Annotated in this window: 49 protein-coding genes, 1 tRNA gene and 1 pseudogene (1 of these 51 cut by a window edge); 15 read left to right on the forward strand and 36 right to left on the reverse strand. The window is 72.9% G+C overall.

The genetic code is table 11. The annotated features are described in order from the left end of the window. Positions 1–200 precede the first annotated feature (200 nt). The 5 genes from folP to IEZ04_RS25990 all read left to right on the forward strand — a co-directional run bounded on the left by folP (position 201) and on the right by IEZ04_RS25990 (position 3,442). Positions 201–1,067 carry a dihydropteroate synthase gene (folP, locus tag IEZ04_RS25970; protein WP_189219387.1) on the forward strand — a complete coding sequence of 289 codons (867 nt, stop codon included), beginning with the start codon at positions 201–203 and terminating at the stop codon, positions 1,065–1,067. Then, positions 1,064–1,570 (forward strand): nuclear transport factor 2 family protein, encoded by a 507-nt coding sequence (locus IEZ04_RS25975; protein WP_189219388.1) that lies wholly within the window; start codon positions 1,064–1,066, stop codon positions 1,568–1,570. The genes folP and IEZ04_RS25975 overlap by 4 nt, the downstream gene beginning before the upstream one ends. 351 nt (positions 1,571–1,921) lie before the next feature. Then, positions 1,922–2,281, forward strand: a complete 360-nt coding sequence (gene folB / locus IEZ04_RS25980; RefSeq protein WP_189219389.1) for a dihydroneopterin aldolase — start codon at positions 1,922–1,924, stop codon at positions 2,279–2,281. Then, positions 2,278–2,889 (forward strand): 2-amino-4-hydroxy-6-hydroxymethyldihydropteridine diphosphokinase, encoded by a 612-nt coding sequence (gene folK / locus IEZ04_RS25985; protein ID WP_189219390.1) that lies wholly within the window; start codon positions 2,278–2,280, stop codon positions 2,887–2,889. Before folB ends, folK begins: the two co-directional genes overlap by 4 nt. A gap of 64 nt (positions 2,890–2,953) precedes the next feature. Next, positions 2,954–3,442, forward strand: coding sequence for a DUF3180 domain-containing protein (locus tag IEZ04_RS25990; RefSeq protein WP_189219391.1), 489 nt, complete (start codon positions 2,954–2,956; stop codon positions 3,440–3,442). 98 nt (positions 3,443–3,540) lie between these two features. On the opposite strand, the gene folE is transcribed toward IEZ04_RS25990, so the two are convergent. The 6 genes from folE to dacB form a co-directional block, all read right to left on the reverse strand. Further along, the gene (folE, locus tag IEZ04_RS25995; RefSeq protein ID WP_189219392.1) at positions 3,541–4,146 is read right to left on the reverse strand and encodes a GTP cyclohydrolase I FolE; all 606 of its coding nucleotides are present in this window, start codon (positions 4,144–4,146) and stop codon (positions 3,541–3,543) included. A gap of 146 nt (positions 4,147–4,292) precedes the next feature. Next, positions 4,293–6,320 carry an ATP-dependent zinc metalloprotease FtsH gene (gene ftsH / locus IEZ04_RS26000; protein WP_189219537.1) on the reverse strand — a complete coding sequence of 676 codons (2,028 nt, stop codon included), beginning with the start codon at positions 6,318–6,320 and terminating at the stop codon, positions 4,293–4,295. A 211-nt stretch (positions 6,321–6,531) separates the two neighbouring features. Next, complete coding sequence (gene hpt / locus IEZ04_RS26005; protein ID WP_189219393.1) at positions 6,532–7,092, reverse strand: hypoxanthine phosphoribosyltransferase; 561 nt, start codon at positions 7,090–7,092, stop codon at positions 6,532–6,534. An 81-nt stretch (positions 7,093–7,173) separates the two neighbouring features. After that, positions 7,174–8,355 (reverse strand): tRNA lysidine(34) synthetase TilS, encoded by a 1,182-nt coding sequence (gene tilS / locus IEZ04_RS26010; RefSeq protein ID WP_189219394.1) that lies wholly within the window; start codon positions 8,353–8,355, stop codon positions 7,174–7,176. Positions 8,356–8,549: 194 nt separating this feature from the next. Beyond that, positions 8,550–9,674 (reverse strand): Rv3626c family coenzyme F420 biosynthesis-associated protein, encoded by a 1,125-nt coding sequence (locus tag IEZ04_RS26015; protein ID WP_189219395.1) that lies wholly within the window; start codon positions 9,672–9,674, stop codon positions 8,550–8,552. A gap of 583 nt (positions 9,675–10,257) precedes the next feature. Next, entirely contained in the window at positions 10,258–11,859 is a 1,602-nt protein-coding gene (gene dacB / locus IEZ04_RS26020) for a D-alanyl-D-alanine carboxypeptidase/D-alanyl-D-alanine endopeptidase (protein WP_189219396.1), read from the reverse strand. A 79-nt stretch (positions 11,860–11,938) separates the two neighbouring features. Here dacB and IEZ04_RS26025 point away from each other — a divergent pair, with 79 nt between their 5' ends. Beyond that, complete coding sequence (locus IEZ04_RS26025; protein ID WP_189219538.1) at positions 11,939–12,430, forward strand: inorganic diphosphatase; 492 nt, start codon at positions 11,939–11,941, stop codon at positions 12,428–12,430. Positions 12,431–12,566: 136 nt separating this feature from the next. Beyond that, positions 12,567–14,261 (forward strand): threonine/serine exporter family protein, encoded by a 1,695-nt coding sequence (locus tag IEZ04_RS26030; RefSeq protein WP_189219397.1) that lies wholly within the window; start codon positions 12,567–12,569, stop codon positions 14,259–14,261. Between the two features lie 132 nt (positions 14,262–14,393). Here the strand turns inward: IEZ04_RS26030 and IEZ04_RS26035 are convergent, their stop codons facing one another. The 5 genes from IEZ04_RS26035 to IEZ04_RS26055 all read right to left on the reverse strand — a co-directional run bounded on the left by IEZ04_RS26035 (position 14,394) and on the right by IEZ04_RS26055 (position 19,556). Then, positions 14,394–15,437 (reverse strand): DedA family protein, encoded by a 1,044-nt coding sequence (locus IEZ04_RS26035; RefSeq protein ID WP_189219398.1) that lies wholly within the window; start codon positions 15,435–15,437, stop codon positions 14,394–14,396. Between the two features lie 154 nt (positions 15,438–15,591). Then, entirely contained in the window at positions 15,592–16,353 is a 762-nt protein-coding gene (locus IEZ04_RS26040) for a MerR family transcriptional regulator (RefSeq protein WP_189219399.1), read from the reverse strand. 79 nt (positions 16,354–16,432) lie between these two features. Next, positions 16,433–17,074: a PadR family transcriptional regulator gene (locus tag IEZ04_RS26045; protein ID WP_189219400.1), complete on the reverse strand. Its 642-nt coding sequence runs from the start codon at positions 17,072–17,074 to the stop codon at positions 16,433–16,435. A gap of 53 nt (positions 17,075–17,127) precedes the next feature. Further along, on the reverse strand, positions 17,128–18,588 hold the full coding sequence (locus IEZ04_RS26050) for an aldehyde dehydrogenase family protein (RefSeq protein WP_189219401.1): 1,461 nt from the start codon (positions 18,586–18,588) through the stop codon (positions 17,128–17,130). 131 nt (positions 18,589–18,719) lie between these two features. Next, entirely contained in the window at positions 18,720–19,556 is an 837-nt protein-coding gene (locus tag IEZ04_RS26055) for a Sco1979 family transcriptional regulator (RefSeq protein WP_506004865.1), read from the reverse strand. Between the two features lie 343 nt (positions 19,557–19,899). Between IEZ04_RS26055 and IEZ04_RS26060 the strand changes: the two genes are divergently transcribed. Further along, complete coding sequence (locus IEZ04_RS26060; RefSeq protein WP_229821283.1) at positions 19,900–20,406, forward strand: ATP-binding protein; 507 nt, start codon at positions 19,900–19,902, stop codon at positions 20,404–20,406. An 87-nt stretch (positions 20,407–20,493) separates the two neighbouring features. Here IEZ04_RS26060 and IEZ04_RS26065 read toward each other — a convergent pair whose 3' ends face one another. The 5 genes from IEZ04_RS26065 to rpmG form a co-directional block, all read right to left on the reverse strand. Beyond that, complete coding sequence (locus tag IEZ04_RS26065; protein WP_189219403.1) at positions 20,494–20,781, reverse strand: DUF397 domain-containing protein; 288 nt, start codon at positions 20,779–20,781, stop codon at positions 20,494–20,496. A gap of 321 nt (positions 20,782–21,102) precedes the next feature. Next, positions 21,103–21,342 carry a 30S ribosomal protein S18 gene (rpsR, locus tag IEZ04_RS26070; RefSeq protein WP_189219404.1) on the reverse strand — a complete coding sequence of 80 codons (240 nt, stop codon included), beginning with the start codon at positions 21,340–21,342 and terminating at the stop codon, positions 21,103–21,105. A 1-nt stretch (position 21,343) separates the two neighbouring features. Continuing rightward, positions 21,344–22,594, reverse strand: coding sequence for a CobW family GTP-binding protein (locus IEZ04_RS26075; RefSeq protein WP_189219405.1), 1,251 nt, complete (start codon positions 22,592–22,594; stop codon positions 21,344–21,346). Further along, complete coding sequence (locus IEZ04_RS26080) at positions 22,591–22,845, reverse strand: type B 50S ribosomal protein L31 (protein ID WP_189219406.1); 255 nt, start codon at positions 22,843–22,845, stop codon at positions 22,591–22,593. The genes IEZ04_RS26075 and IEZ04_RS26080 overlap by 4 nt, the downstream gene beginning before the upstream one ends. A 9-nt stretch (positions 22,846–22,854) precedes the next feature. After that, a complete protein-coding gene (gene rpmG, locus IEZ04_RS26085) occupies positions 22,855–23,019 on the reverse strand; it encodes a 50S ribosomal protein L33 (RefSeq protein WP_030573688.1) in 165 nt (54 codons plus the stop codon). Between the two features lie 63 nt (positions 23,020–23,082). Between rpmG and rpmB the strand changes: the two genes are divergently transcribed. Both rpmB and rpsN read left to right on the forward strand, forming a co-directional pair. Further along, on the forward strand, positions 23,083–23,319 hold the full coding sequence (gene rpmB, locus IEZ04_RS26090; protein ID WP_189219407.1) for a 50S ribosomal protein L28: 237 nt from the start codon (positions 23,083–23,085) through the stop codon (positions 23,317–23,319). A gap of 28 nt (positions 23,320–23,347) precedes the next feature. Then, a complete protein-coding gene (rpsN, locus tag IEZ04_RS26095; protein ID WP_189219408.1) occupies positions 23,348–23,653 on the forward strand; it encodes a 30S ribosomal protein S14 in 306 nt (101 codons plus the stop codon). A 21-nt stretch (positions 23,654–23,674) separates the two neighbouring features. Here rpsN and IEZ04_RS26100 read toward each other — a convergent pair whose 3' ends face one another. Beyond that, positions 23,675–25,855: an FUSC family protein gene (locus tag IEZ04_RS26100; RefSeq protein WP_189219409.1), complete on the reverse strand. Its 2,181-nt coding sequence runs from the start codon at positions 25,853–25,855 to the stop codon at positions 23,675–23,677. Positions 25,856–26,062: 207 nt separating this feature from the next. On the opposite strand from IEZ04_RS26100, the gene IEZ04_RS26105 reads away from it, so the two are divergent. Beyond that, on the forward strand, positions 26,063–26,614 hold the full coding sequence (locus IEZ04_RS26105; RefSeq protein WP_189219410.1) for a DUF4232 domain-containing protein: 552 nt from the start codon (positions 26,063–26,065) through the stop codon (positions 26,612–26,614). Positions 26,615–26,684: 70 nt separating this feature from the next. On the opposite strand, the gene IEZ04_RS26110 is transcribed toward IEZ04_RS26105, so the two are convergent. Next, positions 26,685–27,947 carry a DUF2786 domain-containing protein gene (locus IEZ04_RS26110; protein ID WP_189219411.1) on the reverse strand — a complete coding sequence of 421 codons (1,263 nt, stop codon included), beginning with the start codon at positions 27,945–27,947 and terminating at the stop codon, positions 26,685–26,687. 91 nt (positions 27,948–28,038) lie between these two features. Between IEZ04_RS26110 and IEZ04_RS26115 the strand changes: the two genes are divergently transcribed. Further along, a complete protein-coding gene (locus IEZ04_RS26115) occupies positions 28,039–28,785 on the forward strand; it encodes a Clp protease N-terminal domain-containing protein (protein ID WP_189219412.1) in 747 nt (248 codons plus the stop codon). Between the two features lie 93 nt (positions 28,786–28,878). Beyond that, a complete protein-coding gene (locus IEZ04_RS26120) occupies positions 28,879–30,597 on the forward strand; it encodes a bifunctional 3'-5' exonuclease/DNA polymerase (RefSeq protein WP_189219413.1) in 1,719 nt (572 codons plus the stop codon). A 30-nt stretch (positions 30,598–30,627) separates the two neighbouring features. Here IEZ04_RS26120 and IEZ04_RS26125 read toward each other — a convergent pair whose 3' ends face one another. Next, a complete protein-coding gene (locus IEZ04_RS26125; RefSeq protein ID WP_189219414.1) occupies positions 30,628–33,792 on the reverse strand; it encodes an AfsR/SARP family transcriptional regulator in 3,165 nt (1,054 codons plus the stop codon). A 453-nt stretch (positions 33,793–34,245) separates the two neighbouring features. On the opposite strand from IEZ04_RS26125, the gene IEZ04_RS26130 reads away from it, so the two are divergent. After that, positions 34,246–34,431 carry a hypothetical protein gene (locus IEZ04_RS26130; RefSeq protein WP_189219415.1) on the forward strand — a complete coding sequence of 62 codons (186 nt, stop codon included), beginning with the start codon at positions 34,246–34,248 and terminating at the stop codon, positions 34,429–34,431. Between the two features lie 142 nt (positions 34,432–34,573). On the opposite strand, the gene IEZ04_RS26135 is transcribed toward IEZ04_RS26130, so the two are convergent. From IEZ04_RS26135 to bldG, 11 genes are all read right to left on the reverse strand, one after another. Next, positions 34,574–34,647: transfer RNA gene (locus IEZ04_RS26135), tRNA-Thr, on the reverse strand. 123 nt (positions 34,648–34,770) lie between these two features. Further along, on the reverse strand, positions 34,771–36,480 hold the full coding sequence (locus tag IEZ04_RS26140; protein ID WP_189219416.1) for an alpha/beta hydrolase: 1,710 nt from the start codon (positions 36,478–36,480) through the stop codon (positions 34,771–34,773). Between the two features lie 76 nt (positions 36,481–36,556). Beyond that, positions 36,557–37,762 carry a DNA polymerase III subunit delta' gene (locus IEZ04_RS26145; RefSeq protein ID WP_189219417.1) on the reverse strand — a complete coding sequence of 402 codons (1,206 nt, stop codon included), beginning with the start codon at positions 37,760–37,762 and terminating at the stop codon, positions 36,557–36,559. Between the two features lie 120 nt (positions 37,763–37,882). Then, on the reverse strand, positions 37,883–41,224 hold the full coding sequence (gene tmk / locus IEZ04_RS26150; RefSeq protein WP_189219418.1) for a dTMP kinase: 3,342 nt from the start codon (positions 41,222–41,224) through the stop codon (positions 37,883–37,885). A 249-nt stretch (positions 41,225–41,473) separates the two neighbouring features. Next, complete coding sequence (topA, locus tag IEZ04_RS26155; RefSeq protein WP_189219419.1) at positions 41,474–44,305, reverse strand: type I DNA topoisomerase; 2,832 nt, start codon at positions 44,303–44,305, stop codon at positions 41,474–41,476. A gap of 256 nt (positions 44,306–44,561) precedes the next feature. Further along, on the reverse strand, positions 44,562–44,759 hold the full coding sequence (locus IEZ04_RS26160) for a hypothetical protein (RefSeq protein WP_189219420.1): 198 nt from the start codon (positions 44,757–44,759) through the stop codon (positions 44,562–44,564). Positions 44,760–45,176: 417 nt separating this feature from the next. Continuing rightward, positions 45,177–46,703 (reverse strand): DUF7059 domain-containing protein, encoded by a 1,527-nt coding sequence (locus tag IEZ04_RS26165; protein WP_189219421.1) that lies wholly within the window; start codon positions 46,701–46,703, stop codon positions 45,177–45,179. 158 nt (positions 46,704–46,861) lie between these two features. After that, a complete protein-coding gene (locus IEZ04_RS26170; protein WP_189219422.1) occupies positions 46,862–47,452 on the reverse strand; it encodes a small secreted protein in 591 nt (196 codons plus the stop codon). Positions 47,453–47,641: 189 nt separating this feature from the next. Continuing rightward, entirely contained in the window at positions 47,642–50,071 is a 2,430-nt protein-coding gene (locus tag IEZ04_RS26175) for a sodium-translocating pyrophosphatase (protein WP_189219423.1), read from the reverse strand. 501 nt (positions 50,072–50,572) lie between these two features. Continuing rightward, positions 50,573–51,007 carry an ATP-binding protein gene (locus tag IEZ04_RS26180; protein WP_189219424.1) on the reverse strand — a complete coding sequence of 145 codons (435 nt, stop codon included), beginning with the start codon at positions 51,005–51,007 and terminating at the stop codon, positions 50,573–50,575. A gap of 107 nt (positions 51,008–51,114) precedes the next feature. Next, entirely contained in the window at positions 51,115–51,456 is a 342-nt protein-coding gene (bldG, locus tag IEZ04_RS26185; protein ID WP_009189842.1) for an anti-sigma factor antagonist BldG, read from the reverse strand. A gap of 80 nt (positions 51,457–51,536) precedes the next feature. Here bldG and sftH point away from each other — a divergent pair, with 80 nt between their 5' ends. Continuing rightward, entirely contained in the window at positions 51,537–53,996 is a 2,460-nt protein-coding gene (gene sftH, locus IEZ04_RS26190) for a DEAD/DEAH box helicase (protein ID WP_189219425.1), read from the forward strand. A gap of 54 nt (positions 53,997–54,050) precedes the next feature. Here the strand turns inward: sftH and IEZ04_RS26195 are convergent. The 6 genes and pseudogenes from IEZ04_RS26195 to IEZ04_RS26220 form a co-directional block, all read right to left on the reverse strand. Further along, positions 54,051–54,503 (reverse strand): annotated as a pseudogene (locus IEZ04_RS26195) (Rv3654c family TadE-like protein); the annotation flags it as partial. Then, the gene (locus tag IEZ04_RS26200) at positions 54,500–54,811 is read right to left on the reverse strand and encodes a TadE family type IV pilus minor pilin (RefSeq protein WP_229821294.1); all 312 of its coding nucleotides are present in this window, start codon (positions 54,809–54,811) and stop codon (positions 54,500–54,502) included. The pseudogene IEZ04_RS26195 and the gene IEZ04_RS26200, both read right to left, overlap by 4 nt. A 118-nt stretch (positions 54,812–54,929) precedes the next feature. Then, positions 54,930–55,166: a DUF4244 domain-containing protein gene (locus IEZ04_RS26205; protein ID WP_189219427.1), complete on the reverse strand. Its 237-nt coding sequence runs from the start codon at positions 55,164–55,166 to the stop codon at positions 54,930–54,932. A gap of 65 nt (positions 55,167–55,231) precedes the next feature. Further along, entirely contained in the window at positions 55,232–56,041 is an 810-nt protein-coding gene (locus IEZ04_RS26210) for a type II secretion system F family protein (protein ID WP_189219428.1), read from the reverse strand. Further along, positions 56,038–56,889, reverse strand: coding sequence for a type II secretion system F family protein (locus IEZ04_RS26215; RefSeq protein WP_189219429.1), 852 nt, complete (start codon positions 56,887–56,889; stop codon positions 56,038–56,040). Before IEZ04_RS26215 ends, IEZ04_RS26210 begins: the two co-directional genes overlap by 4 nt. Beyond that, positions 56,886–57,031, reverse strand: partial view of a TadA family conjugal transfer-associated ATPase gene (locus IEZ04_RS26220; RefSeq protein ID WP_189219430.1) — the 3' portion only. 1,084 nt of this gene lie beyond the right edge of the window; 146 of the gene's 1,230 nt are visible here — the last part of the coding sequence; its start codon lies beyond the right edge, outside the window; it ends in the stop codon at positions 56,886–56,888. The genes IEZ04_RS26215 and IEZ04_RS26220 overlap by 4 nt, the downstream gene beginning before the upstream one ends.

Here is a 57,031-nt window from a genome sequence, read left to right on the forward strand (position 1 = left end):
CCACCCCCCAGGTCATTGGTTCGACAGGGGGGAACAGTCATGCCGGGCCCGGAGGCCAGCGGCCCTCTTGCAGGACCGCGAAAAACATAACGGGGGGGGGGAGGGAGCCGTCCTCCCCACGGTGGTCCCACCACCCACCAAGAACCCCCACAACCCGGTCCGGACGGACCGGCCCCGCCGCCGGGGCCTAGGCTGGATGCATGAGCACGCAGAACGAGCGCACCGGCGTGGCGGGACTGCCCGCCTGGGACCGCTGTGCGGTCATGGGCGTCGTCAACGTCACCCCGGACTCGTTCTCCGACGGAGGCCGCTGGTTCGACACCACCGCCGCCGTCAAGCACGGCCTGGACCTCGTCGCCGAGGGCGCCGACCTGGTGGACGTGGGCGGCGAGTCCACCCGCCCCGGCGCCTCCCGAGTCGACGAGGCGGAGGAGCTGCGGCGTGTCGTCCCCGTCGTCCGCGGTCTCGCCTCCGAAGGCGTCGTCGTCTCCGTCGACACCATGCGCGCCTCCGTCGCCGAGCAGTCCCTCGCCGCCGGAGCCGCCCTGGTCAACGATGTCAGCGGAGGTCTCGCCGACCCCGCGATGGTCCCGGTCGTCGCCGCGGCGGGCGCCCCCTTCGTCGTGATGCACTGGCGCGGCTTCCTGGCGGGCGGCAACGTGAGAGGCGTGTACGAGGACGTCGTCGCCGAGGTCGTCGACGAGCTCCACGCGCGCGTGGAGGCCGTGCTGGCCGGCGGCGTCGCCCCCGACCGCGTCGTCGTCGACCCCGGGCTCGGCTTCTCCAAGGACGCCGAGCACGACATCGCACTCCTCGCCCACCTCGACCGCCTGCACGGCCTCGGCCACCCCCTCCTCGTCGCCGCCTCGCGCAAACGGTTCCTCGGCCGCGTCCTGGCCGGCCCCGAGGGCACCGTGCCGCCCGCGCGCGAGCGCGACGCCGCCACCGCCGCCGTCTCCGCGCTCGCCGCCCACCAGGGCGCCTGGGCGGTCCGCGTCCACGAGGTACGGGCCACCGCCGACGCCGTACGCGTGGCACGGGCCGTGGAAGGGGCCCGGCAGCGGTGAGCGCGCCCGAGACCGACGTCGAGCAGGTCGAGCTCGCCAACAGGGCCTACTACGAGGCGATGGAGCAGGGCGACTTCGAGACCCTCTCCTCGCTGTGGCTGACCCCCTCCGACGTCGGGGTCGACGAGCAGTACCACGACCCGGCGGAGACCGGTGTCATCTCCTGCGTCCACCCCGGCTGGCCGGTCCTCACCGGCCGCGGCGAGGTGCTGCGGTCGTACGCCCTGATCATGGCGAACACCGACTACATCCAGTTCTTCCTGACCGACGTCCATGTGTCCGTCACCGGCGACACCGCCCTCGTGACCTGCACGGAGAACATCCTCAGCGGCGGCCCGGCCCCCGAGGGCGGCGACGAACCGGGCCCGCTCGTCGGCCAGCTGGTGGTCAGCACGAACGTCTTCCGGCGCACTTCCGACGGCTGGAAGATGTGGTCCCACCACGCCTCACCGGTCCTCTCCGAGACCGACGGCGACGAGGGCGACGACACACCCGGCCGTTGACGGCACACCCGTAGGAGCGGGCGGGCGGACACCGGCCGGCCCGCGGACCCGGACGTCCCGGGCGGCGGCGGGCGGCGGCAGTGGTGCGGGCGGCGGCGGGCGGGACAGTGGCCGGAATCACGGCCCCCGGTTCGCCCCGCTCCCCGACCGGCCGGCCCGCCCGTTCACCCGGGAAACACCTGGTGAAACCTGCCCGTCCACGGCCCCGCCCGGCCTCTCATGGGCAAGCACTGTCGGTGCCCGCGGGTAGATTCGGTGGGACCGGGGTGTCCACGGCGTCCGGCACGCACCGGCCGGGGCCGGGGAGCGCCCCCGAGACAGCACAGCCCGACGATTGCAGGAGTGATTCGCGTGGATCGTGTCGCGCTGCGCGGCCTGAGGGCCCGCGGGCACCACGGTGTCTTCCCGGAGGAACGGGAGAAGGGGCAGACCTTCGTCGTGGACCTCGCCCTGGGCCTGGACACCCGGCCTGCCGCGGCCGACGACGACCTGGCGAAGACCGTGCACTACGGCATCGTGGCGGAAGAGGTCGTCGCCGTCGTCGAGGGCGAGCCCGTCGACCTCGTCGAGACGCTCGCCGAGCGCATAGCACAGGTGTGCCTGAACCACGAAGGGGTCCAGGAGGTCGAGGTCTGCGTCCACAAGCCGCAGGCGCCCATCACGGTCCCCTTCGACGACGTGACCGTCACCATCACCCGGAGCCGAGCATGACCGCGTCCTTCACCGAGGGTTCCAGCGACCCGACCGTCCAGCCGGTGCCCGCCTCGGTCGTCGAGCAGGTGGACGCCGCCGACAGCACCCTGCACAACCCCCAGCGCGCCGTCCTCTCCATCGGCGCCAACCTGGGCAACCGCCTGGAGACGCTCCAGGGCGCCGTCGACGCCCTGGAGGACACACCCGGGGTACGGATCAAGGCCGTCTCCCCGGTGTACGAGACGGAGCCCTGGGGCGTCGAGCCCGGCAGCCAGCCCACGTACTTCAACGCGGTCGTCCTGCTGAAGACGACCCTCCCGCCCGACTCGCTGCTGGAGCGCGCCCACGCGGTGGAGGAGGCCTTCCACCGCGTACGGGACGAACGGTGGGGCCCGCGCACCCTGGACGTGGACATCGTCACCTACGCCGACGTGGTCTCCGACGACCCCGTCCTCACGCTGCCCCACCCGCGCGCGCACGAGCGCGCGTTCGTCCTCGCGCCCTGGCACGACGTGGACCCCGAGGCGGAGCTGCCCGGCCACGGCCCGGTCGCCCAGCTCCTCGACCGGCTCACCCGAACCGGTGTCACGCCCCGCGCCGACCTGGAACTCCGGCTGCCCGAGTAGTCGTTATGGTCTACCGGGCACGGAAAACTCCGGCGGCCGCCGGCGACACCGACGAAGGGACATCGTGAGAGAGCTGCGCATCAGGACGCTGGCCGCGGTGTTCGTGGTGGCCGGAGTGCTGTCCTGGGCCGGAGCCCGCCTGTGGAACTCGATGGGCACGCTGCCGAGCGTTCCGCTCGCCGCGCCCATCGTGCTCGCCCTGATCGCCGTCGTCCTGCTCGCCACGGCGCTCTCGCTGCGCGGCCGGCTCAGGGCCCAGCGCGAGCGCCGTCCGGGCGCCGAGGGCGTCGACCCCATGCTCGCGGCCCGCGCGGTCGTCTTCGGCCAGGCGAGTGCACTGGTCGCGGCCCTGGTCGCGGGCGTGTACGGCGGCGTGGGCGTCTTCCTCCTGGAGTCCCTGGAGATCCCCGCCCGCCGCGACCAGGCGATCTACGCCGGTTTCTCCGTCCTCGCGGGCCTCGCCGTCATAGCGGCCGCCCTGTTCCTGGAGCGCGTCTGCAGACTCCCCGAGGACGACGACACCAACGGCGAGGGCACGGTCCGCGCGGCGTGAGGACATGCGTGCCCGAGGGCATGGGCGAGGGCATGAACCGGGGCTGCCGGGTGACCACCTGACAGCCCCGGATCTTCCGGCCCGCAGCCCCGCACCCGTCAGCGGGCCATGATCAGGCTCATCGCCTCGTTCCTCGTGGCCGCGTCCCGCAGCTGTCCGCGCACCGCGGACGTGATCGTCTTGGCTCCGGGCTTGCGGATGCCACGCATCGACATGCACATGTGCTCGCACTCCACGACGACGATCACGCCGCGCGGCTCCAGGATCTCCATCAGGGAGTCGGCGATCTGCGTCGTGAGGCGCTCCTGGACCTGCGGGCGCCGGGCGAACACGTCCACCAGCCGGGCCAGCTTCGACAGGCCGGTGATCTTCCCCGAGGTGGACGGGATGTAGCCCACGTGGGCGACGCCCCGGAACGGCACCAGGTGGTGCTCGCAGGTGCTGAAGACCTCGATGTCCTTCACGAGCACCATCTCGTCGTGCCCGAGGTCGAACGTGGTCGTCAGCACGTCCTCCGGCTGCTGCCACAGACCCGCGAAGATCTCCCGGTACGCCCGGGCCACCCGCCCCGGAGTCTCCTTCAGGCCCTCCCGGTCCGGGTCCTCCCCGACCGCGATCAGCAATTCCCGTACGGCGTTCTCGGCGCGCTTCTCGTCGAACTCACCGATCGGCCCTTCGCCGTCCAGCGTCACGGGGTCGGTCATGTGCGGTGCCTCGTTCCTGTGCCTTCCGACGCGTACGAGTGGACGCGTCTCATGTGCGGTCATGCGGAATGCCGCGCTCCTCAGGCTAGAACCTGGGGGGCGCGGCATTCATTCCGGTCCTGACGGGAGCTCCGGGGAGCGTGGGGTCAGCTCTCCCGGCGGTCCTCCGGGGAGGGCTCCGGCGAGGAGACGGACTCGGCGGCACCGGTGATCGCCGACGACGCGCCGTTCACCCCGTTCGTCAGTGCGAGCTCCTTGGGGGAGAGCACCGGCGGGCGGGTGGACGGGGTGCGGCGGGACGAACCGGTCCACGCCGGCCGCGGCGGGCGCTTGACGATCGGGGCGAAGATCTCAGCGATCTCCTCCTTGCCGAGCGTCTCCTTCTCCAGGAGCGCGAGGACGAGGTTGTCGAGGACGTCCCGGTTCTCCACCAGGATCTCCCACGCCTCGTTGTGCGCGGTCTCGATCAGCTTCTTGACCTCTTCGTCGACCAGCGCGGCGACCTCTTCCGAGTAGTCGCGCTGGTGCGCCATCTCCCGGCCGAGGAACGGCTCGGTGTTGTCGCCGCCGAACTTGATCGCGCCGAGACGCTCGGTCATGCCGTACTGCGTGACCATCGCGCGGGCGGTGGCGGTGGCCTTCTCGATGTCGTTCGCGGCACCCGTGGTCGGGTCGTGGAAGACGAGCTCCTCGGCCGCGCGGCCGCCCAGCATGTAGGCCAGCTGGTCCAGCATCTCGTTGCGCGTGGTGGAGTACTTGTCCTCGTCCGGGAGGACCATCGTGTAGCCGAGGGCGCGGCCGCGGGACAGGATCGTGATCTTGTGGACCGGGTCGGAGTTCGGCGAGGCCGCCGCGACCAGGGCGTGACCGCCCTCGTGGTACGCGGTGATCTTCTTCTCCTTGTCCGACATGATCCGGGTGCGCTTCTGGGGGCCGGCGACCACGCGGTCGATGGCCTCGTCGAGCATCTGGTTGTCGATCAGCTTCTTGTCGCTGCGGGCCGTGAGCAGCGCCGCCTCGTTCAGCACGTTCGACAGGTCGGCGCCCGTGAAGCCCGGGGTACGGCGGGCGACCGCGGACAGGTCGACGTCCGGGGCGACCGGCTTGCCCTTCTGGTGGACCTTGAGGATCTCCAGGCGGCCCTGCATGTCGGGACGGTCGACGGCGATCTGGCGGTCGAAGCGGCCCGGGCGCAGCAGCGCCGGGTCGAGGATGTCCGGGCGGTTCGTCGCGGCGATGAGGATGACACCGCCCTTGACGTCGAAGCCGTCCATCTCGACGAGCAGCTGGTTCAGCGTCTGCTCGCGCTCGTCGTGACCACCGCCGAGGCCGGCGCCGCGGTGGCGGCCGACCGCGTCGATCTCGTCGACGAAGACGATCGCCGGGGCGTTGGCCTTGGCCTGCTCGAACAGGTCGCGGACCCGGGAGGCACCGACACCGACGAACATCTCGACGAAGTCGGAACCGGAGATCGAGTAGAAGGGAACGCCGGCTTCGCCCGCGACGGCGCGCGCGAGCAGGGTCTTGCCCGTACCGGGCGGGCCGTACAGCAGCACACCCTTGGGGATCTTGGCGCCCACGGCCTGGAACTTGGCGGGCTCCTGGAGGAACTCCTTGATCTCGTGGAGTTCCTCGACGGCCTCGTCCGAACCGGCGACATCGGCGAACGTCGTCTTCGGGGTGTCCTTGGTGATGAGCTTGGCCTTGGACTTCCCGAAGTTCATGACCCGGGAGCCGCCGCCCTGCATCTGGTTCATCAGGAACAGGAAGACGACCACGATCAGGACGAAGGGCAGCAGGGAGAGCAGGATCCCGACGAAGGGGTTCTGCTTCGAGGGCGAAACCGTGTAGCCGTCCTCGAGCTGCTTGTTCTGGAACTTCTCCTGCAGCGTGGCGGCCAGGGACACACCCTGGTTGTCGATGTAGCTCGCCTGGATCTTCGAGCTGCCCTCGACCTTTTCGTTGTTCTTGAGCTCGACCTTGATGATCTGCTCGTCACCGGTGGTCAGCTTGGCCGACTTGACCTTGTCCTCATTGATCGCCTGGACGACCTGGCCCGTGTCCACCGTCTTGTAGCCGCCGGACGAGCCGACGACCTGCATCAACACGACCACGGCAAGGACGGCCAGCACGATCCACATGACCGGCCCACGGAAGTATCGCTTCACGTCCATCCATACGGAGCGGTGCCGCCCCGTCCCTCCTGCCATAGTGAGTTTGATAAAGGCTGTTCTTCGGACGGTACCCCAGCATTGTCACCCGAAGCCGCGCGGGACGGCTGACAAACCCGTCTCTGCATGCTCCAACGGCGCGAAACCCGCTGGGGTTCCCGATCGTCTTACAGGGCTTGCGCCACAAGGGCTCCCCGGCCCGTACGGCGCGGGTTCAGCCTCCGTAGACGTGAGGCGCGAGCGTACCGACGAACGGAAGGTTGCGGTACTTCTCGGCGTAGTCGAGTCCGTAACCCACGACGAATTCGTTGGGGATGTCGAACCCGACCCATTCCACGTCGATGGCGACCTTGGCCGCCTCCGGCTTGCGCAGCAGGGTGCACACCTTGAGGGAGGCGGGCTCGCGGGAGCCCAGGTTGGTGATCAGCCAGGACAGGGTCAGGCCGGAGTCGATGATGTCCTCGACGATCAGGACGTGCTTGCCCTTGATGTCGGTGTCGAGGTCCTTGAGGATCCGTACGACGCCGGAGGACTGGGTGCCCGCGCCGTAGGAGGAGACGGCCATCCAGTCCATGGTGAGGGGGGTGGACAGCGCCCGGGCGAGGTCCGCCATCACCATCACCGCGCCCTTGAGGACACCGACGATGAGCAGGTCCTTGCCCGCGTACTCCGCGTCGATCTTCGCGGCCAGCTCCGCCAGCTTCGCGTCGATCTCTTCCTTGGTGATGAGCACCTTCTCGAGGTCGGCACCCATGTCTTTCGCGTCCACCCGCATCACTTTCGGTCGTCCCGCTCGTACGGCTGACCGGCGCGCCCCGCGAGGGGAGCTGCCGGGCGCCTCCCGCAGGGGGCGACGTCAGCCTTGCCGAATCACCAGTCTGCCACCCTGCCGCTGGGCGACGACCTTGCCGGGGAGGTTGATGGCCCCCTGGCCGCGCCAGCCGGTGATCAGCCGGTCGACCTCCTCGATGTGCCGGGCGAAGAGGGAGCCCGCCGGGGCGCCCGCGTCGATGGCGGCGCGGCGCAGGACACGGCGCCGTACGGCGGGGGGCAGCGCGTGCAGCTTGGCGCACTCCAGCCGGCCCGCCGCGTCCCGTACGGAGTCCGCCGCCTGGCGTGCCCAGGTGTCGAGGGCGTCGGCGTCGTCCCGGGAGAGCTGGGCGGTACGGGCCAGGGCCTCGACGACGCCCTTGCCGAGCGCCTTCTCCAGGGCGGGCAGGCCCTCGTGGCGCAGCCGGGAGCGGGTGTAGGCGGGGTCGGTGTTGTGCGGGTCGTCCCAGACGGGGAGGGACTGGACCAGACATGCCTTGCGGGCGGTCTGCCGGTCGAGCTGGAGGAAGGGCCGCCGGTAGCGACCGCCGGCTCCCGACACCGCGGCCATGCCGGACAGGGAGCGGATGCCGGAGCCGCGGGCGAGGCCGAGCAGGACCGTCTCGGCCTGGTCGTCGCGGGTGTGGCCGAGCAGGATCGCGGCGGCGCCGTGCCGTTCGGCGGCGGCGTCCAGCGCGGTGTAGCGGGCGTCCCGGGCGGCGGCCTCGGGTCCCACCCGGCGTCCGCCGCCCCCCGTGTAGGAGGCGCCGTGCGCGGCCCGGTCGGAGGCGGGGCCGACGTGCACGGCCACGGCGTCGACGGGGCCGAGTCCGAGGTCCCGCAGGCGCTGGGCGACCTCGTCGGCGCGTACGTCGGAGCCGGGCTGGAGGCCGTGGTCGACGGTGATGCCGCCGGCCCGGACGCCGAGTTTCGGGGCCTCGAAGGCGAGGGCGGAGGCGAGGGCCATGGAGTCGGCGCCGCCGGAGCACGCCACGAGCACGAGCGGCGGGGGCGGGGGCGGGGGCACCTCGCCGGCGGGGCGCGGCCGGGGGGCCGGCGCGGCGCCGTACGGCTCGCACGGGGCGTACGGGTCGTACGGGGTGATCGGGACGGGCTGCTGCGGCGCGTCGGCGGGCCGAGAGGGGGGTGACGGGTGTTCGGTGAGGATGTCGTGGAGAACGCGGCGGACCGCCAGGCGTATCGCCGCGACCGCAGGATGGGGACCCATGGTCCGGTTCCCTTCACATGAAATTGTCGGGGGCCGACCCGAGGTCGGTCACTCAGAGTGTGTAGATGGTGACAGAGACGGGCTGTTCCCCGAGCATTGCACGGCTGTCCATGGCTCACGCTCCCTCGGAAGGGTGATTGAGGGGGCGTCCGCCTGCCGTGGGTGGTACCGGTCTCACGACCCGGCCGTCGTGTTCACGCCTCGGGCCTGCTGTGCACCCGCGCGATCCAGTCCGCCGGTTTGGCGATCTCCGACTTGGTCGGGAGCGTGTTCGGGGAGGTCCACACGCGGTTGAAGCCGTCCATGCCGACCTGGTCGACGACGGCCCGTACGAACCGCTCGCCGTCCCGGTACTGCCGGAGCTTGGCGTCCAGGCCGAGCAGTTTGCGCAGGGCCAGGTCCAGCCGGGACGCCCCGCGGGCGCGGCGCTGCTGGAACTTCTCGCGGATCTCGCCGACGGAGGGCACCACGGCCGGGCCCACGCCGTCCATCACGAAGTCGGCGTGGCCCTCCAGGAGGGACATGACGGCGGTGAGGCGGGCGAGGATCTCGCGCTGGGCGGGCGTCTGCACCAGTTCCACCAGGGACCGGCCGTCGTCGCCCTCCTCGCCCTCGGGGCGGCCGCCGGCGAGCGTCTGGGCGGCCTCGCGGATGCGTTCGAGGACGGTCATGGGGTCGACGTCGGTCTCCCCCAGGAACGACTGGATCTCGCCCTCCAGGTGGTCGCGCAGCCAGGGCACCGCGGTGAACTGCGTGCGGTGCGTCTCCTCGTGCAGGCACACCCACAGGCGGAAGTCGTGGGGGTCGACGTCCAGCTCGCGTTCCACGTGGACGATGTTGGGGGCGACGAGGAGCAGCCGTCCGCCGCCGTTCGCGCCCGCGGGGAGTTCGCGGGTCGCCGGGGCGAAGGTCTCGTACTGGCCGAGGACGCGGGAGGCGAGGAACGAGAGCAGCATGCCCAGTTCCACGCCGGTCACCTTGCCGCCCACGGCGCCGAGCACCGCACCGCCGGGGGTGCTGCCGCGACGTTCCTGCATCTTGTCCAGGAGCGGTTTGAGGATCTCGCGGAACCCGGCGACGTTCGCCTTGACCCAGCCCGGGCGGTCGACGACGAGCACAGGGGTGTCGTCGGCCTCGTCGGGCCCCATCCGGGTGAAGCCCCGGACGTGCTCCTCCGACGCCTTCGCGTGCCGGCGCAACTCCGCGACGACGGCCCTGGCCTCGTCACGGCTCACCTCGGGGCCCGGCCGCATGAGCCGGGTCGCGGTCGCCACCGCGAGATTCCAGTCGACCATCTCCGCACCACCGATGCTCGTCATGCGTCAACCGTACGGGAGCGCTGCCGCTTGGGGCAGGCCGTACGGGGGTGGGGTGCCCCTGCGGGGCGGCCGGCGCGGGGGCGGGGTGAGGGGTGGTGCCCGGGGGCGAGGTGGTGCCGAGAGTGATCGTTCCGGTTGGCCCGGGCCAATCGGAACGATCACTTTCGGCACGGCGCCGGCTCCCCGGCGGCCACTGCGTCGCCGGGAAGCCGGCCCGGGAGGGCGGAGTGAGAGGTGACGCCCGGGAGCGGCGTGACGCCTGCGGGCGATGAGCCGGGCGGCGCAGGCGGAGCTGAACAAGCGCTTCCATGAACCGGGCCGACTCCCGGCACCCCACTGCACCGCCGACGGCCAGCGGGGCGCCCCCGCGCGGCGGCCGACCCGGGGGCGGGGTGAGGAACAGCCCCGGGAGCGGGGTGGTGCCGGAAGGGAACGGGCCGGGCGGCGTGCAACGGCCGCTTTCGCGCCGGACCGGCTCCTGCGGTCGCCGCGCCGTCGGCGGTCGGCGGGCCTCGGTGTCCGGGCGGGGCCGGGCCGTGCCGCCCGGTCCGCAGGCGGTGTGTCGGTCGCTTCGGTGGAGCGCTCAGCGGCAGCCGCAGCGGGCCAGGGCCGAGGCCGCGCGGTCCAGGGTGTGCTGGGCGGCCGTCGGGTCCGTCGTCCTGTTGGCCAGGTACGCGAAGGCCAGCAGGCGGCCGTCCGCGTCGACGACCGTGCCCGCCAGGGTGTTGACGCCGGTCAGGGTGCCCGTCTTGGCGCGTACCAGGCCGGTGGCGGACGTCTCGTCGGCGTACCGGCTGCTGAGCGTGCCCGTGAAGCCGGCGATGGGCAGGCCGGTCAGGACGGAGCGCAGTCCGGGGCGGTCCGGCGCGGCCGCCTCGGCGAGGAGGGCGGTGAGCAGGTCCGCCGTGAGCCTGCCGTCGCGGCTCAGTCCGCTGCCGTCGGCGACGCGGACGCCCTTCAGCGGGAGACCGAGCTCCTCCAGCTCGGCGCGGATCGCCCGGCCGGCGCCCTCGAAGCTCGCCGGTTCCCCGGAGGCGAGGGCGGTCTGGCGGGCCAGCGCCTCGGCGATGTCGTTGTCGCTGTTGGTCAGCATGCGTTCGACCAGGGCGGACAGGGGCGGGGAGGAGACGGAGCCCAGAGTGTCGGCGTCCTTGTCCGCCGTGCCCGGGCGGGGGCTCCTCACCTTGAGGCCCCGGTCCTCGAGGAGGTCCCCGAACCGGCGGGCCGCGTCCTTCTCCGGGTCGGTGCCGCGGTCGGCCGGACCGCTGGTGGAGTCGTCCAGGCGGGCCTCGTCGACCATGAGGGCGGTGACCGGGGCGAGGTTGGGGTTCTGGCCGATGGAGTGCAGCCGCGGCCCCTGGTAGAGGGACGTGTCGTAGGTGAGCGTGACCTCGTCCAGGTGGCGTTCGCGCAGCGCGGCGGCCGTCTCGTCGGCGAGTTCGCGCAGGCTCGCGTGCCCTGCCGCGTCCTCGCGCGCGGTCAGGGTGGGGTCGCCGCCGCCGACCAGGACGACCTCGGCGGCTCCGTCGGCGTCGTCGGCCAGGACGGCCCGCGTCTCGATGCGGTGGTCGGCCCCGGCCGCGGAGAGCGCGGCGGCGGCCGTGGCGATCTTCGTGGTGGACGCCGGGATCAGCGCGTCGTCCGCACCCTTGCCGTACAGGACCTTCCCGGTCGCCGCGTCGACGACCACGGCCGTACGGCGGGCGCCCAGCGCGTCGTCGTCCAGCAGCGGGTCCAGGAGGTCGGCGAGGGCGTCCGCCGCGGGCGCGGACCCCGAGCCGCCGAGGCCGGCCAGGACGGAGGGGGCGCTCGGAGCGGGCTTGGGCGCCCCCTGAGCGGCACCGGACGACGCGCCGGAATCGTGCCCGTGATCTGTGCCACCCTCCCGATCGCGCGCTGCGGCCCGGTCCCGCTCCGCCGTACGCTGACCGGTGGAGTCCCAGGGACCGGCCACGGTCACCGCCAGCACCGCCAGCACCAGGCCGCAGGCGGCCGCACCGGCGGACAGGCGGAGGGGCGTGAGCTCCGTGGCGCGTGCCGCGACGGCCCGCACGACGCGTTCGACGTGCGGCCGGCCGGCCCGTGCGACGCGTTCGACGTGCGACCACGTGGCACGCGCGGCCCGCACGACGCGTTCGACGTGCGGCCCCGCGGCCCGCCAGCCCCTCGGCTCCGGCACGACCACCAGCCCCTTTCGCGATCACACACCTGCGTGAGGGACACTTAATCACCAGAACTATGTGCTGATCATGGAGGAGCCACCGGTGGAGTTCGACGTCACGATCGAGATTCCGAAGGGTTCGCGGAACAAGTACGAGGTGGACCACGAGACCGGTCGGATCCGCCTGGACCGTCGCCTCTTCACCTCGACCAGTTACCCGGCCGACTACGGCTTCGTCGAGAACACCCTCGGCGAGGACGGCGACCCGCTGGACGCGCTGGTCCTGCTGGAGGAGCCCACGTTCCCCGGATGCCTCATCAAGTGCCGCGCGATCGGCATGTTCCGGATGACGGACGAGGCCGGCGGCGACGACAAGCTGCTGTGCGTGCCGGCGTCCGACCCGCGCGTGGAGCACCTGCGGGACATCCACCACGTGTCCGAGTTCGACCGCCTGGAGATCCAGCACTTCTTCGAGGTCTACAAGGACCTGGAGCCCGGCAAGTCGGTCGAGGGCGCCAACTGGGTGGGCCGCGCCGACGCCGAGGCCGAGATCGAGCGGTCGTACAAGCGCCTCGAGGAGCAGGGCGGTCACTGACCTCGGCTTGCGTGACGCCTGTGACGAACGGGCCGCATGATCCCTCGCGGGATGATGCGGCCCGTTCGCGCGTCTGTGCGCATACTGAGGCGTACGTGAGGTATGTGGTCAGGAGGCACGAACGCGGGAGCAGCAGGTGACGAAGACGAAGGAGACGGAGGGCGGCAAGCCGAAGTCGGACGAGGCGAGGAGCGCGTTCGTCCGTCCGGAGGGCGACGGGGAGTCCTCCACGACGTCCGAGTTCGCCCTGCCCGACGGCTTCGACGTGCCGAGGACTGTCACGGAGTCCGAGGTCACGTCCGAGTTCGCCGTCCCGCGGGGGCTGGAGCCGCCGCAGCCGTCGGGCGCCGAGCACGAGGGCTCGGCGTTCAGCACGCCGAGCACGTACAGCGTGCGGGAGCCCGCCTTCACCCCGCCGGCCGGCACCCCCGCGGTCAGCCTGACCAAGGACGTGCCCTGGCAGGACCGCATGCGCACGATGCTGCGCATGCCGGTCGCCGACCGTCCCGCCCCGGAGCGCCCGCAGCGGACGGAGGAGGGCGGCCCGGCCGTCCCCCGCGTGCTCGACCTGGCGCTCCGTATCGGCGAGCTGCTGCTCGCGGGCGGTGAGAACGCCGAGGACGTGGAGGCGGCGATGTTCGCCGTGTGCCGCTCCTACGGGCTCGACCGCTGCGAGCCGACCGTCACCTTCACCCTCCTGTCGATCACCCACCAGCCGTCCCTGGTGGAGGACCCGGTGTCGGCGTCGCGGACGGTGCGCCGGCGCGGCACCGACTACACGCGCCTGTCGGCCGTCTACCGGCTCGTCGCGGACCTCAGCGACCCGGACACGCAGACCTCCCTGGAGGAGGCCTACCGGCGCCTGGCGGAGATACGCCGCAACCGCCACCCCTACCCCGGCTGGGCGCTGACCGCCGCCGCCGGGCTGCTCGCGGGCGCGGCCTCCGTGCTCGTCGGCGGCGGTCTGACGGTGTTCGTGGCGGCCGCGGCGGGCGCGATGCTCGGCGACCGGCTGGCCTGGCTGTGCGCCGGGCGCGGACTGCCGGAGTTCTACCAGTTCGCGGTGGCCGCCATGCCCCCGGCCGCGATCGGGATCGCGCTGACGCTGGCGGAGGTGGAGGTGCGAGCGTCCGCGGTGGTCACCGGCGGGCTGTTCGCGCTGCTGCCCGGGCGGGCCCTGGTGGCGGGGGTGCAGGACGGGCTGACCGGCTTCTACATCACCGCGTCGGCGCGCCTGCTCGAGGTCATGTACCTGATCGTCGGCATCGTCGTGGGCGTGCTGCTGGTCCTGTACTTCGGCGTCAAGCTGGGCGCGGAGCTCGCCCCGAACACGGCCCTCGGCGGCTCCGACCGCCCGTTGTGGCAGATCACCGCGTCGATGCTGCTGTCGCTGGCCTTCGCGGTGCTGCTCCAGCAGGAGCGGTCCACTGTGCTCGCGGTGACGCTCAACGGGGGCGTGGCCTGGGTGGTGTACGGCGCGATGCACTATGCGGGCGGCTTCTCGCCGGTCCCGTCCACGGCCGTCGCGGCGGGTCTGGTGGGGCTGTTCGGGCAGTTGATGTCCCGCTACCAGTTCGCGTCGGCGCTGCCGTACACGACCGCCGCGATCGGGCCGCTGCTGCCCGGTTCGGCGACGTACTTCGGACTGCTCGCGTTCGCCCAGAACGACGTCAACGCGGGACTGGTGAACCTCACGAAGGCCGTCGCGCTCGCCATGGCCATCGCGATCGGGGTGAACCTGGGGTCGGAGATCTCCCGGCTGTTCCTGCGGATGCCGGGGGCGGCCAGCGCGGCGGGGCGGCGGGCGGCGAAGCGGACGCGCGGGTTCTGAGCGGGACCGGGGTCCGTCGTTGTCGTCGCGCTCCGTCGCCGGGTGCGGGTTCGGTGGTGGTTGCTCGCGCCCGCGCGGCGAAGCCTCAAGTCGACACGGCCCCGCGCCCCTTACGGGGCGCGGATGCCGCCATCAGTTCTGCGGGTGCCCCTGGCCGTACGGGTAGCCCTGGCCCTGCGGGTACTGCTGGTTCTGGTTCTGGGGGTACTGCTGGTTCTGGTTCTGGGGGTACTGCTGGTTCTGCGGGTACTGCTGGTTCTGCGGGTACTGCTGCTGGTACTGGGGCTGCTGGTGCCCGTACCCCTGCTCCGTACCGTACGGCTCCGGCTCCGGGTAGCCGGCTCCCTGGCGGGGCCGGCCGCCGTACTGCCCGCCGTACTGTCCGCCCTGCTGTCCGTACCCCTGGTTGCCGTACGCCTGCTGCCCCTGGTCGCCGTACGGCTGGTGGCCGTGTCGCCGGTTCTGGTCGGACGGGACGCGGCGCAGCTGGGTCGTCGCGTCGTCCATGACGGGGGGCGCCGTCACGGCCGTCGCGGCCGGGGACTGCGGCTGCCGCTTCTTCTCCCTGCGGGCCTTCAGGAACTCCAGGATGATCGGGACCACCGACAGGAGGACGATCAGGATCAGCATCGCCTCGATGTTCTCGCGGACGAACGCGATGCTGCCGAGCCAGGAGCCGAGCAGGGTGACGCCCGCGCCCCAGAGGATGCCGCCGACGACGTTGAAGATCAGGAACGAGCGGTACCGCATGCCGCTGACGCCCGCGATGATCGGCGTGAACGTGCGCACGATGGGCACGAACCGGGCGAGGATCAGGGACTTGGGGCCGTGCTTCTCGAAGAACTCGTGGGCCTTGGTGACGTTCTCCTGCTTGAACAGGCGGGAGTCGGGGCGCTTGAAGAGCGCCGGCCCCACCTTCTTGCCGAACATGTAGCCCGCCTGGTCGCCGAGGATCGCGGCGACGCAGATCAGCACGATGGCCAGCCACAGCGGGAAGTCCAGCGTCTTGGAGGTGATCAGCATGCCCGCGGTGAACAGCAGCGAGTCACCGGGCAGGAAGAACCCGATGAGCAGGCCGGACTCGGCGAACACGATGGCGAGCAGACCCCAGATGCCGAACGTGTCGAGCAGGTAGTTCGGATCCAACCAACTTGGTCCGAGAGCGAGCGACGTCACGTTCCGGGCTCCTGAGGATGTCGGGATGAGGCGGTGCGGCGGTGCGGCAGGTGCGGCCCACGGCTGACCAAAGCTATCAACGGCAGCCCACTCCGCCAGTTTCCACCGCCCCTCCCAGAATGCACTGTGCCCGGGCTGGGCCGCACCTGTGGTGTCAGTTCACGTGCCGGGCCGCGTTGGCGACGATCGCGTCCCGCAGGTACCGGCCGAAGCCCGGGCGGATCCTGTCGTACATCTCCGCGAACCGCGGGTCGGAGACGTACAGCTCGCTGATCCGGGCCTGGAGCTCGTGCGTGCAGTCGTAGTACGAGCGCTTGACGAAGCGGAGGTGCTCCTCCGCCACGTCCATGGCCGCCTCCGAGCCGGCGGCGGCCCCCGAGTCCATCAGCCCGGCCACGCGCGCGTGGAGCGCGTCGAGCTCCTCGTTGACGCGCTTCCAGTCCTCCTTCGTGTACGAGGCAGTGCGGCGCTGCGACTCCTTGTAGGCGTCCGTGTGCCCCCAGCGCTCCCGCACCTCGTCCTCGTACTGCGCGGGGTCGTGCTCCCCGAACACCTCGAACCGCTCCTCCGGCGTGAGGTTGATGCCCATTCTGCGTGCCTCCATGGCGTGCTCCACGGCCGCGGCCATCTTCTGGAGCTTCTCGATCCGGGCGGTCAGCAGTTCGTGCTGCCGGCGTAGGTGCGCGCGCGGGTCCGCGTCCGGGTCGTCGAGCAGGACCGCGACCTCGTCGAGCGGGAAGCCGAGCTCCCGGTAGAACAGGATCTGCTGCAGCCGGTCGAGGTCGGCGTCGGCGTAGCGCCGGTGGCCGGCGTACGTGCGCTCGCTCGGTACCAGCAGCCCGATCTCGTCGTAGTGGTGCAGCGTGCGCACCGTCACCCCGGCGAAACCGGCGACCTCCCCTACGGAGTAGCTCATGGCGTCCGCTCCCTTCTCGGTACGCACCCCAGCCTGGGTCCTCACGTGACGTGAGGTGCAAGCCCGCGCCCGCGGGAGTTCAGCGGTCGTCCCCCGGGTGCCGCTCCCCCGTCGCGTACGGATTGGCCTCCCCCTCGGAGAGGACACCGACGAAGGGCTCGCCCTCGCCCGCGAAGGTGTACGCCCCGGACTCGATGCGCTCGATGAGGCCGCGGGTCCACTCGGCCTCGCCGTCGGAGGCGTGGACCCACATGTTCATGATCTCCCCGATGTGTCCGATCGACTCCGGGCCGGCCTCGGGCGTGTAGTACTCCGTGGCGGACGTACGCCACTCCGCCAGCCGGCGCAGCCGCTCGCGCAGCAGCCGCACCGCCTCGGCGCGCTCCAGGTCGACCATGAAACCGATCGCCGCGGACAGCGTGTCGATGTGCCGGTCCCGTTCGACCAGGGCCTCGCGCAGCAGGGAGAAGTACTCCTGGTCGCCCGTCTCCGTGATCTCGTACTCGGTGCGGGGCGGGCCGCCGGCCGTGGAGGGCGCGATCTCGTGGGCGTGCAGCAGTCCCTGCTTCGCCATCTGCTTCAGGGCGTGGTAGATCGAACCGGGCTTGGCGTTGGACCACTCGTGCGCGCCCCAGTACTCCAGGTCGTTGCGCACCTGGTAGCCGTGGGCCCGCCCGTGCCGGCGCACCGCGCCGAGCACCAGGAGACGGATCGCTGACATGGGGCCAGCGTAGGACCCGGGAGGATCAGCTCCGGGAGCTGCCCCGTTCCCGGCTAGAAGGGGAACGCGCTCCGCCCGTGCTGCACCGAGATCCACTTCTGCGTGGTGAACGCGTCGACCGTCGTCTCGCCGTTCAGCCGGCCGAGGCCGGAGTGCTTCTCGCCGCCGAAGGGGACCAGCGGCTCGTCGTGCACCGTGCCGTCGTTGACGTGGAACATCCCGGTGTCGATCCGCCGGGCGAAGCGCACGCCGCGCTCCACGTCCCCCGTGTGGACGGCGCCGCTCAGCCCGTACGGGGTGTCGTTGGCGATCCGTACGGCCTCCTCCTCGCCGTCGAAGGGGACGAGGAAGGCGACCGGGCCGAAGACCTCCTGCCGCAGGAGGGCCGAGCCGGCGGGCAGGCCCGTCAGGACGGACGGCCCGACCAGGTTCTCGGTCACCGTGCCGCGCAGCAGCACCGTGGCGCCCTCGGCGACCGCCTGGTCGACGACGCCGTCCACCGCCTCGGCCTGGGAAGCGTTGATGACCGGACCGATGACCGTCTGCGGGTCGCGCGGGTCGCCGACCTTGAGGGACCCGACCTTGGTGACGAACTTCCCGGTGAACTCGGCCTCGATCGAGCGGTCGACCAGGATGCGGTTCGCGGCCATGCAGACCTGGCCCTGGTGGACGTACCGGCTGAAGACCGCGGCGTCCACGGCGTAGTCGATGTCCGCGTCGTCGAGGACCACCAGCGCGCTGTTGCCGCCGAGCTCCAGGATCGACCGCTTGAAGTGCGCGGCGCAGACGGTGGCGACGTGCCGGCCGACCGTGTCCGAGCCCGTGAAGGAGATGACCTTCGGTATCGGGTGCTCGATGAACGCGTCGCCTATCTCCGCGATGTCGGTGATCACGACGTTGAGCAGGCCGCCCGGGAGCCCCGCGTCCTCGAAGATCTTCGCGACCAGGGAGCCGCCGGCGACCGGGGTGTTCTGGTGCGGCTTGAGGACCACGCCGTTGCCGAGGGCCAGGGCGGGCGCCACGGACTTCAGCGACAGCAGGAACGGGAAGTTGAACGGGCTGATGACCCCCACGACGCCGACGGGCACCCGGTAGAGGCGGTTCTCCTTGCCGTCGGCCGGCGAGGGCAGGATCCGGCCCTCGGGGCGCAGCGCCAGGTGGACGGCCTCGCGCAGGAACTCCTTGGCGAGGTGCAGCTCGAAGACCGCCTTCGTGTGCGTCCCGCCGAGCTCGGCGACGATCACCTCGGTGATCTCCCGCTCCCGCTCCTCGACGAGTGCGAGCGCTCTCTCGAAGACGGTGCGGCGGGTGTACGGGTTGGTCTCCGCCCAGCTCCGCTGGGCGTCCGACGCCGCCCGGTAGGCCGCGTCCACCTCGTCGGCCGTGGCTATGGTGATCGACGCCAGCTTCTCGCCGTCGTACGGGTCGAAGTCGATGATGTCCCACGACCCCGTGCCCGGGCGCCACTCGCCGCCGATGTACTGCTGAGCCAGTTCGGTGAAGCAGGACGACATCTGATCCCTCGATCCCTTGCGGCCACGAACGGTCACCCGTTCACCCCAGCGTGTGAACGGGCGTCATGTTACGCATGGGTCGCGGGAGTTGAGAGGCCAGTTGTGGACACACCGCGGAAAGGTTCGGCGGGTCAGGAGAGCTGGAGCAGTCCCCGGAGCAGGTCGCGGCTCTCCTCGGGGGACGGGCTGTCCTCCTGGAGCTGGGACATCGCCCGCTCGTACTGGGCGACGTCCTCGCGCTTGTCCAGGTAGAGCGCGCTGGTCAGCTGCTCCAGGTACACGACGTCGGAGAGGTCGGACTCGGCGAAGCTGAGCACGGTGAAGGAGCCGCTCTCCCCGGAGTGCCCGCCGAAGCCGAACGGCATCACCTGGAGCCGTACGTTCGGCCGCTCCGATATGTCGATGAGGTGCTGGAGCTGCCCCCGCATCACCTCCCGGCCGCCGTACGGACGGCGCAGCGCGGCCTCGTCGAGGACGCAGTGGAACTGCGGCGCGCGCTCGGACACCAGGTACTTCTGGCGTTCCAGGCGCAGCGCCACCCGCCGCTCGACGTCGGCCTCCCCGCCCTCCTTCATTCCGCGGGACACGACGGCATAGGCGTACGCCTCGGTCTGCAGCAGTCCGTGGACGAACTGCACCTCGTACGCGCGGATGAGGTGGGCCGCGCCCTCCAGGCCGACGTAGGTCGGGAACCAGCTGGGCAGGACGTCGCTGTAACTGTGCCACCAGCCCGCGACGTTGGCCTCCTTGGCCAGCGAGAGCAGGGACGCGCGCTCCTTGTCGTCCGTGACGCCGTACAGCGTCAGCAGGTCCTCGACGTCGCGCGCCTTGAAGCTCACCCGGCCCAGCTCCATGCGGCTGATCTTCGACTCCGAAGCACGGATCGAGTAACCGGCCTTCTCGCGCGTGATCCCCTGTCCCTCGCGCAACCGCCTGAGATGCGAGCCCAGCAGCATCCGCCGCACCACCGACCCACTCGATTCACCGGCGCCCACGGTCCGTCAGCCTCCCCAAGGTCTTCAGGGGCCGCAGTCTGCCACTAACCACTCCGATCCGCACTCGGATGGTTACGGAAACGGAAAGTCTCGGAAGGGGGGACACAGGAAAAGATCAGGCGGGGCACTACATGTGGGGAGAAGGCGGCAGAAAAAATCATCGGCAAGGGGTACGCCCTGCGTCATACCGGGCGCGTGCACGTGCATCTGCCCTTGCATCTGCCCTACTCATCGGAAACCATGGACTCGCGCCACCGCTGCATCGCCACGACCGCGGACCACGGGAGTGCCTCGCATGGGAACGAACGGATCGACCATGCTCGAAGTCTTACGGCAGGGACTCCCTCCGCTCGATCCGGCGACCGTGTCGCGGACGGCCTCCTGCGCCCTGCCCGCCCGCTACGAAGCGGTGCGCGAGGCACGGCAGTTCACCCGTGGCACGCTCGACCAGTGGGAGCTGGGCGACCGCTTCGAGGACATCTGCCTCGTGGTGTCGGAGCTGGTCACCAACGCGCTGCGGTACGGGCTCCCCGGGGGCGCGGCGTCCTCCGCGGCCCCGCTCCCGTACGTGCGGCTGCACCTGATGCGGTGGACGGAGCGGCTGGTCTGCGCGGTGCGCGACCCCGGTCACGGCCGCCCGGTCACGAGCGACGCGGAGGACTCGGCCGCGGAGTCGGGGCGTGGCCTCTTCCTGGTCGGCTCGTTCGCCGACACCTGGGGCTGGCACCCGCTGACCGGGGCACTGGACGGCAAGGTGGTCTGGGCGATGTTCCGGCTGGGTCCGGAGGCGCTGGCGCCGGCGGCCCCGGCACCCGCCCAATGATGTACCGCGGTGCACTTCGCCGTTGGTTCTACGCGTGTCACACGCCGGCCTCCGCGCCGGCTGCCGCTGCCACTGCCGGGCACCGCCTCAGGCGCCGGTGACCAGGTGGTCGAACTCCCCGTCCTTGACGCCGAGGAGCATGGCCTCGATCTCGGCGCGGGTGTAGACGAGGGCGGGCCCGTCGGGGAAACGCGAGTTGCGCACCGCCACGTCACCGCCGGGCAGCCGCGCGAACTCCACACAGGACCCCTGCGAGTTGCTGTGCCTGCTCTTCTGCCAGGCCACGCGGTGGTGCTCGGTCAGCTCAGTCGCCGCCATGCCGTTGTACACATCGCCGGTGTACACGTCATCCACGCCGTGCACGTCGTGGTCCACAGGTCGCTCCCCGGTGGTGCAGTGGCTGAAGTGGCCATAGATGCAGTGGTCAACTGCTTCGGATCATAGCTGCGTTCACGTGCCGGTGCAGAAGCCGATGCACGGCCATATGCACGTGCACGCCGGGTGTTCCCATGATTACAGCATCACGGTCGCATGGTTGGGCCGTGCACTGTAGAGACGCCGGACATTCCGCTTGCGTTCCCCCTTGCCCGTGCGACATTCCTGGTCACAGGCGTGGGAAGGCCCCGGAGAGACATGGGGGGACTCTCCGGGGCCTGGGTGGGCGAAGTGACGGCGCGCGTCTCGCGGGGCGAGGGGTCAGCGGGGCGGCGACGAGTACGGCAGGAGCGCCATCTCGCGGGCGTTCTTGATCGCACGGGCGAGGAGTCTCTGCTGCTGAGCGGATACGCGGGTGACGCGGCGGCTACGGATCTTGCCGCGGTCGGAGATGAACTTCCGCAGCAGATCGGTGTCCTTGTAGTCGATGTACGTGACTCCCGCCCGGTCCAACGGATTTGGCCGGTTCTTGGCAGGCGTGCGGTCGGTGCGGCGGGGCACGTCAGACCTCCAGGAAGGTGTCGAAGGGGCGCGGGAGACGCGACCAGGCCTCGCGCCCGGCGGCGTACTCGGCGTCGGTGAGCAGGCACGAGTCCAGCAGGCGGGCGAGTCCGTCCTGGTCCAGCCCCGGCGAGGTGAACACCAGGTGCTGACAGCGGTCCCCGTGCTCCGGGTGCCAGTCGAGCGCGGCGGCGGCCCGGCGCACCGGCGGGACCAGGTCCCAGGCCGCGTCCGGCAGCGAGGCGAGCCAGGGGCCCGCCGCCTCCACGCACAGGGCGCCGCCGGCCGCGTCCCAGTGCAGCAGCGTGTCCGGCCGGTCGGCGAGCCAGAACCGCCCCCGGCTGCGCGCCGCCGCGCAGGTCAGGTCCTCCAGCGCCGCGTACAGCCGCTCGGGGTGGAAGGGCCGCCGCCCCCGCCAGACGAGTGTCGCGACCCCGCACTCGTCGGCCTCGACGGGCAGCAGCGCGCATGCCGGGTGCTGGGCGGCGGCCGCGGCCTCGACGTCGAAGCCGGCGAAGGCGGCGTCGGCGAGCGGGGATCGGAAGGCTCCTGCCGGCCCGGTGGCGGACCCGGCACCGGGTGCGGTGCCGTGCGCGGCACCGGGCACCGGCGCGCCGCCGAGGGCCACCGGAGCGCCCGCCGGAGCCCCCGGCCGATCGCCCTCGAGGGGCACCCGCCGGGCCGTCGGGTGGAGCTGGGCGAGCAGGGCGCGGTCCTCGTCGTCGGCCTCCGCCGAGTCGGCGACGGCGAGGACGGGCGCGTACTCCAGCTGCCGGGCGAACGTGTCCGCGACGGTGCGCCGGTCGGTGGCGGCGGCCGCGAGACCGCACTCGGCCAGGTCGTCCCCGTCGGCGAGGTACGGCAGCACCAGGGCCGGGTCGACCGCGGTGATCACCGAGGTCACGGTCAGCCCGCTCGCGGCCACCACCTCGGCCATCGCCTTGGGCTCCACCGAGTCCCACAGCTCGACGACGGCGAGCCGGGTGAGTCCGCCGCGCGCGAGCCGCTCCAGCTCGGGCACCAGGTCCGCGCGCAGCGCGCAGCACGCGCAGTCGTTGACGAGCGGGGTCTGGCCGGTGTCCGTCACCCCGGCGAGGTTCCGGACCGTGCGCCGGACCGTGCCGTCGGCGGCGGTCGACAGGTCGTGGTGCAGGGCGACACTGTCCGGCACCTCGGCGAGCAGCCGTTCGACGGCGGTCCGGCGGGCGTCGGCGTGCAGCCCGCCGACGATCGCGACGGAGAGCCCGCTCACCGCCGGCTCCGCTTCCCGTACCGCTGCTCGAACCGCTCGACGCGGCCCGCCGTGTCCAGCACGCGCGCGGTGCCCGTGTAGAAGGGGTGGCTGACGTTCGAGATCTCGACGTCCACCACGGGGTAGGTGTTGCCGTCCTCCCACACGATCGTCTTCTCGCTCGTCATGGTCGACCGGGTCAGGAAGGCGTGGTTCGCGGCACGGTCACGGAAGACGACGGGACCGTAGGCCGGGTGGATTCCCTCGCGCATGGCGGTGTTTCAGCGCTCCTCTCGGAAGTCGACGTGCCGGCCCGCGACCGGGTCGTACTTGCGCAGCGTCATACGGTCCGGGTCGTTCCGCCGGTTCTTCCGGGTGACGTAGGTGTAGCCGGTGCCGGCGGTGGACCGCAGCTTGATGACCGGACGGAGTTCGTTGCGTGCCATGGCTGCTATCTTACTGAAAATGAATTCCATTTACATCAGCCGATCGAGAGAGGTGCGTCACCCATGTCCGCCCACTGCATGCTGACCGGGGCCCGGCCGGGCTTCGGCAACCGCATCTCCCACTCCCACCGGCGCACCTCCCGCCGCTTCGACCCCAACATCCAGTCCAAGCGCTACTGGCTGCCGGGCGAGGGCCGGTACGTACGGCTGCGGCTCAGCGCCAAGGGGATCAGGACGGTCGACGCGATCGGCGTCGAGGCGGCCGTGGCGCGCATCCGCGCGCGCGGGGTGAAGGTCTGAGACGGACGGACGGGACGGGAGTACGGGAATGGCGAAGAAGAGCAAGATCGCGAAGAACGACAAGAGGCAGGAGATCGTCGAGCGGTACGCGGCCCGCCGGGCCGAGCTGAAGGAGATCATCCGCAAGCCGTCCACCCCGGCGGACGAACGGGAGGCCGCCCAGCGCGAGTTGCGCCGCCAGCCCCGCGACGCGAGCGCCACGCGCGTGCGCAACCGGGACCAGGTGGACGGCCGCCCGCGCGGTTACTTCCGGGCCTTCGGGCTGTCCCGGGTGAGCCTGCGGGAACAGGCGCACGCCGGGTTCCTGCCGGGGGTGCGCAAGTCCTCCTGGTGAGGCACGGACGACGGATCGCCGTCACGGCTGTCGGCGGCGGGGCTCGGGGGGCGGGGCCGGCCGGGGTTCGCCGCTGCCGCCGTCTCCTCGCACCGACATGGCCGGCACCTGGGTGTCGAGGGCCTCGGACAGCTCGTCCAGCGCCTTCAGCAGGAGGTGTGCCCCGCGTCGTACGAACGCGTCGGCGCCCTGCCCCCGAGCCTCCCCGGGTGCGGCCTCCGCGTCCCAGGCCGCCAGCGCCTCGCGCGCCTCGTCCCAATGGGGCACCCGGCGCTCGCGCACGGCCCTCGCGCCCCGTTCCGTCGCGGTGCGCAGGGCTTCGGCGAAGCGGACGGCGGCCGGGACGGGAGGCGCGTCCCGGTCGGGGAGGTGGGCCTCCAGCAGCATGGCGACGCGAGCCAGGTGGGCGACCGCGTCCTCGGCCTCTTCCGCGGCGGTCCGCGACAGACCGCGATGGCGTACGGGTTCGTCGCCGGCGCGGGCGACCGCGGTGTGCCAGGCCGCGCGGGCGCCCCGGCTCGCGAGCAGGACCCCGCGCACCTCGTCCGCGGGGCGCGCCGGGTCGGCGTACCGGTCGAGGACGGCCGCCCCGTACCCGCCCGCCGCGGCCAGCCAGTCGGCGAGGCGCGTGCGCAGCCGCGGGGTCTCCCAGGCCGGGTAGACGGCGTACGCGAGCATCGCGAGGAGGCCGCCCACGAGGGTGAGGAGCAGCCGTTCGGGCACCGTCTGCGTCCAGGCCTCGCCGCCCATGCCGAGCAGGAAGACCACGTACGCGGCGATGCACGCCTGGGCCGCCATCTGGCCGGTGCGCATCAGCAGGTACAGCAGGCCCGCGCTCAGCACCGCGAGGGCGCCCGACAGGTACGTTCCCGGGTCCGCCACCCGCACGATGCCCGTGGCCAGGGCGATGCCGATCAGCGTGCCGCCGAAGCGGGCGACCGCCCGGCTGTACGTCTGCGAGAAGTCGGGGCGCATGATCATGACCGCGGTGAGCGGGGCCCAGTAGCCGTGGCCGAAGGGCAGCGCCGCGCCGGCGAGGTAACCGGCGACCGCCACGGCGGTGATGCGGAGCGCGTGCCGGGTGATCGGGGAGTTCCGGTCGAGCTCGTCGCGCATGGCGCGCAGGGTGACGGGGACCAGGCCGAGGAGCGAGGGACGGTTGAGGGACCTGGTGTGCGGGTGGGTGCCGTCGGGGTGCGGGCGCGGGCCGTCGGCGTGCGAGCCGCCCGCCGTCTCGACGACGTCCTGGAGCAGCGTGGCGAGCCGCGTCGCCGCCCGGGCCGGCGGGCCCTGCAGGATCGCCCCCGTGTCCGGCGTCCGGAGCGCGGCGAGGGCGGCCGGCGGGACCTCCACCTGCTTGCCGTGGCGGATCGCGGAGGCCGACGCGTCCAGGACGGTGGCCGCGGCGGCGAGGAGTTCGCGGACCCGGTCACGTGCCCGGCCCTCCCCCGGTACGCCCATCGCGGGGTCGGCGAGGGAGGCGAGGACCGGCCGGATGCGCTCGGCGACGAGGCGGGAGCCGCGCAGTTCGGCGGGCCGGGTGCGGGCCTGGCGGGCCGTCAGCCTGGCGGCGTCGCGGGCCGCCATCAGGGGCTCGGGATCGAAGCCGGCGATCGGGTCGTACCGGAGCCGGCGGGCGTAGTCGGCCTCGGCGGCCAGGGCGTCGGCGAGCGCGTCGCGCTGGGCGCCCCAGCGGCGTACCGGGAAGACGACGATCAGCGCCGCCTGCACCAGACCGCCGAGGATCATCATCAGGCCGTGGCCGGCCGCCTGGGCCACCGAGGTCGGCAGGGTGACGGTGATCAGCATGATCGCCACGTTCGAGGCGGCGATCAGTCCGGTGGTCGGGCCGGCCGCCCAGGCCAGGCCGGCCAGGAACGTCCACACCGCCAGCAGCGCGAGGAACAGCGGCAGGCGGGAGATCGTGACGTAGCCGAGGAAGGTCGACACGGCGAGGGTCGCCCCCGAGGCCAGGGCGAGTTCGGGGCGGGGGCGCCAACTGCGCTGGAACGTGGCCATGGCCGCCTGGAACGCCCCGAAGGCCGAGCTCGCCGCGGTCACGGGCCCGAAGGCCCACAGACCGAACGACATCATGATCGCCAGCCCTGCGGCGGCCCGCACCGCGACCAGCGGTTCGAGACGCCTGCGCTCGACCGTCAGCCCCGAGCGACCGGTCTCCTTCAGCGCCCGGACCCAGCTCATCGTCACCAGCCTACGGGCAGGTGGGGAGATACCGGGACATACGGGGTGACGTGCCACCTCCCGGCGGCCGGCCACTCCGGCGGGCGGCGTGAGGCCTCACCTGCCTCACCGGTATTACCTGTCTCACCGACCGCATTCCGCGCTGGTGTGCCGAGTGCTGACGCGTGATGATCCACGGAACACGTCTCACCTACTTCGGGGAATCCCATGCGCATCACGCCCACCACCGTCACCGCCACCCTCGTGGCCGCGCTCGCTCTGACCGCCTGCGGTGGCGGCGGGGACGACGGGGACACCGCACCCTCGGGCACCGCGGCCGACGGGGCGACGGGCGCGGCCGCGGCCTGCCGGGCCGACCGGCTGACGATCGACTTCGGCCCCAGCAACGCCGCGCCGGCCGCCGGGGACACGGGCAACATCCCCGTCACCCTGACCAACACCGGCGACACCTGCACGCTGCAGGGTGTACCCGCGACCGAGGTCCACAGCGGCGGCACCTCCTGGACGGTCGGCGGGCAGGAGGGCGCGGCGCAGCCCGAGCTGACCCTGGACGAGACCGCGACGGCGTCCTTCACGATCACGTACGTACGCGGCGCCGCGGGCGACCCGGAGCGGGCCGTCCGGCCGGAGCGGGTGGAGTTCCGGCTCCCCGGGGACGACGCGCTCCAGAGCCACGACTGGCCGGACGCCGAGGTCGCCCTGGTGTCCGCAGAGGAACTGGAGATGACGGTGAGTCCGTTCCTGCCGGCGGGTGACTGAGGGGACCTCGGCGCCTCCGGCGCCTCCGACGTCCGGGATCAGCGCACGGCCCGGCCACGCCGGCGGCCGGTCACCGCAGTCGGGGGCGGCCCGCGAGCCGGGCGCGGTCGGCCGCCTCGGTGCCCTGCCGCCAGCCCGCCTCGTCGCTGACCCCGCGCACGCGCGTGGTGACCGTCTCCGGGAACAGGCGCGTGACCTGCTCGTGCACGGCCAGGTCACGCGCCGCGAGAACCGGCAGCAGGTCCGGCGCGGGCGCCGCCCCCTGCGCCGCTCCCGCCTCCTCCTCGAACTCCCTTCTGGACGCCTCCGTCTGCGCCTCGGCGACCGCCGCCAGACGGTCGCCGATCCGGTGCGCGTACGCCGCGAGGAACGACTGCCGGAACGTTTTCGTACGCTTCCTCCCGCCGGCCCTCTGCGCCGCCTCCGCCTTCGTCATCGCGGCCGTGGCCTGCACCAGGAGCGAGGTGTGGAGGAGTTCGACCGCCTCCAGATCGGGTTCGAAGCCCACGACCGTGGAGAAGCCGAGGGCCTCGTTCCACACCGCCTGGCAGCGGTTCGCGCGGGCGACCGCGTCGAGCAGCACCGCCTTGGCCGTCTCGTACGGCGGGTCGACGCCGATGCGGCAGGCTCCCGGCGCGTCGGGGTCGTGGGCCCGGGCGGCGAGCAGCGCCTCGTCGATGCTGTGCCGCGCCATCAGCTCCTGGGCCTTCGCGCTGAGCGCCTCCGCCTCCTCGGGGAAGCCCGTGGCCTCGGCCTTGGCGAGGAGGGCGCGGATGCGGGACAGCATGCGGCCGCCCCCGCGCGTGTCCTCGCGCCCCTCCCCGCGCGCGTGCCCGCCCGGTCGCCGCGCGGACGGAGGCGCCTCGTCGAGCGGTTCGAGGGCGGGCAGGCGCAGGAGCAGCCGGTACAGCTCCAGCACGGCGGTGGCGTGCGCGAAGCGGTCGGTGCGCGGCGGCACGGACGTGTCGAGCACCGCCAGCTCCGCGAGCTGGGCTGCCCAGCGACGGCCGCGCCCGGCCCCGGCCTCCCCCTGCCCCTGCCCCTGCCCCTGCCCCTGCCCCTGCCCCTGCCCCTGCCCCTGCTCGTCGAGGATCAGCCGGGCGACGAGGCGCACGTGGAGGTCGTCGAGCTCGCGCCGCACGACGCGTACCACATCGGCGGGCTGCCACCCGCGCCGCCAGGCGGCGGCGACGAACTCCCGCCCCCGGCGGGCGGCTTCCGGGTCGGCGGACGGGTCGGCCGCGAGCAGCGAGGCGCCGGTGTCCAGGGCGGCGTCGGTGTCGGCGTACAGGGCGGCCCCGAAGGCGCGGTCCACCGTGCTGGTCGTACTCACGTGTCGATCGTGCCACGCCCACGGACGGACAGTCGGCGGCAGGCGTCAACCCAGGGTTGACGACCGAGGGGCGTCAACCTACGGTTGACACATGACGACGAACCCCTCGGTCACGACGACCGTCCGCCTCGACGACCTCATCGAGGCCATCAAGAAGGTTCACCCGCAGCCCCTCGACCAGCTCCAGGACGCGGTGATCGCGGCCGACCACCTCGGCGACGTGGCCGACCACCTGATCGGCCACTTCGTGGACCAGGCCCGCCGTTCGGGCGCGTCCTGGACCGAGATCGGCCGGAGCATGGGCGTCACCCGGCAGGCCGCCCAGAAGCGGTTCGTGCCGAAAGCCGAGGCCGACCTCGACCCCAGCCAGGGCTTCAGCCGCTACACGCCCCGGGCCCGCAACGTGATCGTGGCCGCGCACAACGAGGCCAAGGCCGCGGGCAACCTCGAAATGGTCCCCGCGCACCTCGTCCTGGGCCTGCTCGGTGAGCCCGAGGGCCTCGCGGCGAAGGCGATCGCCGCGCAGGACGTCACCCCGGACGCGGTACGCGCGGCCGCGACGGCCGCACTGCCGCCCGCGTCCGCCGAGGTGCCCGAACTCGTCCCGTACAACGCGGAGGCCAAGAAGGCCCTGGAGCTCACCTTCCGCGAGGCCCTCCGGCTCGGCCACAACTACATCGGCACCGAACACGTCCTGCTCGCCCTCCTCGAACTCGAGAACGGTGACGGCGTGCTCAGCGGGCTGGGCGTACGGAAGGACACGGCGGAGGAGAGCATCACGCGCGCGTTGCGGACGATCGTGGAGAAGGAGAAGGAGAAGGGCAACGAGAACGAGTAGGGGGCGAGGGGCCGGTCCGTCAGGAAGAAGGCGGTCAGGCGGCGAGCAGGCGGTCAGGCATCGTTGTCAGACCCTCCTGTCAGACTCGCCCCCATGACCGGCCGCTGGGTCCTCGCGGAGGCCGAGGGGGGCGTGGACGTCGCCCCCCTCGGCCCGGACGGGCTGCTCGCGGGACCCGTCCGGCACGAGCCGGACCCGGTCACCGCCGTGCGGAACCGTCCGCAGGTCACCCGCTGGGTGTGGCGGACGACGCCCGGGACGTACCCGCGCCTGCTCGCCGCGGGCGTGCGCGTCGAGCGGTGCTACGACGTGGAGGTCGCCGAGAACCTGCTGCTCAGCCACGAGGGGCGGCACGGCGAACCCCGCTCGGCCGCCGCCGCGCTCGCCCGGCTGCGGGGCACCCCGGTCCCGCCGGACCCGCCCCAGCGCTCCGCCGACCCGGGCGCCCAGCCCTCCCTCTTCGAGCCCCGCCCCCTCCACGTCCCCCTCGAAGACCTCGTCGAGGTGTACGCGGACCAGCAGCGGCGGCACTACGCCACCGACCGCCCCGACCGCATGCGGCTGCTCACCGCCGCCGAGTCGGCCGGCACCCTGATCGCCGCCGAGATGAACCACGCCGGCCTGCCCTGGAGCGCCGAGGTGCACCGCCGGGTCCTGCACGAGCTCCTCGGCGACCGGTACGCGGGCGGCGGCGAGCCCCGGCGCCTGGCCGAGCTGGCCGACGAGGTGTCGCGGGCGTTCGGCAGACGCGTGCGGCCCGATCTGCCCGCGGACGTGATCAAGGCGTTCGCCCAGGCGGGAACCAGGGTCCGGTCCACGCGCCGCTGGGAGATCGAATCGGTGGACCATCCCGCCGTGCGGCCCCTGCTGGAGTACAAGCGGCTCTACCGGATCTGGGTCGCCCACGGCTGGTCGTGGCTGCAGGACTGGGTGCGGGACGGCCGGTTCCGGCCCGAGTTCCTCGCGGGCGGCACGGTCACCGGACGCTGGGTCACCAACGGCGGGGGCGCGCTCCAGATCCCCAAGGTGATCCGCCGTGCCTGCGTCGCCGACCCCGGCTGGCGGCTCGTCGTGGCCGACGCCGACCAGATGGAACCGCGGGTGCTGGCGGCGGTCTCCCGCGATCCCGGTCTGATGGAGGTCGCGGGCCGTGCGACCGACCTGTACCAGGAGGTCTCCGACCGGGCGTTCGCCGGCGACCGCGAACAGGCCAAGCTCGCCGTGCTCGGCGCGGTGTACGGACAGACGTCGGGGGACGGCCTGAAGCACCTGGCCGCGCTCCGCCGCCGCTTCCCCCGAGCCGTCGCGTACGTCGACGACGCAGCCCGCGCGGGCGAGGAGGGCCGGCTCGTACGGACCTGGCTGGGCCGGACGAGTCCGCCGGCGGCCGGGTCCGAGGCCGCGGCGGAGGAGGCGGGCATCCCGCAGGACGAGGTTCCCGCGGTGCCCGGTCCCGGGAGCAACACCGGCACCGACGCCGACGCCGGTCAGGAGTGGACGCCCGGGTACGCCTCCACCGACTCCCGCGCGCGGGGCCGCTTCGCCCGCAACTTCGTCATCCAGGGCAGCGCCGCCGACTGGGCCCTGCTCCTCCTGGCCGCCCTCCGGCGCACCCTGGCCGGCATGGCTGCCGAACTGGTCTTCTTCCAGCACGACGAGGTGATCGTGCACTGCCCGGAGGAGGAGGCCGAGGCGGTGGTCGCGGCGATCCGGGACGCGTCCGACCTGGCGGGGGAGCTGACGTTCGGCCGGACGCCGGTACGGTTCCCGTTCACGACGGCGGTGGTGGAGTGCTATGCGGACGCCAAATGAGGGCCCGCCGGTCCGGCGGCCGCCACCGCCTCAGCGCCCCGCCAGCAGGTCCCGCAGCTTTCCCACCACCGACGAGTCCGTTCCGTCCAGCACCCGCAGCGCCGCCTCCCACTCGGCGTGCGCCTCCTCGGCGCGCCCCTCACCCGCCAGCAGCAGCCCCCACTGGTGCCGGGCGAGGCCGGCCATGTACTGGTCGGCCCGCCGCTCGGCGAGCTCCAGCAGCCGGGCGCACTCCTCGGACGCACGCCCGGTGCGGTCCAGCGCGCGCAGGGCGCGGACGAGCCCGAGCCGTGTCTGGGACTCCCCGCCCCAGTCCTCGTCGTCCCCGAGGATCGCGAGGCTCTGCTCGAAACTGCGGACCGCGTTGTCCGGCTCACCGAGCCGCAGCTGGGCGTACCCGATGTTGCAGTGCGCGGTGTGCCGTACGAGGACGCTGCCGGCGACCTCGCCGAGGGCCAGACTGCGCCGGTGGTGCTCGATGGCGGCCCGCGCGTCGGTGTGCTTGAGCAGATTGCCGAGGTGGCTGAAGGTCACGGCCTGGCCGTACGGATCGCCCAGCTGCCGCGACAGTTCCAGACTCTGCCGCAGCGTCTCCTCGCTCTCCTCGTACCGGCCGAGGCTCTGCAGCAGCAGTCCCCGGTTGTTGAGGCAGCGCCGGATGCACGAGACGGCGCCGAGCCCGCGCCACAGCGCCAGGCCCTCGTCGTTCAGGGCGAGGGCCTCCGTGAGCCGGCCCGACAGGAAGTGCAGCCCGGCACGGTCGGTGAGGGCGAACGCCTCGGCCGCGTCGTCACCCATCGCACGGGCCACGTCCAGCGCCAGCCGCCCCAGCACGTCCATCTCGGCGAGCCGGCCGCTGCGCTGCAGGTACGGGAAGAGCCGGCGGACCAGCGCGGGCACCAGCGCCGAGGGGGCGGCACCGGGGCCGGTCCCCGTACCGGCCGTGACAGGCCGCGCGCAGCGTCTCACCAGGGCGACGATGCTGGGCAGCTCCTGGTCGCCCCAGGCGAAGGCGGCCTCGGCCGAGGGGAACGGGCGGGTGTCGGTCGGAGGCGCCTCCCCGGCCGTCGGCCGCAACCGCTCCTCGCGCTCGTACCCGGGCGGCAGCAGCGCGATCAGACTCTGGCGCGCGCGGTCCGCGTACCAGTGCAGAGCCTCCCCGACGACGTCATCACCACCGCCGCCGTCACCGCTTCCGCCGCCGTCACCGTTTCCGCCGGCGTTCCCGCCGCCGTCGGCGGACAGCTCGCGCGCGAAGTCCCGTATCAGGTCGTGCGGGACGTACCGGCCGTACGTCGTCTCGTCCAGCAGCGCCACGTCGACGAGCCGGTCCAGGGCCGCCTCGGCACGCCGTTCGTCGGTGCCGAGAAGACGCGCGATCAACGGCGCGCCGTACGCGGGGAGGTCCAGCGCGCCGATACGGCGCAGGGCGAGCGCGGCGTCGCGGTCCCCCTCGCGGTGGGAGGCGCGCAGGGCGTCGTGGGCGACCGCGAGGGACCGGCGCACGCTCAGGTCGTCGTACTCCAGGTGGTGCAGTCGCCCGTCCGTGGCGGCGAGCTGCCCGGCGAGCGCGTCCGGGGTGAGCGCGCGGCGCGCGGCGAGACGGGCCGCGACGATGCGCAGCGCGAGCGGGAGACGGCCGGACAGCTCGACGAGCGGGTGGGCGCCGTCGAGTCCGTCACGGCCGGAGACCGTGCGCAGCAGTGCCGCGCTGTCCTCGTCGGTCAGCGGCGCGAGCGGGAAGCGCCGGGCACCGTCCAGCGCGGTGAGCGGGGAGCGGCTCGTCACGATCACCGCGCATCCGGGGCCCGCGGGCAGCAGGGGCCGTACCTGCGCGGCGTGCGCGGCGTCGTCGAGCACCATCAGCGTGCGGGTCGGCGCCAGTGTGGAGCGGAGCAACGCGGCCGCCGCGTCCTCGTGTTCCGGGATCAGACGCGGGTCGGTGCCGAGGTCGCGCAGCAGTGTGGTGAGGGCCTGGCCCGCGCCGACGGGGGTCATACCCGGCGTGGCACCGTGCAGGTTGACGTAGAGCTGCCCGTCGGGGAAGCGTGCCGCCAGCTCGTGGGCCACGTGCAGGGCGAGGGCACTCTTCCCGACGCCGGCCATGCCGCTGACGACGGCGACCGCCGGGGAACGGCCGGCCGGGGATGCACCAATATCCAGGGCGTCCCGCAGGGCGGCGAGCGTTTCGCTCCGGCCGGTGAAGTGGGCGGGGGCGGCGGGAAGCTGCGCGGGACGCGGCCTGTCGCCCGTTGCACGGCCGTCACCGGTGACCGCCGCGGCGTCGGCCCCGGCGGCAGGGCCGCCACCGGTGCCGGCGCCGACGACAGTGCCGTTCACGGCGGTGTCGGAACCCGCGGACCCTCGGATGACCGTCCCCGTCCACTCGTCCTGGAGGATCTCGAGATGGGCGTCGCGCACCGCGGGCCCCGGCTCCACGCCGAGTTCGTCGAGGAGACGGGCGCGCAGATCGCGGTGCACGGCGAGCGCCTCGGCCTGGCGCCCGGTGCGGTGCAGCACCAGCATGAGCAGCCGGTGGAACGCCTCCCGCAGCGGGTGTTCGGCCACGAGGGCGGCCAGCTCGGGCGCCAGGGTGGCCAGCCGGTCGGGCCCGGCCCCCTCATCGGCACCCGTACGCGTCCCGGCGCCGGAGTGGTGCGTGGCGTTCCCGGCGAGCCCCAGCTCCGCCTCGTACCGCAACTCCAGGGCCAGCAGCCGCGCCTCCTCCAGCCGTTGCCGGAAGGCCTGCCCGCCGAAGTCCTCGGGCAGTCCGCCGAGCGGAACCCCGCGCCACAGCGCGAGCGCCTGCGCGGTCTCGTGCACGGTGCCCGCCCAGTCCCGGTCCGCGTGCGCGGAGCGCGCGGCCGCCACGCGCCTCTCGAAGACCCGGACGTCCAGCTCTCCCTCGCCGACCCGCAGCAGGTACCCGGGCGGTACGGCCCGCAGCCGGTCCGGATCGTCCAGCAGCCGCCGCAGCCTGGTCACATGGTTGTGCAGTGAGGCCTGCGCGGACGGCGGGGGCGCACCGCCCCACAGCGCGTCCTTCAGCGACCCCACCGAGACGGCCCGCCCGGGCTCCAGCAGCAGCGCGGCGAACAGGGCGCACATCTTGCCGCTGCCGACCGGCCGTACGCCGCCGTCGGCGTCGTACAGCACCGGCGGACCCAGCAGTCCGAACCGCAGCCCGTACCGCATAGCACCGCCCGTTGTCCCTCCGCCGGCCTCCGGGCCGTGCCCCACGACGACTTCGCGCCCGTTGGCCACATGTTAGCGATCCGTTGGTGCCGTCTGATGGGATCACCTCATCGGATCTGGCCCGACGGTGCGCGCGCGAGACGCGTTGTCCGGGGGAGTGTCGCCGCCGCGGCCGGGTCCGGGGCCCGCGGGGTCCCGTTCGGCAGAGGTGACCGACCGGAACCCTGTACGTCGGCGGGGGTGGGGGCTCACGCGTCGACGAGGGGGGAAAGGGGGCGGGGCCTCGCGCGGATGCGCGAGGCCCCTCATGGCCCCCCGACCCGGCTCCGCCGGCGCGGCATGACGGGAGCCGTTCCTGGCTGATCATGTACATCGCCGTACTGGTCCTGAGCGGAGTGCTGTTCAGCACCGTGGCCGGCCGGCCCGGCACTGCGGCCACCGGCGCTCGACATCGTGGAACAACGGCGCCGGATGCTGGACCAGCAGCAGGGTTTCCGCCTGCTGCGCGTCTTCCTGACCAGCGTGTGGTGCACTGCCGGAACCGCCCACGCCGTGGACGGCTCGTACGGCCTCGCCGTCCTGATGCTGGGCTGCGCGCTGGCCCTACTCCCTGATCCCGCTCTCCCCGGGCGGCAGTAGCGCCGGCTCGGCACCGTGGAGCAGGCGCTCGGGCGCCGGTCCGAGTCGTCGCCGGCGTGACGTCCCTCCGCGCATACGCACCGCGCGCCCGACAACAACCGAAAGGCCAGGTCACGCACTGCGTGACCTGGCCTTTTCCGAAAGCCGCCTTCGGGATTCGAACCCGAGACCTACGCATTACGAGTGCGTTGCTCTGGCCATCTGAGCTAAGGCGGCGCGCTGTCCGCACTATGGTGCGATCAGCAACATCGGTAAGTCTACACAGTTTCCCGAGCGCTCCCTACCAACCACCGATCAACCACCGGCCGACCGCCGGGACGCCCACGGTCCGGTCCCGGTTCACTGCTGCGAGCAGCGTTTCCCCTCGGCCGGGGGCGTGCCCCGCAGGAGGTAGGCGTTGATCGCCGAGTCGACGCAGTCGTTGCCGCGGCCGTACGCCGTGTGACCGTCCCCCTCGTACGTGAGCAGCCGGCCGGAGGACAGCTGGGAGGCCAGCGACCTGGCCCAGCCGTACGGGGTCGCCGGGTCGCGGGTGGTGCCGACCACGACGATCGGGGCCGCGCCCTCCGCCTCGATGCGGTGCGGTGCGCCCGTGGCCCGCACGGGCCAGTACGCGCAGTTCAGGGTGGCCCAGGCGAGGCCCCTGCCGAAGGTCGGGGAGACTTTCTCGAAGGCGGGCAGCGCCTTCTCGACCTGCGCGGGGCCCGAGAAGGGTGCCGGGAGGTCGAGGCAGTTCACGGCCGCGTTGGCGGACATCAGATTCGAGTACCGGCCGTCCGGGTCGCGCTCGTAGTAGCCGTCCGAGAGGGCGAGGAGGCCCGCGCCGTCCCCGTCGTCCATGGCCTCCGTCAGGGCCTGCCGCAGATCGGGCCACGTGCCCTCGTCGTACATCGCCGCGATCACGCCCATGGTGGCCAGGGACTCGCCCAGCTCGCGGCCGTCCGGGTCCCCGGTCGTCAGGGGCCGCTCGTCGAGCCGCCGGAGGAAGGCCCGGAGGGCGCCGCCGGCCCGGGCGGCGCCGGTGCCCCGCTCGCCGAGGGGGCAGTCGGTCCGCCGCACGCAGTCCTCGGCGAACGACCGGAACGCCGTCTCGAAACCGGCCGCCTGGTCCTCGTTCAGCCGCAGGGCGGTCAGGCTCGGGTCCATCGCGCCGTCCAGGACCAGCCGCCCGACGCGCCCCGGGAACAGCCCGGCGTACGTCGCGCCCAGGAACGTCCCGTACGACGCCCCCACGTACGTCAGCTTCTCGTCGCCCAGCGCCGCGCGCAGCACGTCCATGTCCCGGGCCGCCTCGACCGTGGAGACATGGCCCAGCAGCCGTGACGAACGCGTCGCGCAGCCGTCCGCGAACCGGCGCAGCGAGGCGACCAGCTCACCCGTCTCCCGCTCGTCGTCGGGGGTGGGGTCGGTCTGCGTGTACGCGTCCATGCCGGGGCCGGTGAGGCATTCGACCGGTTCGCTGCCCGCGACGCCGCGTGGGTCGACGGCCACCATGTCGTAGCGTGCGCGGACCGCCTGCGGATAGCCGAGGGCGGCGTACGACTCCAGGTACTCGACCGCCGAGCCGCCCGGACCACCCGGGTTGACCAGCAGCGAGCCGAGCCGTCCGCCGGGGCCGGTCGCCTTCCTGCGGGCCACCGCCAGCCGGACGTCGCCCGCCTCGGGCTTCGCGTAGTCGAGGGGGGCCCGGATCGTGGCGCACTGGAAACCCGGTCCCACGCAGTCGCGCCAGGCCGGCTTCTGCCGGTAGTACGTGGTCAGCGCCGCCGGGACCGTGCGTGGCAGCGGCTGCAGCGCGGCGGCATGCTTCGCCGAGGGCGCCGGGGCCGCGTCCGGACCCTCGTGCGTGCAGGCGGGCACGAGCAGCGCGAGCGCCGCGGCCAGGATCGTGCCCGTACCGCCGCGCCGACGGCCGCTCCTGCGGATGCGCCGGCCGCCGCCGGCCGCCGCCTGGTCGGGGCCGGCCGGGCCACCGGCACCGGAGCCGGAGGTCCGGTCGTCACCGGACGTGTGGCCGGGTGCCGGCCGGGAGGTGCGCCAGTTGTGCATTGCGCGAGCGTAACGCTGGGCGACCGGATGGTCACCATCGGCGAGGGGTGAGCGGGAGCTCGTACGAGTGACGAGGTCACCCGGCCCGCAGCGCCATGGTCATCGCCTCCACGGCCAGCAGGGGGGCGACATTGCGGTCCAGGGCGGCTCGGCAGGCGGCGATCGCGTCGATGCGGCGCAGCGTCGACTCCGGCGTCGTGCCGCGCGCGAGGCGCTCCAGCGTGTCCTGGACCTCGGTGTTCGCCAGGGCGACGTGCGAGCCGAGCTGAAGGGCGAGGACGTCGCGGTAGAAGCCGGTGAGGTCGGTGAGGGCCAGGTCGAGGCTGTCCCGCTGGGCGCGCGTCCGCCGACGCTTCTGCTTGTCCTCCAGCTCCTTCATGACGCCCGCGGTACCGCGCGGCATCCGTCCGCCCTGGGCGGCGCCCAGCGCCGCCTTCAGCTCCTCGGTCTCCTTGGTGTCGATCTCCTCGGCGAGCTGCTTGGACTCCTCCGTGGCGGCGTCGACCAGCTCCTGGGCCGCCTTGAGGCAGCCGCCGACGTCCTCGACGCGCAGCGGCAGCCTGAGCACGGCGGCCCGGCGCTCACGCGCGCGGGGGTCGGTGGCCAGCCGTCGGGCCTGGTCGATGTGCCCCTGGGTGGCACGGGCCGCCGCCAGGGCCGCGTCCGGCTCGATGCCCTCGCGGCGGACCAGCATGTCGGCGACGGCCTCGACCGAGGGGGTCAGCAGGCTGACATGGCGGCAGCGCGAGCGGATCGTCGGCAGGACGTCGTCCAGGGACGGCGCGCACAGCAGCCAGACCGTGCGGGGGGCGGGTTCCTCCACGGCCTTCAGCACGGCGTTGGCCGACTTCTCGTTCAGCCGCTCGGCGTCCTGGACGAGGATGACCTGCCAACGGCCGTTCGCCGGCGAGGTGAAGGACTTGCGGACGGTGTCCCGCATGGCGTCCACGAGGATCTGGGAACCCACGGCGGCGACCGTGGTGACGTCCGCGTGCGTGCCCACCAGCGTCGTGTGGCAGCCGTCGCAGAAGCCGCAGCCGGGAGCGCCGCCGAGCGCACGGTCCGGGCTCACGCACTGGAGAGCCGCCGCGAAGGCCCGGGCGGCCGTGAGGTGCCCCGCCCCGGGCGGCCCCGTGAACAGCCACGCGTGGGTCATCTTCGACACCTCGGGCGGCGGCGCGCCGGCCGCGGCCGCGGTGACGATCGCGTCGGCGTCCCGGGCGGCCGCGTCGAGCTGCGCGCTCAGCCTCTCCTGACCCACCAGGTCGTCCCACACGGGCATGCGGTACCGCCCTTCCGTCACACTGTGCCCTGCCGTGACCCATTGTGCGGGAGCCCACTGACAACCGGGCACGGCCTGCGCGCCGGCCGCCCGCGGCGGTGCCGCCGGGGGCCGGGCGGGTCAGCGGCGCCTGCCGTCCCGCCCCCGGCCGCGGTCCCCGCCGCGCCCGTCGTCCCACCGGCCGTCGCCGTGGTCCTCGTGGGGTCCCAGCAGCTCGTCCGCCAGGGTCGGCAGGTCGTCCAGCGGGGTCTCCTCGGCCCAGTCGGACCGGGGGCGGCGGCGCGGGGTGCCGTCGGCATCCATCTGGGGCAGCTCGCGCGTGCGCTCCTCCGGCCGCTCGGCGGGCTGCCGCTCGAAGGTCCGTGGCTCGTCGTCCCGGAAGTACCCGGCCGGCACCCGGTCCACGGGCTCACCGGGGCCGTCGCCCGGGAGGGTGCCGCCCGCCAGGCCGTCCCGCACGGGAGGCAGCACGGCCGTCTCGTCGGCCGCCCCCGGATGCACCGGCAGCTGCGGGAGCTCGGCGGTCGTCTCCGCGTCCGGCGCGCCGTGGCGCACCGGCGGCAGCACGGCCGTCTCGTCCGCGGGTCCGTTCGGCGTGTTCACCGGCGTCACCACCGGCGTGGCCACGGTCGCCGTGCTGTCCGGTGCGGGAACCGGCTCCTCCTCGGTGACCCCCGCGCCGCTCGCCCCGACGGACCTGCCCGGCCCGCCCGGCCCCGAAGCCGCGCGGGCCGCGTCCTCGGCGGCGTCCCGCTTCTCGAGGGAGATCCTCGGGGCCCCGGACCTTCCCGCCCGGCCGGCCGACGCGCCGCCACCGAGCGTCCCCGTCCCGCCCGAAGCGGCGGCCGACGCCGCGGCGGCAGCCGCCGCCTCCGCCGCTCTCCGCGCCTCCTCGGCGCGGAGCAGCGCCTCCTCGGCCTTCCGCTGCTTCTCCAGGCGCCGTGCCTCGGCCTCGGCGCGCAGCCGTTCCTCCTCGGCGGCCTGCCGGCGGCGGCGCTCCTCCTCGGCCTTGCGCCGCGCCTCCTCCTCGGCCCGGGCCCTCTCCTCGGCGAGCAGCCGTGCCCGCTCCTCCTCGGCCTTGCGGCGCGCCTCCTCGGCCCGCTGCCGGGCCTCCTCCGCCTGCCGCTCGGCCTCGCGCCGCTGGGCCTCCTCCAGCTCGCGCCGCTTGCGCTCCTCCTCCTCGGCGCGGAGCCGCGCGAGCTGTTCCTGCCGCTCGCGCTCCAGCCGCTCCTCCTCCGCCTTGCGGGCGGCCTCCTCCTCGGCCCTGCGGCGCGCCTCCTCCTCGGCCCTGCGCCGGGCCTCCTCCTGCGCCTTCACCTCGGCCTCGGAGAGCGGCAGCATCATGTCGAGCCGGTGCCGGACGACGGTGGTGACCGCCTCGGGCTCCTGGCCCGCGTCCACGACCAGGTAACGCCCGGGGTCGGCCGCGGCCAGCGTGAGGAAACCGGACCGCACGCGCGCGTGGAACTCGGCCGGCTCCGACTCCAGCCGGTCCGGCGCCTCCGTGAACCGCTCGCGCGCGGTCTCCGGCTCCACGTCCAGCAGTACGGTCAGATGCGGCACCAGTCCGTCGGTCGCCCACCGCGAGATGCGGGCGATCTCGGTCGGCGACAGGTCGCGGCCCGCGCCCTGGTACGCCACGGACGAGTCGATGTACCGGTCCGAGATCACGACGGCGCCGCGCTCCAGGGCGGGCCGGACGACCGTGTCGACGTGCTCGGCGCGGTCGGCCGCGTACAGCAGCGCCTCCGCGCGGTGCGACAGCCCGGCCGAGGAGACGTCCAGGAGGATCGAGCGCAGCCGCTTGCCCACGGGCGTGGCCCCGGGCTCGCGCGTCAGCACGACCTCGTGCCCCTTGCCCCGGATCCACTCGGCGAGCGCCTCGGCCTGGGTGGACTTGCCGGCGCCGTCACCGCCCTCGAGCGCGATGAAGAAGCCGGACGTCGCGGGCGCGTCCGCCGGTTCGTCCCCGCCGCGCAGCGCGTCCCGCAGGTCGTGCCGGAGCGGTACGCCGGACCGGTCGTCCACCTTGGCGAGCACCAGCGCGGCCACCGGCAGCAGCAGCGCGCCCACGAGCATCAGCGTGAACGCGGCGCCACCGTGGTCGAACACGAACCGGCCGTTCTCCAGCCGGTGCGGCCCGATCAGCGCCGCCAGCAGGGGGGCGATCAGGATGCCGAGCGCCACGGAGACCCGTACCGCCGCGTGCAGGTGCCCGGTCGTCCGCGCCCGGCGGGCGTCCTCGGTCTCCTGGTCGAGGAGCGTGTGCCCGGTGTTCGCGGCGATGCCCGCGCCCGCTCCGGCGAACCCGAAGGCCAGCACGACGCTGGTGACGTCCGGCACGAGCCCGGCGGCCAGCAGCGCCACGCCCGTGAAGGCGACGGCGAGCGCGAGCAGCCGGCGCCGCGAGAGGGACGGCAGCACCGAGGGCGCCGTGCGGATACCGGCGACCACGCCTCCCGTCAGGGCGACGACCAGCAGCCCGTACAGCACCGGTCCGCCGCCCAGGTCCCGCGCGTGCAGCACGGCGACCGCGACGGACGCGGCGACCGCGGCGGCGACGGCCGTGCAGGCGAGCACCAGGATCGGGATCGCGCCGGTACGGCCCTTGCTCCCGCCGGCGGCCGCGCGGGGACGGCGCAGCCCCTCCAACGGCGACCGCGCGCGCGGGGTGCGCGTTTCGGGCAGTTCGAGGGAGACGACGACCGACAGCGAGGCGGCGAACAGTCCCGCGGCGACGTACGACGCGAGCGCCGCCTGGTGCCGGCCGAACCACTCGATGCCGACGCCCAGCAGGTTGTTGAGCAGCGACACCACGACGAGGGCCGCGCCCGCGAGGGGCACCGCCACGAAGCCCGTGCGCAGGGACAGGCGCCGCAGCGCGTCCATGTGGTCCGGCAGCGGGCGTACGGTCGCGCCCTCGGGCGGCGGCGCGGGCAGCAGGGCGGGCGCCGCGCTCTCCCTGCACACCGTCCAGAAGCGCTCGGCGACACCGGCCACGAAGGCGGTCACCAGGAGGATCGCGAGCGCGTTGCCCGGCGTCCAGTCGATCCACAGCGGCGCCACGATCAGCAGCGCGGCCCGCAGGCCGTCCGTGGCGACCATGGTCCAGCGCCGGTCGAGCGGCCCCTCCGGGGAGGTGAGCGACGTGAGCGGACCGAGGAGCACGGCCCCGAAGAGCAGCGTCGCCAGCACCCGCACGCCGAAGACGGCCGCGACCGTGAAGGCGACGCCCCGGTATCCGCCACCGAAGGAGCCCTCGGCGATGGCCGCCTGGAAGGCGAGGAGCACGAGGACGAGCAGCGCGAGGACGTCGCCCGCACTGTGCACGAGTTGCGCGCTCCACAGCCGCCTGAGCTGCGGCCGGCGCAGCAGGGCATGGACGGCGCGCTCACGGGAGTCCGCGACAAGCGCGTCGTCGGAGGCCGGGTGGGGGGCCGTGGGCTGCTCGGCTCGCGTCATGCGTTCAGCCTATCCGGAGCCGCTGACACCCCGAGGAGACAGCCCGTACGCGCGCACGCCCCCACACAAGTACGGATCTTCACACCTGGTGACGCCGCCGCACCCGGCGCATGAATCTCCCGTGGAGCGATCGTGAAGAATCCCGCGGGGGCTGCCCGCACGGTGAGAGCGCCCGGGGAGGAACGGCGCCGTCAGCGCCGTCCCTTCCCGGAGGCCGCCGTGACGCCGCTCCCGGGAGCGGCCCGGCCCTCAGTCCTCGGCCGTGGCCCTGGCCGACGCGGTCTTCTTCGCCGCGGTCTTCTTGGCCGGGGCCTTCTTCGCCGTCGTCGTCTTGGCGGCCGTCTTCTTCGCCGCCGTCTTCTTGGCCGTCGTCTTCTTGGCCGGGGCCTTCTTCGCGGCCGTCTTCTTCGCCGTCTTCTTGGCGGGCCCCTTAGCCCGCTTCTCGGCGAGCAGCTCGTACCCGCGTTCCGGGGTGATCGTCTCGACGCTGTCGCCGGAGCGGAGGGTCGCGTTGGTCTCGCCGTCGGTGACGTACGGACCGAAGCGGCCGTCCTTGACGACGACGGGCTTCTCGCTCACCGGGTCGGTGCCCAGCTCCTTCAGCGGCGGCTTGGCGGCCGCCCGGCCACGCTGCTTGGGCTGGGCGTAGATCGCCAGCGCCTCCTCCAGCGTGATCGTGAACAGCTGCTCCTCGGACTGCAGGGAGCGCGAGTCCGTGCCCTTCTTCAGGTAGGGACCGTAGCGGCCGTTCTGCGCGGTGATCTCCTGGCCCTCCGCGTCCGTGCCGACGACGCGCGGCAGCGACATCAGCCGGAGCGCGTCCTCAAGGGTCACGGTGTCCAGCGACATCGTCTTGAACAGCGAGGCCGTGCGCGGCTTGACCGCGTTCTTGCCCGTCTTCGGGGTGCCCTCGGGGAGCACCTCGGTGACGTACGGGCCGTAGCGGCCGTCCTTGGCGACGATCGTGTGGCCGGTCGCGGGGTCGGTGCCCAGCTCGAAGTCGCCGCTCGGCCTGGCGAGCAGCTCCTCGGCGAGCTCGACGCTCAGCTCGTCCGGCGCCAGGTCGGCCGGGATGTCGGCCCGCTGGTGGTTGTCGGAGTCCTTGTCGCCGCGCTCGATGTACGGGCCGTAGCGCCCGACGCGCAGCACGATGCCGTTGCCGACGGGGAAGGAGGACACCTCTCGGGCGTCGATCGCGCCCAGGTCCGTGACCAGCTCCTTCAGACCGCCCAGGTGGTCACCGTCGCCGTTGCCGGCCTCGGCGGCGACCCCGGCGCCGTCCGCGCCCTCACCGAAGTAGAACCGCTTCAGCCACGGCACCGCCCGCGCCTCGCCCCGCGCGATGCGGTCGAGGTCGTCCTCCATCTTGGCGGTGAAGTCGTAGTCGACCAGCCGTCCGAAGTGCTTCTCCAGGAGGTTGACCACGGCGAAGGACAGGAAGGACGGCACGAGCGCCGTGCCCTTCTTGAACACGTAGCCGCGGTCGAGGATGGTCCCGATGATCGACGCGTACGTCGACGGGCGGCCGATCTCCCGCTCCTCGAGCTCCTTGACCAGGCTGGCCTCGGTGTACCGGGCCGGCGGCTTGGTCGCGTGGCCGTCCACCGACATCTCCTCGGCGGACAGCGGGGCGCCCTCGCTCACCTGCGGCAGCCTGCGCTCGCGGTCGTCCAGCTCGGCGTTCGGGTCGTCGGCGCCCTCGACGTACGCCTTCAGGAACCCGTGGAACGTGATCGTCTTGCCGGAGGCGCTGAACTCGGCGTCGCGGCCGTCGGCGGCCGTGCCGCCGATCCTGACGGTGACGCTGTTCCCGGTCGCGTCCTTCATCTGCGAGGCGACGGTCCGCTTCCAGATCAGTTCGTAGAGCCGGAACTGGTCACCGGTGAGCCCCGTCTCGGCGGGCGTACGGAAACGGTCGCCGGAGGGCCTGATCGCCTCGTGCGCCTCCTGCGCGTTCTTGACCTTCCCGGCGTACGTGCGCGGCCGGTCCGGCAGGTAGTCGGCCCCGTACAGCTGCGTGACCTGCGCGCGGGCGGCCGCGACGGCCGTGTCGCTCAGCGTCGTCGAGTCCGTACGCATATAGGTGATGAAGCCGTTCTCGTACAGCTTCTGCGCGATCTGCATGGTGGCCTTCGCACCGAAGCCGAGCTTGCGGCTCGCCTCCTGCTGCAGCGTCGTCGTACGGAACGGCGCGTAGGGCGAGCGGCGGTACGGCTTCGACTCGACCGAGCGCACGGAGAACGCGGTGCTCTCCAGGGCCGCGGCGAGCGCACGGGCGGCGGCCTCGTCGAGGTGGAGGGTGTTCGCGCTCTTGAGCTGCCCCAGCGAGTCGAAGTCACGGCCCTGGGCGACACGCCTGCCGTCGACCGTGGTCAGCCGTGCGACCAGGGACGACGGGTCGGACGGGTCACCGGCGCGGCCGGTGCCGAAGGTGCCGGTCAGGTCCCAGTACTCGGCGGAGCGGAACGCCATGCGCTCCCGCTCCCGCTCGACGACCAGCCGGGTCGCCACGGACTGGACCCGGCCCGCCGACAGCCGCGGCATGACCTTCTTCCACAGGACCGGCGAGACCTCGTAGCCGTACAGACGGTCGAGGATGCGGCGGGTCTCCTGGGCGTCGACGAGCCGCTGGTTGAGCTCGCGCGGGTTGGCCACGGCGGCCCGGATCGCGTCCTTGGTGATCTCGTGGAAGACCATCCGGCGGACCGGGACCTTGGGCTTGAGCACCTCCTGGAGGTGCCACGCGATGGCCTCCCCCTCGCGGTCCTCATCGGTGGCGAGGAAGAGCTCGTCGGAGTCGCGCAGCAGGTCTTTGAGCTTCTTGACCTGGGCCTTCTTGTCGGCGTTGACCACATAGACGGGCGCGAAGTCGTGGTCGACGTCCACGCCGAGGCGGCGCACCTCGCCGGTGTACTGCTCGGGCACCTCCGCGGCGCCGTTGGGAAGGTCACGGATGTGCCCGACGCTCGCCTCGACGATGTATCCAGGGCCGAGGTAGCCCTTGATCGTCTTCGCCTTGGCAGGCGACTCGACGATGACGAGTCGGCGGCCGCCCTTCGCGGTCTCGCTGGTCGGGGACAACTTCGCTCTTCTCTCCGGTCGACGCTGGGTCTCCCCAGGCTGTCGTCCCGGGGTCGGGTCATGCTGACGCTGCGGAGTGTGACGGTACATCCCGCCCCCGTGTCAAACGGGAAAAGCCCGCAACGGCCACTCGAACGGTAACCCGACTACCGGCATTCCTGCCGCCCGGCATGGTCAGCGCCCCGTCCGGCCCGATCCGGAGGGTTCCTTCTCAGTTACTCGGCGGTCTCTTCGCGCCCTCGTCCCGGTACGGTTCTCAGAGGCGCGCGAAGCACCACGCGGCGAGCGCCAGAGCGATCAGCGCGGTGGCGCCCGCGAGCGTCGCCGAGGCGGCGGGACGCACTCCCTCGGCCACCGGCATCCGCTGCCGCAGCCGTGTCACGGTCCAGACCGCGAGCCCGGCTCCGAACAGGGCGAACACCACTCCCGTGAAGATCGCCGGACCGCTCTCCATGTCCCGTCCCTCCCGTCCCGGAGTCCCCAGTGACGTGACACTGGCACGCGCGGGAAGCGGACATGCGACGACGCGGTGAACGTCAGGCGACCGGCCGCCCGGACGGTCCCGGCGGGGCGGCTCTCCGGTCGCCTCCCGGTCGGGGTGCGCGCCCCGCCCGGTGCACACGAGGGTGACGAGTCCCTCGTCCCCGTCCACATCACCGGGCGGCCGGCCGTGCACCGTGCGCTCCGGCGGCGCCGCCCAAGTCGGCTCATACTCGTTGGCACGGGCGCCGGACGCCCGCGGCCGGCACGGTCGAGTGCGCGCAGCGCGCGCGGGCGCACGGCGAGGCCCGGCACGCCGCCCACCGGCCGAGTCGTCGCCCGGCCGGTCCGCGATCAGCCGGCCGGTCCGTGGTCAACCGACGGTCCGCGATCAGCCGGCCGGCTCCAGGAAGCCCTGCTCCACCAGCAGCCGGATCTGCGCCGGGGTCCGGTCGCGCAGTGCCACCGGGTCCTCGCCCACCAGCTGGGCAATGGCGTCCAGGATGCGGCCCGCGCTGAGCGTTCCGTCACACACGCCCGCGAAGCCCGCCCCGACCGTGTCCACCTTGGTCGCGCGGCGCATCCCCCGGTTCTGCCGCAGCACCACGTGCTCGGGGTCCTCCGCGCCCGGCAGCCCGACCTGCTCCTGGACGATCTCCTCGACGAGCCTGAAGTGCGCCGTGAGCAGGGCCGCGTCGTCGTGCTCGCGCAGGTAGTCCACGCGCGCGAAATGCGCGCGGACGGTGTCGCCCAGCGGCTGCTCGACGGGATGCGGCCACTCCTCGAGCGTGACGAAGGGCACGGTCTCGGCGGCCCGGCTCCTCCGCAGGGTGATCCACCCGAAGCCGACGGCCCGCACCTTGCGCGCCTCGAACTCGTCGAGCCACGCGTCGTACCGCGCCTGGTACCCGGCCACGTCGCCGCGGTGGTCGCCCGCGTCCCGCAGCCACAGCTCCGCGTACTGCGTGACGTCCTGCACCTCGCGCTGCACGATCCAGGCGTCGCAGCCGCGCGGCACCCAGGAGCGCAGCCGGTCCTGCCAGTCCTCGCCCTCGACGTGCTGCCAGTTGGCGAGGAAGTGCGCGTAGCCGCCGTCGTTCAGCCGCTCTCCCGCCTGCTGCACGAGCGTGCGGCACAGGTCGTCGCCGCCCATGCCACCGTCGCGGTAGGTGAGCCGCGCACCGGGGGAGATCACGAAGGGCGGGTTGGACACGATGAGGTCGTACGTCTCGTCGTCCCGTACCGGCTCGAAGAGCGAGCCCTCGCGCAGGTCGGCCGCCGGGGCGCCGGAGAGCGCGAGCGTGAGCGCGGTGATGTGCAGCGCGCGCGGGTTCACGTCGGTCGCGGTGACGCGCGTGGCGTGCAGCGCGGCGTGCAGGGCCTGGATGCCGGAGCCGGTGCCGAGGTCGAGCGCGGACGCGACGGGCGTGCGCACCGTGAGGCCGGCGAGCGTGGTGGACGCCCCGCCCACCCCGAGGACGACGCCTTCCGCCCGGCTGCCGATGCCGCCCGCGCCGCCGACCGCGCATCCCAGGTCGGAGACGATGAACCAGTCCTCACCGCCCGGCCCACCGTACGGCCGTACGTCGACGCTCGCGGCCAGCTCGTCACCGCCGACCGGCACCAGCCAGCCGCTCTCCACGCACGCGTCGACCGGCAGAACGTCCGCCACACGCGCGTGCGGCACGGGCTGCTGCAGCAGGAACAGCCGTACGAGCGCCTCCAGCGGCGAGTCGCCGCGCGTCATCCGCAGGGCGGGCACGATCTCGCTGCGCGCCAGCGCCGCGTACGCGGGCGCGCCGAGCAGTTCGAGCAACCCGTCGGCGGTGAAGGCGGCCCCGATCAGGGCGTCGCGGAGCCGCGCGGCAACGTCGGGGCGGTCGGTGGACGGCAGGGATGACAGGCTGGAATTGCTCACGCCCCCATTGTGTCGGTCCCCACCGACAAGGCGCGTCACCCGGGGACGGCGCCTCCCGGATGCGTCGGCACGCGCGCGTGTGCGGGTGCCGGACCACGCGCGCGTGCCGGACGGCGACGAGGTGGACGGACGGCAGCCCCTCGGGGCCGTCCGCGCCGTCAGCTGCTCGCGGCGGTGGCCGGAGCCGACGCGGACTTGCAGCTCTCCTGCTGGGCCATCGCCCGGCCCACGTCGCCCTCCTCGAGCTGCTTCAGCGCGTCGTTCCCGCTCTTGCTCAGCTTGTCGAGCTCGGTGGCGACGTCCTTCAGGCCGTCGGCGAACTTCGCCTGGTCCTTGGTGTCGAGCTCGTCGACCTGCTTCTTCAGTCCCGCGTACGCCGTCGAGATGTCGTTGAGCTCCTTGACGGCGTTCTTCTGCTTGGTCTCGCCGTTCTCGACGTCGGGCGCCCCGGCCTTCTGCACGGCGGCACCGATCGCCTTGTACGCGTCGGACATGTCCTGGAAGGCCTTGGCGTCGGTCTTCTGGACGTTCTCCGGCGTGCTGTTGTCCGAGGTCTCCTTCTGGATCGCGGCGTTGGCGGCCTCGATCTTCTTGGCCTGCGGCTGGACCGCGTCGCAGACCTGCTTGGCCCAGGAGTTCAGCTTTTCGCTGCTGTCGTCACTGCTGCATCCCGACAGCGCCAGTACCAGTACCGCACCGCCGGACAGTGCGGCCGCGAGCTTCTTGTTCACCGGATTGGTCCCTTCCATGGCTCTCGGCCCCGGAACATACACGGCGCATCGACAGGCCCCACACGCCGGACATCCCATCTGCACTTTTTATAACCATTTGCACCAAGAGAGAGAAGGCTCACGACGGCGGCGCACACGAAAGGCGGGCGAACGGCACGTCAACACATGTCGTCCGCCCGCCCGTTGACCCGCGCGGGGCGCGGTGGTCTACGAAACCACCGCCGCGTCCGCGGACTTGGCCACCGGCTCGGAATTGCCTTCGTCACCCATGGTGATCCCGCGCCGCTTGGACGCGTACACCGCGCCCACGATCACGGCGAGCGCGAGCACCGCCACGACCACGCGCAACGTGACGCTCTTGTCCGCGCCGTAACTGAACTTGACCACGGCTGGTGCGATGAGCAGGGCGACCAGGTTCATCACCTTCAGCAACGGGTTGATGGCCGGACCCGCGGTGTCCTTGAACGGGTCGCCGACCGTGTCGCCGATCACGGTCGCCGCGTGGGCCTCGCTGCCCTTGCCGCCGTGGTGACCGTCCTCGACGAGCTTCTTGGCGTTGTCCCAGGCACCTCCGGAGTTCGCGAGGAAGACCGCCATCAGCGTGCCCGTGCCGATCGCTCCCGCGAGGTAGGCACCGAGCGCACCCACACCGAGCGTGAACCCGATGGCGATGGGCGCCATGACCGCGAGGAGACCCGGCGTGGCGAGCTCCCTGAGGGCGTCCTTGGTGCAGATGTCGACGACCCTGCCGTACTCGGGCTGCTCGGTGTAGTCCATGATCCCGGGCTTCTCGCGGAACTGCCTCCGCACCTCGTACACGACCGCTCCCGCCGAGCGCGAGACCGCGTTGATCGCCAGCCCCGAGAAGAGGAAGACGACCGCGGCGCCCGCGACGAGACCCACCAGGTTGTTGGGCTGCGAGATGTCCATCACCAGACTCATCGGGCCGCCGTCGCCGACCTTCTCGCCCACGTCCCGCGCCGCCGTGACGATCGCGTCGCGGTACGACCCGAAGAGCGCCGCCGCGGCGAGCACGGCCGTGGCGATGGCGATGCCCTTGGTGATGGCCTTGGTGGTGTTGCCCACGGCGTCGAGGTCGGTGAGCACCTGGGCGCCGGCGCCCTGGACGTCGCCGGACATCTCGGCGATGCCCTGCGCGTTGTCCGAGACCGGCCCGAAGGTGTCCATGGCGACGATGACACCGACCGTGGTGAGCAGTCCGGTGCCGGCCAGTGCCACCGCGAACAGCGCCAGCATGATCGACGTACCGCCGAGCAGGAAGGCCCCGTACACGCCGAGGCCGATCAGCAGGGCGGTGTAGACGGCCGACTCCAGACCGATGGAGATGCCCGCGAGGACGACCGTCGCCGGGCCGGTGAGCGACGTCTTGCCGATGTCCCGCACCGGGCGGCGGGTGGTCTCGGTGAAGTAACCGGTCAACTGCTGGATCAGGGCGGCCAGCACGATGCCGATGGCCACCGCGACGAGCGCGAGGATCCGCGGATCGCCCTCCTTTCCGGTGATCACCGGGTCGGTGACGCCCTCCAGGTCGGCGTACGAGGACGGGAGGTAGACGAATACCGCCAGAGCCACCAGGGCCAGCGAGATCACCGCGGAGACGAAGAAACCGCGGTTGATGGCGGTCATCCCGCTGCGGTCGGCGCGACGCGGAGCCACCGCGAAGATGCCGATCATCGCGGTGATCACGCCGATCGCGGGGACGAGCAGCGGGAACGCGAGCCCGGCGTCGCCGAACGCGGCCATGCCGAGGATCAGCGCGGCGACCAGGGTCACGGCGTACGACTCGAAGAGGTCGGCCGCCATGCCCGCACAGTCACCGACGTTGTCGCCCACGTTGTCGGCGATGGTCGCGGCGTTGCGCGGATCGTCCTCCGGGATGCCCTGTTCCACCTTGCCGACCAGGTCGGCGCCGACGTCGGCCGCCTTGGTGAAGATGCCGCCGCCGACCCGCATGAACATCGCGATCAGCGCGGCGCCGAGGCCGAAGCCCTCCAGGACCTTCGGCGCGTCGGCCGCGTACACCAACACCACACAGGAGGCGCCCAGCAGACCGAGCCCCACCGTGAACATGCCGACGACGCCTCCCGTGCGGAAAGCGATCCTCATAGCTCTGTGCGCGGCGGTCGGTGAACCGGCTCCGCCCGCGGGAGCGGCGAGAGACTGCTGCGCCTCGTCCTCCGCCGACGTCGCCGCACGCGCCGCGGCGGCGACCCGCACGTTGCTCCGTACGGCCAGCCACATACCGATATAACCGGTGGCCGCCGAGAACGCCGCGCCGATCAGGAAGAACACCGATCGTCCCGCGCGCTGATTCCAGTCGTCCGCGGGCAGCAGCATGAGCAGGAAGAACACGACGACGGCGAATACGCCCAGCGTGCGCAACTGCCGGGCCAGATAGGCGTTCGCGCCTTCCTGGACCGCTGCCGCGATCTTTTTCATGCTGTCGGTGCCCTCGCCCGCCGCGAGTACCTGGCGGACCAGGATTCCAGCCAGCACCAGCGCGGCCAGCGCCACGATCGCGATGACCGTCACGATGAGCCGATTGTCGGTGGTCAGGACTGCGGTTGCGAAGGTTGTGGGGTGATCAAAATGTTGAGGGGTGAAAAGCCCCGCCATTCGTCCTCCTTGACGCTTGGGCTGAGCTCAAGATGTGGACGGATTGTAGGGAGCGGAACCTGATCAAAACAGTACGCCGTAAACGGAATTAGCCGCCCCGAGCCCCTCAGCAAATGATCGCCCGAGCTGCACAGAACCCGAAAGCAGTAACGCCCCAAAACCGTTGACACCTGATCCAATAATCATGGCATCGATCGTGAATTTCTTCACGAATTCCGTGCGCCGCCTCGAGAAAAGACCGAGGGCCCTGCTCAGCAGGGCCCTCGGAGACGGATCCGGGAGGCTCGGTCAGTGGTGTACACCCCTGACATCCCCGGAGAGGAGCGCACGGCCGAGCTCGGGAAGGCGTACGTCAGGTATACGCGATCGCCGTGGATGTCACGGGTGGCCGGCCGCGTCCGCTCGCAGGGCCGGTACCGATGACGTCGCGAAATATCGAACAGAAAGCCGACTGTCGTCCACGCGGCATCGGCGGAGCACCGACCGTCGTCGACCCGGACGTCACGGCAGTGTGGACAGCGGCGGCGTCGTCGGCCAGCTCATGCGGATCTGACCGCCGTGCTCGCCGGCGGAGACCTCGACGTCGTCGACGAGACCGCTGATGACCGCGAGGCCCATCTCGTCCTCCTCGGCCTCCACGTCCGCGTCGTCGTGGGCGCCGTGCGTCCTGTCACCGTGCGGCGTGCGCGGCGCCTCGTCCCCGACCTCGATGGAGAACTGTTTCTCTTCCTCGATCAGCAACACCCGCACCGGCGCCGAGATACCGCTGCTCTGGTGCAGCCCGACGGCCCGGCTGCACGCCTCGCCGACGGCGAGCCTCACCTCGTCGAGGACGGCCTCGTCCACCCCGGCCTTGCGTGCGACGGAAGCGGCCACCAGACGGGCGGTCCTGACGTGCCCCGGGACCGCGCTGAAGAGAAGTTCAACGGTGGCCATGCATCCCCCTCCGAACTACGGGCGTGCTGCCGGGGGGCCGGTCCCCAACGGGCCCGGTCCCCCTTCCTGTCGTCTGCGCCGTCATGGGCACACGGCCCGGCAACGGATCAGTCGGTCGCCGCCACCGCTTCGTCGACCGAGGTGTGGATCGGGAACACCTTGGTGAGACCGGTGATGCGGAAGATCTTCAGGATGCGCTCCTGGTTGCACACCAGGCGCAGCGAGCCCTCGTGGGCCCGTACACGCTTCAGGCCGCCCACCAGCACGCCGAGCCCGGTGGAGTCGAGGAAGTCCACGCCCTCCATGTCAACGACGAGGTGAAAATTCCCGTCGTTCACCAGCTCGACCAGCTGCTCGCGCAGCTTGGGCGCGGTATATACATCGATTTCGCCACCGACCTCGACGACCGTACGATCGCCGACGGTACGGGTCGACAGGGACAGGTCCACGGATCCTCCAGCACCTTGCTATCGAGCGGTCGTCCCTAGGGACACCTCGGCTTCAGCCCCAGGACTGTACGCCAGCCGCGATGGCATTCAATCACTTACCGGCAGGCGTACACGACGCCTTGGGGCCATTGTCCGTCACGCCAGTGACACACTCGGTGCCGATGGCCAAGAATCACCGATCCGATCGATCCTCGACGGACACAGCCTCCCGCCCCGCGCCCGGCACGGTACTGGACCGGCTCGCCTCCGGACCGAACCGGGCGTCGCGCATCACTCATACGGAGCACTTGCCCCCGAGGACGGGTCGGCATGCCCTCTGGCCTGACCGGATCCGTCCGGAGGTCATCGCCGCCGTGCGGCGAGCGGGCATCGAACACCCCTGGGCCCACCAGGCACAGGCCGCCGAACACGCACTGGACGGCGAATCGGTGGTCGTCGCCACCGGCACGGCGTCCGGCAAGTCCCTCGCCTACCTCGTGCCCGCCCTGTCGTGCCTCCTGGACGGGTCCGAGGCCCCCAACGGCCGCGGCGCGACCACCCTGTACCTGGCCCCGACCAAGGCGCTCGCCGCGGATCAGTGCCGGTCTGTGAAGGAAATTTCACATCCGCTGGGCACAGCGGTCCGCGCGGCCGTGTACGACGGTGACACCCCCGTCGAGGAACGGGAGTGGATCCGCCAGTACGCCAACTACGTCCTCACCAACCCGGACATGCTCCACCGCGGGATACTCCCCTCCCACCCGCGCTGGTCCTCCTTTCTGCGCGCCCTGCGCTACGTGATCATCGACGAGTGCCACACCTACCGCGGTGTGTTCGGCTCGCACGTCGCCCAGGTGCTGCGCCGGCTGCGCCGCCTGTGCGCCCGTTACGGGTCCTCGCCCGTCTTCCTGCTGGCCTCGGCGACCGCCGCCGAGCCCGCGGTCGCCGCGTCCCGGCTCACCGGGCTGCCTGTGGTGGAGGTCGCGGACGACGCCTCCCCCCGCGGCGAACTCGTGTTCGCCCTCTGGGAGCCGCCGCTCACCGAACTGCACGGCGAGAAGGGCGCCCCGGTCCGGCGCACGGCCACCGCGGAGACGGCCGACCTGTTGACCGACCTGGTCGTCCAGGGCGTCCGCTCGGTCGCCTTCGTACGGTCCCGGCGGGGCGCCGAGCTGATCTCGGTGATCGCCCAGGAACGCCTCGCCGAGGTGGACCGCTCGCTCACCCGGCGCGTCGCCGCCTACCGCGGCGGCTACCTCCCCGAGGAGCGCCGGGCCCTGGAACGCGCCCTGCACTCCGGTGAACTCCTCGGCCTCGCCGCGACCACGGCCCTCGAACTCGGCGTCGACGTCTCCGGCCTGGACGCCGTGCTGATCACCGGCTATCCGGGCACCCGGGCGTCGCTGTGGCAGCAGGCGGGCCGGGCCGGCCGTTCGGGGCAGGGCTCGCTGGCCGTCCTGGTGGCCCGGGACGACCCGCTGGACACCTTCCTCGTGCACCATCCGGAGGCGCTGTTCGACCAGCCGGTCGAGTCGACGGTCCTCGACCCGGACAACCCCTACGTACTCGCCCCGCACCTGTGCGCCGCCGCCGCCGAACTGCCCCTGACCGACGACGACCTGCCCTTGTTCGGCCCGTCCACCGAAGAGCTGCTGCCGCAGCTCGAGGCCGCGAAGCTGCTCCGGCGCCGTACGAGGGCCTGGCACTGGACACGCCGGGAACGGGCCGCCGACCTGACCGACATCCGCGGCGAGGGCGGGCGCCCCGTCCAGGTCGTCGAGGCGGGAACGGGACGGCTGCTGGGCACGGTCGACGCGAGCTCCGCGCACACGTCGGTGCACGAGGGTGCGGTCCACCTGCACCAGGGCCGTACCTACCTGGTGCGTGAGCTGGACCTGGAGGACTCCGTCGCGCTGGTCGAGGAGGCCGGTCCGCCGTACTCGACGGTCGCCCGCGACACCACCGCCATCTCCGTCCTGGAGACGGACGTCGAGGTGCCGTGGGGCGAGGCCCGGCTGTGCTACGGCTCCGTCGAGGTCACCAACCAGGTCGTCTCCTTCCTGCGCCGGAAGCTGATCACCGGCGAGGTGCTCGGCGAGACGAAACTCGACCTCCCGCCCCGCACCCTGCGTACCCGTGCCGTGTGGTGGACGGTCACCGAGGACCAGCTGGACGCGGCCCGGATCGACCCGGAGATCCTGGCCGGTGCCCTCCACGCCGCCGAGCACGCGTCGATCGGCCTGCTGCCCCTGTTCGCCACCTGCGACCGCTGGGACATCGGCGGCGTCTCGATTCCGCTCCACCCCGACACGCTGCTGCCGACTGTGTTCGTCCACGACGGCCACCCGGGCGGCGCGGGTTTCGCCGAACGCGCCTTCCACACCGCCCGCGAGTGGCTCACCGCGACCCGCCAGGCCATCGCCTCCTGCGAGTGCGAGGCCGGCTGCCCGTCCTGCATCCAGTCCCCCAAGTGCGGCAACGGCAACGATCCCCTGCACAAGCGGGGAGCCGTCCGCCTGCTCACGGAACTGCTGCGGGGTGCGCCGGAGGAGGACGGGTGAGGACCTCTCCGGCCCAGCCTGGTCCGCAAGTGCAGCCTGGTCCGCAAGTGCAGCCGGGTCGGCAGGTGTGGCCGGATCCACAGGTCCGGCCGGTCCCGCTCGTGATCTGATCTCCGCCGTGAACGGTCCCCTGCCCGACGCCGCCGTCACGTCCGAGGTGTCACCCTCGATCACGCACCGCAGGAGCCGGGTGCCCTGGGCGTGAGCGACCCGGCCCGCCACGGCGCAGGCCGCGTCCGTGCCCTCCGCCCAGTGATCGGCGGCGGCGAGCGCCGCCAGGTCGGCCGCCCCGGCGGCGCGGTGCCGGATCACGAAGGCCTGCCCCACGGCCAGTACGGAACCGAAGACCACGCACAGCACGGCGACGGCGCCCACGACCCAAACCGTCGCGGAGCCGCGGTCGGCACCGGCACCGCGCCTCGCCCCGCCCGTTCTCGTCCGTCGTTCTGCTCCTCCCCCACCCGCCCGTCGCACCGCGCGGCCACGATCTCGGCCGGCCGTACTCATCCGGTCACCCCCACCGTCTCCTCCGCCAGAGCCACGGCCTCATGGCTCAGATCGATGTCCAAGACCCTCAGCCCCGGCGGGTTGGCCGTGACCACCACACGCACGAGATCCCCCTCCCGGCTCACGCCGACCCGCGCCCCGTCCGGCGCCGCCCGACGGGCCGCCGCCACGACCGCGTCCGGCGGGTCCTGCCGCGCCGCGGCCCTGGCTCCCGCCCTCGCCGCATCCACGCACTGGATCTGCGCGCACGCGGCGAGCAGCGCCCACACCAGCGCCGTCACGAACAGCACCAGCACCGGCAGCGCCATGGCGGCCTCGGCCGTCACGAATCCCCGATCGCCCGCTCTCGCCAGGCCCCCCGGCACCAGCTGCCCACCACGAACCGAAGCCCGCGAGAACCGCCGCCGAGGAAGCGCCCCGTCCTTCTCAAGCCCCGCCATCGAGGGCCCGCTTCACGATGTCCTGCAGCTCCGTCTGGACCTGTCCGCTGGTCACCACCTTGTACAGCACCGCGGCGAAGGCCACCGCCGCGATGATGCCCACCGCGTACTCCGAGGTGACCATTCCCGCGTCCCTCCGCGCCGCCGCGCGCGCCCCGCGTGCCACGGCGCTCATCCGTCCCCGCACCACTCGCCGCACCGCGGCCCATACCGTCCTGAACATCACGACCCCCGTACCTTTCTCCCGCGTTCACCACTGCGCCGTCGTCGTTCTCGTCACTCAGTCCGTCACCGTCCGCCTCCTCCCAGCAGTCCGCCCGCGAGTCCGATCACCACCGGCAGCACCCCGACCGCGATGAACGCGGGCAGGAAGCAGAGCCCCACCGGAACGGTCACCATGACGGCCGCCCGGCGCGCCCGTTCGGTCGCGGCACGTCCCCGTTCGGCGCGTGCCTCGGCAGCGAGTCGCGCGGCCGGAACGGCGGCCGGCACCCCCGACTCGTCCGCTCGCTCCAGCAGGCGGGCCAGCCGACCGGCACCGGGCAGCGCACCCAGCGCCCGCCACACCTGCGCCGGTTCACCCCCGAGCCGTAGCTGCGCCGCTCCCCGGGACAGCCGTCGGCCGACCGGGCCGCCCAGCGACTCGCCGACGGCCCACGCGGCCGCGACCGGGCTCGCCCCGGCCGTGATACAGGCGGCCAGCAGATCCGCGGCAAGCGGAAGCTGCCTCGCCACGTGGGCGGGATCCTCGGTTTCCGGGTCCGTGCCGTGCGGTTCCCGGCCCGCCCGGCTGCCCGGTCGCCGCAGCCACCACCAGCCTCCGACCCCGGCCACCGCTCCGCCCAGCAGCCCGCCGACGCCCCCGATCAGCAGCCACACCGCGCACGCCACTCCCGCCGGTGGCAGCCACCGCCGCAGGCAGCCCCGTACCGCCACGAGGCGCCGGCCCGACGGCACGGTGTCCCGGAGCAGCAGCGCCCCCGCCCGGCTGCGCACTCGCCGCGCGCGCCGCGCGGTACCGGACGCCCACACCAGCGACCACAGCCCCGCGGTCACGCACAGCAGTGCCTCCGGCCTGTGGACAAGTCCCGCGCTCATGCCTTCTCCGCTCCCCGTACGATCCGCAGCGCCCACCACAGACCGGCGCACTCCAGCACCCCGCCGACCGACAGACAGCCAAGCCCGGCCGCGCTGTGCAGCACCACGTGCAGCGGGTCGGCTCCGAGCGCGGTTCCCAGCAGCAACCCGAGCACCGGCAGCCCGGCGAGCATCACGGCCGTGGACCGGGCGCCCGCCAGCTGGGCGCGCAGATCCGCCCGCTGGTCCCGCTCGGCGCGCAGGGCGCCCTCCAGGCGGTCGAGGCCGGCCGCGAGGCCGGCGCCACGGTCCACGGCCACCCGCCAGCACGCGGCGAGCCCCAGCAGGCCGTCGGCGCCCGGCTGCCGCGCCGCGGTCGCGAGCGCGCCCGGTACGTCCCCACCGAACCGGGCCGCCGCCAGCACGAGCGGTTGCGCCTCGCCCAGCCCGTCGCAGTCCCGTTCCGCCCGCAGCAGCGCCGCACCCGGCTGCCGCCCTGCGCGCACCTCCCCGGCGAGCGCCCCACAGAGCGCGATGACCGCGTCGCCCCGTCGTTCCCGCGCCCGGCGCGCCTCCCGGGCCAGCCGTACCCGCCTGAGCGCCGGCACGGCGAGCACACCGGCCAGAACAGGCAGAGGGGACTCGCCCAGCACGGCCACGGCCGCCCCGACAGCCACGGTCCACCACTCGGTTCCCAGCCCTCGCGCCCTCACGAACGCCCGTCGCCAGGGCGGCGGCCCCACCGGCCCGCCGCCCGCGAGCAACAACCGCGCCCGCCGCGCTTCGGTGCCGGGCCCTCCCAGCAGCCAGGCCGCCGCCCCACTACACGCCACGACCACCTCGGCCGACAGCCCCCCGACTCCCGTCACAGTCCTCCGCTCCCTTCCGGCGCCGCGCCCCCGAGCGGCGTCCCGCTGCCGTCCCGCACCCCGAGCAGCTCTCGCAGCCGCTTCCACCCCCGCTCGTACGCGAAGCCCCCGGCGCCCCAGCGCAGCGCGGGCACCGTCACGA

The organism is Streptomyces ruber (assembly GCF_014648075.1).
Classification (GTDB): Bacteria; Actinomycetota; Actinomycetes; order Streptomycetales; family Streptomycetaceae; genus Streptomyces; species Streptomyces ruber.

Coding starts and splice junctions, on each gene's coding strand:
- IEZ04_RS26120 (WP_189219413.1), top strand. CDS start 28,879: ATGACCGGCCGCTGGGTCCTCGCGGAGGCCGAGGGGGGCGTGGACGTC.
- IEZ04_RS26125 (WP_189219414.1), bottom strand. CDS start 33,792: ATGCGGTACGGGCTGCGGTTCGGACTGCTGGGTCCGCCGGTGCTGTAC.
- IEZ04_RS26210 (WP_189219428.1), bottom strand. CDS start 56,041: ATGAGCGCGGGACTTGTCCACAGGCCGGAGGCACTGCTGTGCGTGACC.
- IEZ04_RS26140 (WP_189219416.1), bottom strand. CDS start 36,480: ATGCACAACTGGCGCACCTCCCGGCCGGCACCCGGCCACACGTCCGGT.
- IEZ04_RS26045 (WP_189219400.1), bottom strand. CDS start 17,074: ATGTCAGCGATCCGTCTCCTGGTGCTCGGCGCGGTGCGCCGGCACGGG.
- IEZ04_RS26015 (WP_189219395.1), bottom strand. CDS start 9,674: ATGACGAGCATCGGTGGTGCGGAGATGGTCGACTGGAATCTCGCGGTG.
- IEZ04_RS26105 (WP_189219410.1), top strand. CDS start 26,063: ATGCGCATCACGCCCACCACCGTCACCGCCACCCTCGTGGCCGCGCTC.
- IEZ04_RS26050 (WP_189219401.1), bottom strand. CDS start 18,588: ATGTCGTCCTGCTTCACCGAACTGGCTCAGCAGTACATCGGCGGCGAG.
- folE (WP_189219392.1), bottom strand. CDS start 4,146: ATGACCGACCCCGTGACGCTGGACGGCGAAGGGCCGATCGGTGAGTTC.
- IEZ04_RS26175 (WP_189219423.1), bottom strand. CDS start 50,071: ATGGCGGGGCTTTTCACCCCTCAACATTTTGATCACCCCACAACCTTC.
- sftH (WP_189219425.1), top strand. CDS start 51,537: ATGGCATTCAATCACTTACCGGCAGGCGTACACGACGCCTTGGGGCCA.
- tmk (WP_189219418.1), bottom strand. CDS start 41,224: ATGACGCGAGCCGAGCAGCCCACGGCCCCCCACCCGGCCTCCGACGAC.
- ftsH (WP_189219537.1), bottom strand. CDS start 6,320: ATGGACGTGAAGCGATACTTCCGTGGGCCGGTCATGTGGATCGTGCTG.
- folK (WP_189219390.1), top strand. CDS start 2,278: ATGACCGCGTCCTTCACCGAGGGTTCCAGCGACCCGACCGTCCAGCCG.
- IEZ04_RS26100 (WP_189219409.1), bottom strand. CDS start 25,855: ATGAGCTGGGTCCGGGCGCTGAAGGAGACCGGTCGCTCGGGGCTGACG.
- IEZ04_RS26040 (WP_189219399.1), bottom strand. CDS start 16,353: ATGAGCTACTCCGTAGGGGAGGTCGCCGGTTTCGCCGGGGTGACGGTG.
- IEZ04_RS26060 (WP_229821283.1), top strand. CDS start 19,900: ATGCTCGAAGTCTTACGGCAGGGACTCCCTCCGCTCGATCCGGCGACC.
- IEZ04_RS26200 (WP_229821294.1), bottom strand. CDS start 54,811: ATGGCGCTGCCGGTGCTGGTGCTGTTCGTGACGGCGCTGGTGTGGGCG.
- IEZ04_RS26145 (WP_189219417.1), bottom strand. CDS start 37,762: ATGCCCGTGTGGGACGACCTGGTGGGTCAGGAGAGGCTGAGCGCGCAG.
- tilS (WP_189219394.1), bottom strand. CDS start 8,355: ATGGGTCCCCATCCTGCGGTCGCGGCGATACGCCTGGCGGTCCGCCGC.
- IEZ04_RS26080 (WP_189219406.1), bottom strand. CDS start 22,845: ATGCGCGAGGGAATCCACCCGGCCTACGGTCCCGTCGTCTTCCGTGAC.
- rpmB (WP_189219407.1), top strand. CDS start 23,083: ATGTCCGCCCACTGCATGCTGACCGGGGCCCGGCCGGGCTTCGGCAAC.
- IEZ04_RS26170 (WP_189219422.1), bottom strand. CDS start 47,452: ATGGAAGGGACCAATCCGGTGAACAAGAAGCTCGCGGCCGCACTGTCC.
- rpsN (WP_189219408.1), top strand. CDS start 23,348: ATGGCGAAGAAGAGCAAGATCGCGAAGAACGACAAGAGGCAGGAGATC.
- IEZ04_RS26180 (WP_189219424.1), bottom strand. CDS start 51,007: ATGGCCACCGTTGAACTTCTCTTCAGCGCGGTCCCGGGGCACGTCAGG.
- rpmG (WP_030573688.1), bottom strand. CDS start 23,019: ATGGCACGCAACGAACTCCGTCCGGTCATCAAGCTGCGGTCCACCGCC.
- IEZ04_RS26160 (WP_189219420.1), bottom strand. CDS start 44,759: ATGGAGAGCGGTCCGGCGATCTTCACGGGAGTGGTGTTCGCCCTGTTC.
- folP (WP_189219387.1), top strand. CDS start 201: ATGAGCACGCAGAACGAGCGCACCGGCGTGGCGGGACTGCCCGCCTGG.
- hpt (WP_189219393.1), bottom strand. CDS start 7,092: ATGCGGGTGGACGCGAAAGACATGGGTGCCGACCTCGAGAAGGTGCTC.
- IEZ04_RS26205 (WP_189219427.1), bottom strand. CDS start 55,166: ATGTTCAGGACGGTATGGGCCGCGGTGCGGCGAGTGGTGCGGGGACGG.
- IEZ04_RS26115 (WP_189219412.1), top strand. CDS start 28,039: ATGACGACGAACCCCTCGGTCACGACGACCGTCCGCCTCGACGACCTC.